The organism is Adhaeribacter soli, assembly GCF_008727925.1.
Taxonomy (GTDB): domain Bacteria; phylum Bacteroidota; class Bacteroidia; order Cytophagales; family Hymenobacteraceae; genus Adhaeribacter_A; species Adhaeribacter_A soli.
In genome coordinates, this window is record NZ_VTWT01000001.1 from 807008 (window position 1) to 864678 (window position 57671).

The 57671-nt window shown below is 48.7% G+C and carries 40 protein-coding genes (2 of these 40 running past the window's edge); 15 read left to right on the plus strand and 25 right to left on the minus strand.

The features are described 5' to 3' along the window. Window positions 1-667 carry the 5' portion of an asparagine synthetase B gene (locus F0P94_RS03305; protein WP_150902266.1) on the minus strand. It extends 599 nt beyond the left edge of the window, so the window shows 667 of its 1266 coding nt (coding positions 1-667); its start codon is at window positions 665-667; the stop codon falls past the left edge of the window. A gap of 144 nt (window positions 668-811) precedes the next feature. Between F0P94_RS03305 and F0P94_RS03310 the strand changes: the two genes are divergently transcribed. Continuing rightward, the gene (locus F0P94_RS03310; protein ID WP_150902267.1) at window positions 812-2050 is read left to right on the plus strand and encodes an ABC transporter permease; all 1239 of its coding nucleotides are present in this window, start codon (window positions 812-814) and stop codon (window positions 2048-2050) included. Window positions 2051-2143: 93 nt separating this feature from the next. After that, on the plus strand, window positions 2144-2455 hold the full coding sequence (locus tag F0P94_RS03315) for a hypothetical protein (RefSeq protein ID WP_150902268.1): 312 nt from the start codon (window positions 2144-2146) through the stop codon (window positions 2453-2455). A gap of 251 nt (window positions 2456-2706) precedes the next feature. Here the strand turns inward: F0P94_RS03315 and F0P94_RS03320 are convergent, their stop codons facing one another. The 4 genes from F0P94_RS03320 to F0P94_RS03335 all read right to left on the minus strand — a co-directional run bounded on the left by F0P94_RS03320 (window position 2707) and on the right by F0P94_RS03335 (window position 7715). After that, the gene (locus F0P94_RS03320) at window positions 2707-5037 is read right to left on the minus strand and encodes a response regulator (RefSeq protein ID WP_150902269.1); all 2331 of its coding nucleotides are present in this window, start codon (window positions 5035-5037) and stop codon (window positions 2707-2709) included. A 69-nt stretch (window positions 5038-5106) separates the two neighbouring features. Beyond that, window positions 5107-5520: a response regulator gene (locus tag F0P94_RS03325; protein WP_150902270.1), complete on the minus strand. Its 414-nt coding sequence runs from the start codon at window positions 5518-5520 to the stop codon at window positions 5107-5109. A 23-nt stretch (window positions 5521-5543) separates the two neighbouring features. Continuing rightward, window positions 5544-6269 (minus strand): sensor histidine kinase, encoded by a 726-nt coding sequence (locus F0P94_RS03330; protein ID WP_150902271.1) that lies wholly within the window; start codon window positions 6267-6269, stop codon window positions 5544-5546. A 66-nt stretch (window positions 6270-6335) separates the two neighbouring features. After that, the gene (locus tag F0P94_RS03335) at window positions 6336-7715 is read right to left on the minus strand and encodes an ATP-binding protein (RefSeq protein WP_191906897.1); all 1380 of its coding nucleotides are present in this window, start codon (window positions 7713-7715) and stop codon (window positions 6336-6338) included. A gap of 226 nt (window positions 7716-7941) precedes the next feature. Between F0P94_RS03335 and F0P94_RS03340 the strand changes: the two genes are divergently transcribed. Next, window positions 7942-8937 carry a hypothetical protein gene (locus F0P94_RS03340; RefSeq protein WP_150902273.1) on the plus strand — a complete coding sequence of 332 codons (996 nt, stop codon included), beginning with the start codon at window positions 7942-7944 and terminating at the stop codon, window positions 8935-8937. A gap of 242 nt (window positions 8938-9179) precedes the next feature. On the opposite strand, the gene F0P94_RS03345 is transcribed toward F0P94_RS03340, so the two are convergent. From F0P94_RS03345 to F0P94_RS03385, 9 genes are all read right to left on the minus strand, one after another. After that, a complete protein-coding gene (locus F0P94_RS03345; RefSeq protein ID WP_150902274.1) occupies window positions 9180-9929 on the minus strand; it encodes an SIMPL domain-containing protein in 750 nt (249 codons plus the stop codon). A gap of 428 nt (window positions 9930-10357) precedes the next feature. Continuing rightward, window positions 10358-11482: an efflux RND transporter periplasmic adaptor subunit gene (locus F0P94_RS03350; RefSeq protein WP_150902275.1), complete on the minus strand. Its 1125-nt coding sequence runs from the start codon at window positions 11480-11482 to the stop codon at window positions 10358-10360. A gap of 10 nt (window positions 11483-11492) precedes the next feature. Then, window positions 11493-15839: a CusA/CzcA family heavy metal efflux RND transporter gene (locus F0P94_RS03355; protein ID WP_150902276.1), complete on the minus strand. Its 4347-nt coding sequence runs from the start codon at window positions 15837-15839 to the stop codon at window positions 11493-11495. Window positions 15840-15944: 105 nt separating this feature from the next. Further along, window positions 15945-16322 (minus strand): hypothetical protein, encoded by a 378-nt coding sequence (locus tag F0P94_RS03360; RefSeq protein WP_150902277.1) that lies wholly within the window; start codon window positions 16320-16322, stop codon window positions 15945-15947. A 346-nt stretch (window positions 16323-16668) separates the two neighbouring features. Then, window positions 16669-16911 (minus strand): hypothetical protein, encoded by a 243-nt coding sequence (locus F0P94_RS03365; protein ID WP_150902278.1) that lies wholly within the window; start codon window positions 16909-16911, stop codon window positions 16669-16671. Window positions 16912-17020: 109 nt separating this feature from the next. After that, the gene (locus tag F0P94_RS03370; protein WP_150902279.1) at window positions 17021-17293 is read right to left on the minus strand and encodes a hypothetical protein; all 273 of its coding nucleotides are present in this window, start codon (window positions 17291-17293) and stop codon (window positions 17021-17023) included. Window positions 17294-17372: 79 nt separating this feature from the next. After that, window positions 17373-18224: a formimidoylglutamase gene (locus tag F0P94_RS03375; protein WP_150902280.1), complete on the minus strand. Its 852-nt coding sequence runs from the start codon at window positions 18222-18224 to the stop codon at window positions 17373-17375. A gap of 243 nt (window positions 18225-18467) precedes the next feature. Continuing rightward, window positions 18468-19796 carry a tRNA (N(6)-L-threonylcarbamoyladenosine(37)-C(2))-methylthiotransferase MtaB gene (mtaB, locus tag F0P94_RS03380; RefSeq protein WP_150902281.1) on the minus strand — a complete coding sequence of 443 codons (1329 nt, stop codon included), beginning with the start codon at window positions 19794-19796 and terminating at the stop codon, window positions 18468-18470. Window positions 19797-20512: 716 nt separating this feature from the next. After that, window positions 20513-22342, minus strand: a complete 1830-nt coding sequence (locus F0P94_RS03385) for an LTA synthase family protein (RefSeq protein ID WP_150902282.1) — start codon at window positions 22340-22342, stop codon at window positions 20513-20515. A 241-nt stretch (window positions 22343-22583) separates the two neighbouring features. Between F0P94_RS03385 and F0P94_RS03390 the strand changes: the two genes are divergently transcribed. Further along, the gene (locus F0P94_RS03390; RefSeq protein ID WP_150902283.1) at window positions 22584-24773 is read left to right on the plus strand and encodes a glutamine synthetase III family protein; all 2190 of its coding nucleotides are present in this window, start codon (window positions 22584-22586) and stop codon (window positions 24771-24773) included. Between the two features lie 139 nt (window positions 24774-24912). Here F0P94_RS03390 and F0P94_RS03395 read toward each other — a convergent pair whose 3' ends face one another. Beyond that, window positions 24913-25395, minus strand: coding sequence for a hypothetical protein (locus tag F0P94_RS03395; RefSeq protein ID WP_191906898.1), 483 nt, complete (start codon window positions 25393-25395; stop codon window positions 24913-24915). Window positions 25396-25594: 199 nt separating this feature from the next. Between F0P94_RS03395 and ispG the strand changes: the two genes are divergently transcribed. Beyond that, window positions 25595-27574 carry a (E)-4-hydroxy-3-methylbut-2-enyl-diphosphate synthase gene (ispG, locus tag F0P94_RS03400; RefSeq protein ID WP_150902285.1) on the plus strand — a complete coding sequence of 660 codons (1980 nt, stop codon included), beginning with the start codon at window positions 25595-25597 and terminating at the stop codon, window positions 27572-27574. Window positions 27575-27827: 253 nt separating this feature from the next. Here ispG and malQ read toward each other — a convergent pair whose 3' ends face one another. From malQ to treZ, 4 genes are all read right to left on the minus strand, one after another. Next, on the minus strand, window positions 27828-29342 hold the full coding sequence (gene malQ / locus F0P94_RS03405) for a 4-alpha-glucanotransferase (RefSeq protein ID WP_150902286.1): 1515 nt from the start codon (window positions 29340-29342) through the stop codon (window positions 27828-27830). After that, window positions 29339-32107, minus strand: a complete 2769-nt coding sequence (treY, locus tag F0P94_RS03410) for a malto-oligosyltrehalose synthase (RefSeq protein ID WP_150902287.1) — start codon at window positions 32105-32107, stop codon at window positions 29339-29341. The genes malQ and treY overlap by 4 nt, the downstream gene beginning before the upstream one ends. Further along, on the minus strand, window positions 32104-34524 hold the full coding sequence (locus F0P94_RS03415) for a DUF3536 domain-containing protein (RefSeq protein WP_150902288.1): 2421 nt from the start codon (window positions 34522-34524) through the stop codon (window positions 32104-32106). Before F0P94_RS03415 ends, treY begins: the two co-directional genes overlap by 4 nt. A 73-nt stretch (window positions 34525-34597) precedes the next feature. Further along, on the minus strand, window positions 34598-36409 hold the full coding sequence (gene treZ, locus F0P94_RS03420) for a malto-oligosyltrehalose trehalohydrolase (RefSeq protein ID WP_150902289.1): 1812 nt from the start codon (window positions 36407-36409) through the stop codon (window positions 34598-34600). Between the two features lie 333 nt (window positions 36410-36742). Between treZ and F0P94_RS03425 the strand changes: the two genes are divergently transcribed. The 6 genes from F0P94_RS03425 (at window position 36743) to F0P94_RS03445 (ending at window position 47720) form a co-directional block, all read left to right on the plus strand. Next, complete coding sequence (locus F0P94_RS03425) at window positions 36743-38746, plus strand: alpha-1,4-glucan--maltose-1-phosphate maltosyltransferase (RefSeq protein WP_150902290.1); 2004 nt, start codon at window positions 36743-36745, stop codon at window positions 38744-38746. A gap of 133 nt (window positions 38747-38879) precedes the next feature. Continuing rightward, the gene (treS, locus tag F0P94_RS03430; RefSeq protein ID WP_150902291.1) at window positions 38880-42266 is read left to right on the plus strand and encodes a maltose alpha-D-glucosyltransferase; all 3387 of its coding nucleotides are present in this window, start codon (window positions 38880-38882) and stop codon (window positions 42264-42266) included. Beyond that, entirely contained in the window at window positions 42259-44301 is a 2043-nt protein-coding gene (gene glgB / locus F0P94_RS03435) for a 1,4-alpha-glucan branching protein GlgB (RefSeq protein WP_150902292.1), read from the plus strand. The genes treS and glgB overlap by 8 nt, the downstream gene beginning before the upstream one ends. A gap of 327 nt (window positions 44302-44628) precedes the next feature. Beyond that, window positions 44629-46839: a bifunctional alpha,alpha-trehalose-phosphate synthase (UDP-forming)/trehalose-phosphatase gene (locus F0P94_RS03440; protein ID WP_150902293.1), complete on the plus strand. Its 2211-nt coding sequence runs from the start codon at window positions 44629-44631 to the stop codon at window positions 46837-46839. A 327-nt stretch (window positions 46840-47166) separates the two neighbouring features. Further along, window positions 47167-47337 carry a DUF6728 family protein gene (locus tag F0P94_RS19560; protein WP_191906899.1) on the plus strand — a complete coding sequence of 57 codons (171 nt, stop codon included), beginning with the start codon at window positions 47167-47169 and terminating at the stop codon, window positions 47335-47337. Then, window positions 47334-47720 carry an MmcQ/YjbR family DNA-binding protein gene (locus F0P94_RS03445; protein WP_150902295.1) on the plus strand — a complete coding sequence of 129 codons (387 nt, stop codon included), beginning with the start codon at window positions 47334-47336 and terminating at the stop codon, window positions 47718-47720. Before F0P94_RS19560 ends, F0P94_RS03445 begins: the two co-directional genes overlap by 4 nt. 304 nt (window positions 47721-48024) lie before the next feature. On the opposite strand, the gene F0P94_RS03450 is transcribed toward F0P94_RS03445, so the two are convergent. From F0P94_RS03450 to F0P94_RS19820, 3 genes are all read right to left on the minus strand, one after another. Next, window positions 48025-49329, minus strand: a complete 1305-nt coding sequence (locus tag F0P94_RS03450; RefSeq protein WP_150902297.1) for a serine hydrolase domain-containing protein — start codon at window positions 49327-49329, stop codon at window positions 48025-48027. A 438-nt stretch (window positions 49330-49767) separates the two neighbouring features. Then, entirely contained in the window at window positions 49768-49944 is a 177-nt protein-coding gene (locus F0P94_RS19815; protein ID WP_262714322.1) for a dihydrofolate reductase family protein, read from the minus strand. Continuing rightward, entirely contained in the window at window positions 49941-50201 is a 261-nt protein-coding gene (locus F0P94_RS19820) for a dihydrofolate reductase family protein (protein ID WP_225307102.1), read from the minus strand. The genes F0P94_RS19815 and F0P94_RS19820 overlap by 4 nt, the downstream gene beginning before the upstream one ends. Window positions 50202-50393: 192 nt before the next feature. Here F0P94_RS19820 and F0P94_RS03460 point away from each other — a divergent pair, with 192 nt between their 5' ends. After that, window positions 50394-50633: a hypothetical protein gene (locus F0P94_RS03460; RefSeq protein WP_150902299.1), complete on the plus strand. Its 240-nt coding sequence runs from the start codon at window positions 50394-50396 to the stop codon at window positions 50631-50633. Between the two features lie 122 nt (window positions 50634-50755). Here the strand turns inward: F0P94_RS03460 and leuS are convergent, their stop codons facing one another. Continuing rightward, window positions 50756-53524 (minus strand): leucine--tRNA ligase, encoded by a 2769-nt coding sequence (gene leuS / locus F0P94_RS03465; RefSeq protein ID WP_150902301.1) that lies wholly within the window; start codon window positions 53522-53524, stop codon window positions 50756-50758. A gap of 429 nt (window positions 53525-53953) precedes the next feature. Here leuS and F0P94_RS03470 point away from each other — a divergent pair, with 429 nt between their 5' ends. After that, window positions 53954-54607 carry a DsbA family protein gene (locus F0P94_RS03470; RefSeq protein ID WP_150902303.1) on the plus strand — a complete coding sequence of 218 codons (654 nt, stop codon included), beginning with the start codon at window positions 53954-53956 and terminating at the stop codon, window positions 54605-54607. A gap of 387 nt (window positions 54608-54994) precedes the next feature. On the opposite strand, the gene F0P94_RS03475 is transcribed toward F0P94_RS03470, so the two are convergent. Together F0P94_RS03475 and F0P94_RS03480 are read right to left on the minus strand one after the other, a co-directional pair. Next, complete coding sequence (locus F0P94_RS03475) at window positions 54995-55711, minus strand: DUF3291 domain-containing protein (protein ID WP_225307103.1); 717 nt, start codon at window positions 55709-55711, stop codon at window positions 54995-54997. A 91-nt stretch (window positions 55712-55802) separates the two neighbouring features. Continuing rightward, on the minus strand, window positions 55803-56309 hold the full coding sequence (locus F0P94_RS03480; protein ID WP_150902305.1) for a pyridoxamine 5'-phosphate oxidase family protein: 507 nt from the start codon (window positions 56307-56309) through the stop codon (window positions 55803-55805). A gap of 335 nt (window positions 56310-56644) precedes the next feature. Here F0P94_RS03480 and F0P94_RS19825 point away from each other — a divergent pair, with 335 nt between their 5' ends. Beyond that, window positions 56645-57226 carry a YqaE/Pmp3 family membrane protein gene (locus tag F0P94_RS19825; protein ID WP_225307104.1) on the plus strand — a complete coding sequence of 194 codons (582 nt, stop codon included), beginning with the start codon at window positions 56645-56647 and terminating at the stop codon, window positions 57224-57226. Window positions 57227-57333: 107 nt separating this feature from the next. Beyond that, a protein-coding gene (locus F0P94_RS03490) for an acyl carrier protein phosphodiesterase (RefSeq protein WP_150902307.1) crosses the window boundary here: on the plus strand, window positions 57334-57671 show its 5' portion. Its footprint extends 247 nt past the window's final position; the window shows 338 of its 585 coding nt (coding positions 1-338); it begins with the start codon at window positions 57334-57336; its stop codon lies off the right edge, out of view.

Sequence of the window (57671 nt, forward strand, 5' to 3'; positions counted from 1 at the left end):
AACCGCCGCCGGCCGTAAATTCTTTCATCTTTTTCACCACCGCCAGTTTCAGTTGCGATACCTTGCTGAAACCAAATCGTTTAGCGGCCGCTTCGGCTTCCTGTACCTGGGCAATATACCAGGGCTGGTAGCGGTAATTGATGTAGAATTTGCCGTACTGACCGGTAAAATCTTCGTGGTGGAGGTGGAGCCAGTCATATTTCGGTAATTCGCCTTTCATCACTTCATCGTCGAAAACCACATCGTAAGGAATTTCGGCGTAGGTAAGCACCAGCGTTACGGCATCGTCCCAGGGCAGTTTGCTTTTAGGGGAATACACCGCAATTTTCGGCACTTTTTCCAGTTTCATCACGTCCATGTTGGCATCTGGATCGTTGATCTGGCCCAGAATGGTGCTGTAATTGGCGTCGGAAATTACCTGGTAGGAAATACCGCGAACTACCATTTCGTTCTCTATTTTCGGATCGTGGCGGAAAGCGAAACTGCCGCCGCGGTAATTCAGCAGCCAGTCTACTTCTACCTGGTGCTGCAAAACCCAGTAAGCAATCCCGTACGATTTCAGGTGGTCTTTCTGACTTTCGTCCATGGGCACCAGTACATAGGTGGCAAAACTCCGGAAACTGCAACAAAGCAGCAGGAACAGAAGGGCAAAAAATTTATTTCTCATGCAGAATGTTCTAAAGCAGGGTGTAAACAAATTTACGAATTTTGACCGGTTTTGTCGGAAAATGCTTTTACATTTATACAGGCAAAACAGTACCGTTTAAACGATAAAAACCGGGTTTGGCGTATATAAGCTTCCGGTCAACTCATGGATTTAACAGAAAATATAAAAGAAAGCCTCCGCGCCATTCAGGGAAACCTGCTCCGCACGGTGCTTACCGCGCTTATCGTGGCAACCGGTATTATGTCGCTGGTTGGAATTCTTACGGCGGTAGACAGTATTAAATATTCGGTGGGGGAAACCTTTTCTTCGCTCGGCGCCAATTCCTTCGATATCCGGGCCAAAGGTTACCAGAACCGGAGGCACCGGGGCGGAAAATCCGAAAAAGTTTATCCGCCTATCTCTTTCTTCCAGGCAACCCAATACCAGCGGTACTACGGCGATAAAGCCCGCATCAGCCTGGCCACATCCATAACCGGGGCGGCTACCGTAAAATACAACCAGGTTAAAACCAACCCGAACACGGTAGTGGTTGGCGGCGACGAAAATTACCTGGCTAACGAAAACTACAACCTGCAGGAAGGCCGGCCTTTTTCCAGTTTTGAGCTCGAAAACGGTACCGATGTAGCTATAATTGGAAGTGAGATCAAAAGTAAGCTTTTCCGGAACCTGAACCCGATCTCCAAAACCGTTACCTTTCTGGGCCGGCATTTTAAAGTGGTGGGCGTACTTGAACCCAGCGGTTCATCCATGGGCGGCCGGGGCAGCGACCGCATGGTGCTGATTCCGCTGGAAACCGCCAACCGGATTCCAACCAACCAGGAATTGACCTATTCCATAAAAACCGCCGTACCCAACGCCGAACAACTGGAATATCTGATGGGGGAGGCCACCGGCATTATGCGCAACGTGCGGCAGGACAAACCGGGGCAGGAAGATTCTTTTGAAATTACGCGCTCGGATTCCATGCTAAAAACGCTCGACGATATTTCAGGCTTTATGAAGGTAGGCGGTTTTCTGATCGGTTTTATTACCCTTTTAGGTGCAGCCATTGGCTTAATGAATATCCTGATGGTATCGGTTACGGAACGTACCCGCGAAATTGGCATCCGGAAAGCTCTGGGTGCTACGGCTCAGAAGATCCGGCAGCAGTTCCTTATCGAAGCTATTGTAATTTGCTTGCTGGGTGGCATTGCCGGCATTATTATGGGCGTTGGGATCGGGAACCTGATTGCCAGCGCCATTAGCGAAGGTGCTTTTATGGTGCCCTGGCTTTGGGTTTTTGTTGGGTTAATAGTATGCATTACCGTAGGCGTTATTTCTGGCTGGTATCCGGCATTCAAAGCTTCCAAACTCGACCCGATTGAAGCGCTCCGCTACGAATAAACGCTACCTTTGGAAACTGGAAACTAATATAACCTTTAAGCAATATTATTAGTAACCAAGTAATTAACTTTTAAATACCCGCATTCCGTCCTCATGAAGCTCTGCATCCTGCAATTTTTACAAAAGCTCTCCAGCGAAGGGAAAATCCTGCCCCGGCTCCGGGAAATGGTGCGGGACGAAAAAGATAAATACGAAGGCATGCGGCAGGTTCTTTCCGGAGCCGAAAAAAACAAGGAAATGGTTCAGGGCTTGCTTGCAGAAATCGATGCTTACCTGCTGGACCTGATTATTCTGGAAAAGAAATTTAATTTCCCGTATCTGGCGCTTTTAAAAACTTCTCCGGCGGAAAAGCCTGAATTAAACCAGCAGGTGCTGGAAATCTTACGGAAGGTTAATGCAAAATGATAAATGATAAAACCAGCCGCTAAGCTGGTTTTTAGTTTTATAGTAGTTTTTCTGGCGCATGTGTTCAGCGAAAGCGTCACTTGGGCTTAAAGAAGAGGAGGAAGTCTCCAGACTTCCGTGTTTAACCCACCTGAATGGCTAAAAGCAGGGGAGGACTTTTTAGGAAAGATTTTGAAACGCCAGTCCGGTGACTGGCTTATGTCTTTCAGGCGCAAGTGACGCTTTCGCTTAACACTTGCGCCAGGAAAAGGTTAAGCTTCGATCTTCGCCTTTAACCTTGGAATGGCAAATTCACAGATCCGGCGGGTGCGATCCAGAAGCCGTTGTACCAGGTGCTGCTCAGCCGGATTGCCGGCATTTTGTTCGATGGCTACCATGTTCATTTCAAGTTCTTTAATGCCCACCAGGAACATGCTTGATTTAAGCTTGTGTGCAATGGCCTTTACGTTTATCCAGTCGTTTTCAGCAATGGCTTCCTGCATTTTTGCCAGGCTTTCGGGCGTAGAACTGATGAACATATCCACGATCTCGTTCATGAAAACCTGGTTGCCGCCGGCCATTTCTTTCAGAAAGGTCAGATCGATCTTAATGTCGCTTAATTGTTCCGGCTTTTCTTCGGCTTCCGGTTCCAGGCTTGGTTTAAAAACTACGCCTGGTTCCTTGCTTACCTGATCATAAATTTCGTTAAGCAGTTCGGCAGGTTTTAGTGGTTTCGAAACGTAGGCGTTGGCCCCTGCCAGCATACATTTCCCGATTTCCATTTTAGTAGCGTGCGCGGTAAAAGCAATTATCGGAATATTACTTTTCGGGCCCATTTCATTGCGGATGTACACGGTAGCTTCGTAGCCGTCCATTTCCGGCATTTGCATGTCCATCAAAACTACATCGTAATCTTTTTCCTTCAGCATTTCTACCGCAATGCGGCCGTTGCTGGCTACGTCTAATTCAAAACCCCAGTCGGTAATTACTTTGCGGGCCAGCATCTGGTTTATTTCATTGTCTTCAGCTAAAAGCACGCGCACTTTTCCAAGCTCCGCCGGATCGATCTCCTGCATAATTTCCCTGGTTCCGGAAGCTTTCTCCGAAGCAGTTTTAAATTTCAGGGCAAAGCGGAACGTGCTGCCTTCGCCCACCCGGCTACGAACAGTTAGCTTGCCGCCCTGCATTTCTACCAGCTGGCGCGTAATGGTCAGGCCCAGGCCGGTACCGCCGTATTTGCGCGTGGTTTCGTTGCTGGCCTGGGTAAAACTTTCGAAAATGGAAGCCAGTTTATCTTCAGGAATGCCGATGCCGGTATCCTGCACTTCAAACTCCACCAATACATCTTCTTCCGTTGTGTTCACCAGGTCGGCAAGTATCCGGATCTGGCCGTTTTCGGTAAATTTAATGGCGTTCCCGATCAGGTTGGTCAGAATCTGGCTCAGCCGTACCTGATCGCCGACTACCTCCTCCGGAATTTCAGAATCAATAATTACTTTCAGGCGGTTGTTTCTATCCTTCGCCTGGGAACTGAGTAATTCAACTGTATCGGCAATAAGCTGGCGCAAGTTGAAACCGGTTTCATGGAGGGTAAGCTTGCCGGCTTCCATTTTAGAGAAATCTAGCAGATCGTTAATGATTACCAGCAGGCGTTCGGAGGACGTGCGGATGGCATCTAAATAAGTGCGTTGTTCATCCGTCATTTCCATTTTCAGCAGCACCTCGGTAAGGCCCATAATCCCGTTCATGGGTGTCCGGATCTCATGGCTCATGTTGGCAAAGAACTGTTCCTTTATCTTTACCGAATCTTCGGCCAGGTCTTTTGCTTTTTGCAGCGTCCGTTCCGATTTAACCCGGTCAGTAATTTCGAAAGATATGCCGCTTAAACCGGTAACTTTTCCCTGGTCATCGGTAATAACCTGGTAAAGTGTCTGGTAACAGTAGCCCTGAGTTTCTACCGTGGCGCTATTTACTTCATTGTTTAAGGCTTTCCGGATATTATCCGTTACCGAAGGGCTGTCAGGAAAAACTTCATACATATTCTTTCCTATGGCATCTTCCGGTTTAATACCAAGCTGTTCCAGCCCTTTGCCCTCCATAATAACGAAACAATCGTTCTCGTCGATCTCCCAGACTACGATAGGGGTATTGTTTACAACCGTATGCAGCCTTTCCTGGGTAGCCTGGAATTGCTCTTCAACGCTTTTTTTCAGGCGCTCGGCCTGGCTCAGGCGGATGGTGCTTCTGAGGCTATGCGATACACCTTCGGGCGTTAAGAGTGCTTTCGAAATATAATCGGAAGCGCCGAGTTTAATGGCTTCAGCGGCTACGCGCTCGTCGCCATATGAGGTTATAAGCACCACCGGAACCAGCGCATCTTCTTCCCGGATCTGTTGCAATAGCTCCAGGCCATCGAGGTCGGGCAATTTGAAATCGATGAAAATGCAGTCGAATTTTTCCTGCCGGAATTTTTCCAGTCCTGCCGCTGCCGTATCGGCAACTGCCGTCCGGACATTGAGGCCCGCATTTTTAAGCGACCGTTTCAGCGTCAAACGGTCTACATCATCGTCATCGATTATCAGGATATGAAGCGGTTCAGCCATAGCAAATGGAAATTAACCCTTGCAGGTTTAAAGGAAGGAATTACCGAAGGATACTGGGTTTTAAAACAATTAAAGCCTTTCGCAAAGCTTCCAGTACTTATCTAAGGTGGCTACCGAAGCAATGAATTTTTCGAAAGAAAGCGGTTTCAGGATATAACCGGCAACGTTCAGGTTATAGGCATTCAGTTTGTCGCTGTCTTCGTTGGAAGTAGTCATTACGAAAACGCTGATGTGTTTCAGACTCGGATCCTGGCGGAGTTCCTGGAGGAATTCGATGCCGTTCATTTTAGGCATGTTCAGATCCAGGATCACGATCTGGGGCATGGGCACGATCTTGTCGCGGAGCATTTCCAGGGCTTCAAGGCCGTTGCGGGCAATGTAAAGCGGGTTGGTGATGTTGTTTTTTTTGAAGGCGCGCTGCACATTCATAATATCTACTTCATCGTCTTCTACAAGCAGGATGTTTACCAGTTTTTCGCTCATGCTTAGGTTTATTTATTTAATTTTTAATTAGCAGATGGCATTTTTTTTGGCCAGGTCAGGGTAAATACCGCACCGCCTTCCGGATGGTTGCCGGCCGTAATTTTGCCACCTACAAAGTTTACGATTTTATTAACAATTGCAAGCCCTGCGCCGGTGGTTTCCAGCTGGTCTTTGGGAAGTACGGTATAAAACATGGTGAAGAGTTTCGGCAGGCTTGTTTCCGGAAATCCCGGCCCGTTATCGGCTATCGTTATCTGCAGGGCTTCGGCATTCTCCTGCAGCTCCACCTTAATTTCAGGCTGGGTTTTACTGTTGAAAAAGATAGCGTTCCTTAGCAGCTCTCCAAGCACAAAAGTTAACTTTTCGGCATAAGTTTCTAATGGAGCGATTTTACCGGAAATTGTAAGTTTCAGTTCCCGGTTTTCAGCAACCTCATGGGCCAATTTTTCTATTTTACTTTTAACATCTACGGCGCCGGTTTCCAGCTGCAGGCGGGCTACGCGGGAGAATTCGAGCAAAGCCTGGATCATTTTTTCGAGCCTGCCTACGCGGTTTTTCAATAAGCGGAAATTTTCCTGGCTGTCCTCGGGTAACGTGCCTTCCAGGTCTTCCTCGATCCAGGAAGCCAGGTTCGTAATAGCCCGGACCGGCGCTTTCAGATCGTGCGAAACGATGTAAGAGAACTCTTCGAACTCGGCATTGATTTTTTGCAAGCGTTCCTGGCAATCTTCCGCGTGTGGCTGCATCATGTTTGTATGTTAATTTGAATTGAAAAACAGGAATATTGAATAAATAATCCTGATACTTATGTCTGATTAATGTTTAACCGCGTTATTTTTCGGCCAGGTGAAAATGAAAGAGGTAAATTCCTGTTCCTTCGATTCGATCCAGATGCGGCCGCCCTTTTCATCGATTATTTTCTTTACAATGGCAAGTCCCACACCTGTACTTTCCCGGGTATCGCGGGCTTCCATGGTCTGAAATACCCCGAAGATCCGGTCCTGGAACTGCAGCGGAATTCCCGGCCCGTTATCGGTAACCGAAAACCGGTAAAACTCATTTTCTTCGCCGGTAAGGATTTCGATGCGGCCTTCCGGTTTATCGTTGTATTTAATACCGTTGCTGATGAGGTTGGTAAAAACCTGTTCCATAAAGATCTTTTCAGTAGTAAGAACAGGCGCATTATCGGGTAACACAATGGTAAAGTTTTTAGGCGGCGCCAGGGAATCGACAATATCGGTGAGCAGTTTTGTAACCGGAAACGTTTCGGTAGGCACATCCTTGCGGCCGACTTTTGAATAAGCGAGAATACCGTTTATCAGGTTTTCCATCCGGTGCACGCGGCCGCGCATGAGCTGCAGGTTTTTATGGATTTCCGGGTCCTGGTCTTTAATATCTTCCGAGATCCACTCGGCCAGGTTGTTAATGGCCCGGAGCGGCGCTTTCAGGTCGTGCGAAACCACATAGGCAAACTGGTCCAGCTCCTTATTCATTTTGGTAAGGTTGGTAAAATAGGCATTGAGTTTGGCGCCCATTACGTTCAATGATCGGGAAAGCCTGCTCATTTCATCGTTTTCATGGTCGGCTATTCTCGCTTCGAAGTCGCCCTGGGCAATATGATCGGCCAGGTTTATCATCGCGGTAATTCGCCTCCGCACGGTTTGGCCCAGCAAAAAGGCTATCAGAATCCCCAATAAAATAGCCATTGCCGTTAGAATGATGGAAACTAACCGGGTATAATCCAGGGACTGGTTAAAGGCAGCAATCTGGGCGTTTTTATTTTCGATCTGATGCCGGTCGAATTCTTCGAACTTCTGCCGCACCAGAAGCATTTTCTGATTACCAAGGCCGGTTTTTACCTGGGCATTGAAAATGGAATCGAAGGCCGGCTTTTTGGAGGGATCCTGAATGGATTTTCGTTTGGCTTCGATAACCGGTTGCGCAAAATTGTTGATCCAGTCTCGGCCGATGCGTCTGATTCCCCGAAGCATCTGCGCCTCGGCGCTGTCTTTTACCAGGGGAGTAAGTACAGGAAAAATTTTCAAACCTGTTTCATGCCCTTTTTTATAGGGGATCAGAAAAGATTCATTTTCCACGATCATATACCCCCGGAAACCGGTTTCCATATCGATCAGGGTTTTTTGCAAGGCTTCCGAGTGGCTCAGGATCTCGGTGGAAAGTAATACTTTTTCCATCTCTGCCTTCACCTTTGATGACTGGTAAAGATAGGTGACAGTAACAACGGAAAATATAAATAAAATAAGCCCGATGCCCAGGTAAAGCTTGGTTATTAATTTCATAAGAAGAGTCGAACGGTATCAAAAATAGCCAGAAAACAACGCAAATCAAAAAAACGGAACCGGTAGTTTTGGGTTCCGCTATTTGGGCCTAACTTTGCACTTCAACTTGAATTACCCTGCTATGGATTTCCGGCTTTACGACCCCTTTGTAAATATGACCTTCAGCAGCCACGCCTGTTTTTTGTGTGGCACCATTGTTTCGGACGATGAACGGATTCCTGTATTCTCCGGTTGGCTGCAAAAACGGTACGATTTAGGTCAAAAAAAGCTGCAGTTGCTCGACCAGAGTACGCTTACGTTTACCGAAATGCAAATTCCCTGCTGCCCGGTTTGTGCGGAAAAGGTAGCGGAACTGGACCAGAAAGTGGAAGCAGCCAGTAAGACCGGATTACCAGGTTTGCAGGCGCTGGAAGAAAAAACCTTGTTCCTCTGGCTTGCCCGAATGTTCTACGGCATTCTGGTTACCGAATTAAAAACCGAACAGAACCCGCTCATAAAACCGGAATACAGCGTAGGCGAAAACCCGAAGATGCTGCACAAATTCCAGTCGTTTTTCCAGTTAATGCAGGCCATCCGGGTACCAATCGAATTCGATGATTTCACGCCCTGCTCTATTTTTATGGTGGAATTACAGCAGGGAGAACAAAAAACCGAATTCAATTACCGCGACGACCTGACCACCATGATGTTCAGTTTGCAGCTTGATAACGTTTTAATAATTGCCAACCTGCTCGACAACGGTTTCCTGAAAAAAGCCATGACGCCGGTTTGGCGGGAAGTGGAAGGCAAAGTCCTGCATCCGATCCAGGCGGCCGAGTTTTCGGCCCGGGTTTACTATGCCGCGTATATTTTCAACCTGACCCCGGATTACTTTGTACGCCGCCAGAAACCCGAAGACACGCACCTGATCTACGATACGCTGGTAGATGATATTACGGCTACCATTTTTAATCCCTGGGAGCATAGCGTTTACGCCACGGCTTTGGAAAAATTCTGGCTACCCTGGCAGATTTCCCGTAACCAGATCCTGCAAAATCCAGAAAGCCCTTTAAGTTTCCTGCTCGATGCCGAAGGCCGTTTCCGGGAACTGCAGGAGTGGGAAGTGCCGGTGATTTAAGCCGAAATTTTGAACATAAAAAAATCCGCTGCTTTTCGGGGATGTCCTCGAAAGGCAGCGGATTTTTAATTTAGGTGTTTTCTCTAATAAATTCTGTCATCCTGAGCGTGAGCGAAGGACCTCGTCGGCTCGCAGCAGAAAAGTCAGAATTAACAGTATTGCAAACCGCCGACGAGTTGTTTCGCTGGCGCTCAACATGACATTTTTGGTAATTTGATAGTAGCTGGCAAAGGCAGGTCTTACTATTGCTCTATTACAAAGCTTGCTTCTACAGTTGAAGAAATAATGATCTGGCCGCCGGCAATAGTTGGTCCGCTCTGGTCGGACATGCTTGCTTCAGCCATTTTATTGTACATGCCGCCGGCCATACCCCGGTACGGCATCGGGTAACCCACGCCGGAATTTTCGTTTATAGCATACACCCGGCCGATTTTGGTACCCAGTTCGCCGGTAAGGGAAATTGCTTTTTCTTTGGCGGCCTGAACGGCTAATTTACGGGCCTGTTCGCGGTGTTTCTTTAATTCGGAAGTCCGGAACTCGATGCCGTCTACCCGGTTGGCTCCGGCTTTATAGATCCCGGTCAGCAGGTCATCGAACTTATCGATCTTGCGGATGAGCACATTAACCGATTTCTGGGTGCTGTAAAAATCCGGGTTCGTTTGGCCGTATTCCCCGGAATGATAAATGGGTTGCACGGACATGTAAGTAGTTTGCACATCCTTCGATTCTACGCCGTACTTTTTCAGATAAGCCAGCACCGAAGCTACTTTCTCGTCGTTCTGTTTGCGGGCTTCGTCAAGCGTTTTGCCGCGTACGTCTACAGCCAGACTCAGCATAATTTCGTTGGGTTGCACCTTCACTTCCCCGGTTCCGGAAACGGTAACCAACGGCGGGTAAGGCGTGGTTTGCGGCTGGGGTTTAGGCAGCTGGGCAAAAGAAGTTAAAGCGATAAACGATAGCAAAAGGGCGCTCAGTAATTTCCGGGTTTTCATAGTTTCATTGAAAGTATAAATTTGAATTTGTCAGGTGAGTTACAAACATAATGCCTGAAATTGAATTGATTCCAAAGCGCGGAATTTTGTTGCAAAAAAAACGGCCTGAAAAAGGAATTATCCTTTTTTAGGCCGTTTTTGAAAAAAACATCGCGCAAGTTTAGCAAAGCGTAACTTGTGTGTAACCATTTGGTCAGTTTGTAAAGACCTTGCCTGCAAGGCAACCAAAGCGGCTGCTATTGGATGCTGAAATATTTGATCAGTTATTTCCGCCAGTTACAAACTGGCTATATAAAGACCCCACAAGTTACGCTTCGCTAAACTTGCGGGATGAACCTCAGCTACTTCCGCTTTACAAACTGGCTAATAGAAAAAAGCCACAAATTACAGCTCCGCCTAAATCTGCAACATAGCCTTTCTATTACTCCTTACTCTTCCCCGGTATTCTTCATTCCCATTAAAAGGTTGTAAGCGCCTTTGGTAACAATATTCCTGCCTTCAAAAGCGGCGGCATTCTTAATTTCGATCCAGTTTTCATGACTTGCACCGGTTTGAACGGGAACAAGCTCGAATGTGTTTTTACCGGCGGCCACGAACAGGAAATCTTTGCCTTCAAAACTCACCACGGCTTCTTCCGGAACCGCCCAGCTTTCGTTGCTGGTTTGCTGCACTTCCGCGTTCAGGTAAGTACCCGGGATCAGGTTTTCGGCATTTTCCAGTTTGGCGTGTACTTCGATGGAACGGTCTTCGGCAAAGGTTTTTCCGGTATAAATAATTTCAGCGGCATGTTTTTTATCCGGGGCGCTGTTGGTGAAGGCAACCACCGGTTGGCCGGGCTGCAATCCGGCGATGTCCTTTTCAAAGGCTTTCAGGTTCAGCAGCAACTCTTGCGGGTTTACCAGTTCAAAAAGCACATCGGAAGGGGAGGCGTATTTCCCAACGTTCACGTTTACTTTGGCCACGTAGCCGTTAAAAGGTGCGTACAGTTTAATGGTCCGGGTTATGGAATTGGGCGTGAGGGTTTGCGGATTAATAGCGATGAGCTTCAGCTTTTCTTCCAGGGCCTGCAGGGCAATACGGGTGGCTTGGTTTTCGGCGGCGGCCTGCTGAAACTCTTTATCGGAGGTGGCTTTGCTTTGGTTAAGGTCTTTTTGCCGCGCGTATTCCGCTTCAGTTTGCCGTAGCTTTGCTTTAGTGGTGAGGTAATCCTGTTGCAGTTCTATGTACTGGTTGTCTTCCATAGTGGCCAGCACTTCGCCTTTGCGGAAAGGCTTGCCGGGAATCAGGTTCGTGGATTTTACGTAACCGCCCAATGCATTGCTCATCGAAACCAGGTTTTGCGGGGGCAGGTCCACGGTACCGTTCAGCCGGATAGTCTGGGGAATTATTTTTTTCTGCAGCGGCTGGGTAGCGAGTTCAAACGTACTTAATTGTTTTTCGGAAAGCGTTACCTGGTTTGGTTGCGCTTTTTCAGCAGGTTGTTCGGTTTGGGTTTCTTTGGAATTGCAGCTTAGCAGCAGCCCGAAACCAATTATTAAAAATATATTTTTCATGAGGGATTTCTTATTTTGAAAGGAGGAAGTTGAGCGTGATGATGCTTTGGTTCAGGTCGTTCAGGTAATTGAAATAATTGGCCTGAATCTGCAGTGCCTGGTTGCTGAGCATGGCCCATTCCAGATAATTTATTTCGCCGGCGGTGAATTGCTGCCGCGCCGTTTTCAGCATCTGGGTTGCGTCCGGAAGCTGTTTTTGCTCGTAGCTGCTTACCAGTTCCTGAAGCTGCCGGTATTGCGCCAGCGTGGCGTCGAAGGTGGTTTGTAACTGGGCTTGCTGTTGTTGCAGTTCGTTTTTCGCCAACCCCAGTTGTTTTTCCGAAGCTTTGATCTGGGCCCGTTGCGCCCCTGAAAATAGCGGGATACCCACACCAACTTCTACGGAACTGAACCGGTCGCGCGCATCCAGTATTTGATCGTTCGCCACTGTATTTACAAAGCTCTGATTGAAGTACCCAACGCTCAGCGAAGGCAGCAGTTTCGACCGTTCCAGCTTCAGGGCGGCATCGGCAGTTTTAAGTTGCTGTTGCGTTATTTGCAGCGCCGGATGTTCCTTCAGTAAAAGGCTATCGGTTTGAACCGGGAAACTCATTTTAGGCGAAGTGGCAACCGGCTCTACGGACTCCGGCGCCTGCAGCAATAATTGCAACTGCAGTCTGGCTAACTGTAATTCAGCCTGCAACAGCCGGAGCTGGTTACTGCTGTTTTCCCGCTGCAGCCGTGCCGATGTTATTTCCAGTTGGTTTGTAGCGCCCTTGTCGAACCGTAATTGCGCGCGCTGCAAAAATGCCTGGTACAGGCTGTCTGTCTGCTGCAGAATTTTCTCCTGTTCCCGAAGCACCAGAATATGGTAGAACAAGCCGGTTACATTTTTCCGGATCTCAGCTTCGGCCAGGGTCACGCCCATTACGGCTGTATGCCATTCTTCCTGCAGCACTTTTTTCTGCCGGGCGTATACCGTTGGGAAATTCAGGGTTTGGGAAACGCCCAGGCGCGTATCGAAATAATTGCTTTGAAACTGCCCCAGCTCCGCCGAAACGGCGGTTTGCGGCAGGTCGTAAGCGGTTCCTATCCGGAGTTTCTGGTATTCGGCCAGAAGCTTTTTATTTTTCAGGGCAAAATTTTGTTCGGTGGCCTGGTTCAGGGCTTCGGGCAAGGTTAGTTTCTGAGCCCAAACATCCGTACCACTTAAACTTACTATTCCCGCAATAATCAATCCTTTGGCCAAGCCGCGCTTCGGCAGGTTTACTTTTTCGAACAGAATATAAAGCACCGGCAGCACGAATAAGGTAAGGAAGGTTGCCAGTAGCAAGCCGCCGATCACTACGGTGGCCAGCGGACGCTGCACTTCCGCACCCGCGCCCTTGCTCAGGGCCATCGGTAAAAAGCCCAGCGAAGCCACAAAGGCGGTCATGAGTACCGGGCGCAAACGCATTTTGGTTCCGGCTAAAACCACCCGGGAAAGGTCGCGCATGCCGCCCTTCTTCAATCGGTTAAATTCAGCCACCAGTACAATGCCATTCAGCACCGCTACGCCAAACAGGGCTATAAAACCCACTCCGGCGCTGATGCTGAAGGGCATGCCACGCAAGGCCAGCAAAAAGATCCCGCCAATGGCCGAAAGCGGAATAGCGGTATAAATAAGAAGGCTGTTCTTTACGGAGTGGAAAGCGAAATAAAGTAAAATGAAGATCAAGAGCAGCGATACCGGAACCGCGATCATCAGGCGTTCTTTGGCCTTGTTCAGGTTCTCGAAAGTACCGCCGTAGGTAATGGTATAACCGGGCGGCAGTTTCAGCTGGGAAAACTGTTTTTGCTGCAGTTCATTCACCAGGCTTTGCACATCACGGCCCTGAGCATTAAACCCGACAATAATTCTCCGTTTGGCATCCTCGCGCTGGATCTGGAACGGACCATCTTTAATTTCAACGGAAGCCAATTGGTGCAGCGGAATTTGCAAACCTTGAGGCGTAGGAATAAGCAGGTTCCGGATATCATCCATGCTCTGGCGCTGCTCGTTTGCCGACCGCACCACCAGATCGAAGCGCTTTTCGCCTTCAAAAACCATCCCGGCCGTCTGTCCGGCAAAAGCTGTGTTCACGATGTTGTTCACGGCCGCAATTGATAAATTATATTGCGCCATGGCCGGCCGGTTATAGTCGATCACTACCTGGGGCATACCCACTACCGGTTCCACATACAGGTCCCGGGCGCCTTCTACGGTATTGATGATGTGTCCGAAACGTTGCGCGTAAAAGGCCAGCGTATCCAGGTCCTCGCCGAAGATCTTCACCACAATGTCCTGGCGCGCGCCGGAGATCAGTTCGTTGAAACGCATTTGCACCGGGAACTGGAAACTGGTATTCATGCCCGGAATGGCTTCCAGGGATTTACTCATTTTCTGGGCCAGTTCGTCGAAACTTGCCGCCGAGGTCCATTCCTTTTTGGGTTTCAGGGTAATGATCATGTCGCCGGCATCCATGGGCATGGGCTCGGTGGGCACTTCGGCGCTGCCGATCTTGGTTACCACGGTTTCCACTTCCGGATATTCGGTCTTCAGGATATGAGCGGCTTTCTGGGTGGCTTCGAGGGTGGTTCCGAGGGTGCTGCCGGTCAGGATGCGGGTTTCCACGGCAAAATCGCCTTCCTCCAGGGCCGGAATAAATTCCCCGCCCAGGGTTGAAAACACCAGGAGCGCTGCCACAAATAAACCCACCATGGATGCGACAATGGCTTTCGGGAAACGCAGGGCTTTCACCAGGGTAACCTGATGCAATTTTTCTAAACGGTACATCATTTTATCCGAAAAGTTAGGTTTGTGAAAGCGTTTTTTGCTTAATACCAGGGAACTCATCATCGGAATATAGGTCAGGGAAAGAATAAAGGCGCCAATCAGGGCAAAAGCTACCGTCTGGGCCATCGGCTTAAACATTTTCCCTTCAATGCCCTGCAAGGCGAAGATCGGGAGGTACACGATCAGGATAATGATCTGCCCGAAAACGGCGCTGTTCACCATTTTTCCAGCCGAAGATTTTACCTGGTTGTCCATTTCTTTCTGGGAGATCAGATGCTGGCCTGGGAGTTTTTTACTGTGGTAAAGCTGATGCATGACGGCTTCCACAATAATTACGGCGCCATCCACGATCAACCCAAAATCCAGCGCGCCCAGGCTCATCAGGTTTCCGCTCACGCCAAAGGCATTCATCATAATAATGGCAAACAGCATGGATAAGGGTATCACGGAAGCCACTAAAAGTCCGGCCCGGAAATTCCCCAGGAAAAGCACCAGAATGAAAACCACGATCAAAGCGCCTTCCGCCAGGTTTACCAGTACCGTATCGATCGCGTTGTTCACCATTTTGGTGCGGTCCAGGAACGGCTCGATCACGACGCCTTCGGGCAGGGTTTTCTGGATAATGGCAATGCGGTCTTTAACATTCTTGATTACCTCGTTGCTGTTGGCGCCTTTCAGCATCATCACAATGGCGCCCGAAACTTCGCCCTGGTCGTTGTAACCCAGCGCGCCGTAGCGAAGCGCATGACTGGTATTGATCTGGGCAATGTCTTTTAAGAGAATGGGAATACCGTTTCCGGTTCCTTTAACCGCAATATTTCCAATATCGGCCGGCGAGTTGATGAGGCCTTCGCTCCGGATGTATAGAACCGTAGGGCCTTTTTTTATGTAAGCGCCGCCAGTGTTCTGGTTGTTGTTTTCCAGGGCCTGAAAAACATCGTTTATGGTAAGGTTGAAAGCCTGCAGTTTATTCGGATTTACGGCTACTTCGTACTGTTTCAACTTGCCCCCGAAACTGCTTACTTCCGCTACGCCTTTCACGCCCAGCAACTGCCGCCGCACGATCCAGTCCTGAATGGTGCGCAAGTCAGTTTCGTTGTAGCGGCTTTCGTAGCCTTTTTCCGGCCTCACCACGTACTGGTAAATTTCCCCCAATCCGGTAGAAATTGGCCCCAGTTCGGGCGTACCGATGCTTTCAGGGATTTGGCCCTGTACCTTCTGCAGCCTTTCGGCCACCTGCTGCCGCGCCCAGTAAATATCCGTTTCATCGGTAAAAACAATGGTAACCAAAGAGAGGCCAAAACGGGAAAAGCTACGGATCTCTTCCAAGCCGGCAATGTTGCTGGTGGCCTGTTCTATGGGGAAAGTAACCAGCCGTTCGATGTCGGTGGCGCCATAAGAAGGGGCCACTGTAATTACCTGAACTTGGTTGTTGGTGATGTCGGGCTGGGCATCGATGGGCAGGCGGGTGGTTTCATAAATTCCCAGCCCGATGAGCGCCAGCGTAAATAGCCCGATAAGGAGTTTATTCCTTACGGAAAACGCAATAATATTATTTAACATGAAATAAATCTGTTAATACAGCTGAAGCAGCTTTAGAAAAAAAATACATACCAGCCAGGCAAACACGCAACGTGTATGCAAACAGCAGGAAAGATTAAAGGGGTATTAACAGGATTTTGGCGGCTGCCAGATAGAGGAAAGGTAAGTAGCTTTCAATTGCAGATTGTAACAGGAATTAGCCTGGGAGGCTTCCTGAAAAGTAATTTTCTGAATAGAGAAAACAGGAGGAGTGGGAGCAAAAAAAGCAAGGGTGAGCGTTTCAATTTCCGTCATGAAAGGCAGCATCATGTCGGTTTCGTAATCGGCATCTTTTTCATGGCCACCATAATGATGCACCATAAAATCCACAAAAGACATGTTACGGTCTTCTTCCTTATGTTCGAAAAAGTGCCCAACCAGTACCGGTAGCTTCAGCAACTGGCAAAATTGCGTTGTTGAGAGCAGGTACACGGAAAGAAAAATAATTCCAAGCACTTTTTTCATGCCGGCAAAGGTATAAAATAATTTTTAGTCTTTGGCGGGGACCCTTTGGTTTTAAACCTGAAGGCTGAGCACATGCATGAGATCCGCAAAGGGATTAATCAGGGTATAAAGAACAATTAACCCGTCATCCCGACGGCAGGAGAGATCTCATCCGGTTGGTAGTAGCTTCATTCTGGCTTTACTACTTTATTCCGGAGATCTCTCCCTTCGGTCGAGATGACCGTTTAAAACCGCTTAATTTACAGGATGAGTTAGTAAAAATTTATATTTTCGGAATATCAGCCTTAAAAAAGAAAACCCGGATTGCGGCAGCAGATCCGGGTCTCTGAAAAAGCTTATCTGGAGCTTAGTCCATTTCTTCTTCCACTTTCTTCGCTACAAAGATACTGGCAATAGCTACGCCGGCTACAATCAGGATCAGCTGGGTAGTGGATAATTTCTTGCTGGCTTTCATCAGCAGGTTGCCCGTATCGGTGAGCAGGTCCGGAAGTACGTCGTGGTGGCCCTGCACTACGTGCAGGCTGTTCTGAAATACTCTGGAGATATCTTCCGGCTCTATTTTTGAAGAGTTTTGCATTCCTTTTTCCATAGTTTTAAGCGTGAATTTTTTAGTATTTGGTTTGGGGCGCTGGTTTGCAGCAGTTTTTATACGCAACTTATTCGCCGGTGTTGTACTTAATTTCCGGCTTGAAAGCTTATCACACCTGCTTGCCGCCGGCCTTGGTAACTGCTTCCGAGATCATGCCCAGTACTTTATCGGAGCTGAACATCATACTGGCAGGGAAACTGACATTTACATTCTGGATGCTTAAGGTCTGGTTTGCTTCGTCGAAAGCGTAATCTGCCGAAACGCCTTTTTCGGAAACTTTACCGGAAGTGCCCTGTAGGTTAATGCCGAAACCGGAAAGCTTGCTTTTTAAAGAGTTGTAAACTTCAGGCGAAACCCCTGAATACTGTGCGCTGTTAGCCATAAGGATATGTTTGTTATAAATTATTCATGTTAACGAAAGGTTGCTGCTGAGGTTATATGGCAGCCTTGAAAAAAAACCGTTAGAGCGGGATATGGTTGGCAAGTTTTACGGAAGCAAACTGATACGCAATTACTGCCGCCAGCCGGGCTGTCCGGTCGTCGATGTCGAATTCCGGGTTCAGTTCATAAATTCCCAGGGAAACCACTTTCGGATTTTCGGCTGCCAGGCGTACCATTTCCACTACTTCCGAAGGCATAAATCCTTCCGGGGCGGGCGCTGAAACCCCAGGCGCAAAAGCAGCCTGCAGCGAATCCAGATCCAGGCTGATCACGATCCGGTCGGTACGTTCGCTCAGAAACTCCAGGGATTTCTTGAAACCGCTCACCACGTTGCCACGCAAGTCGTCGAACTTCACCAGCGAAACCTTATTTTCTTCCGCAAAAATGAACAACTCTTCGGCATTGGCATATTCCTGTATCCCGAATTCCACCAGATTTTCGCCTTCCAGTAAACCGGCATTCAGCGCCATATAAAAAGGCGAACCGCTGGTAATTACCGGGTTATCGGGCCGAAGATCGAGATGCACATCGATGTTGATGCAGCCGAGTTTTCCGCCTGAATCGGTAGCGTTCTGGTAAGCTTGCAGGTGCGGAAATACCAGATCATGGCCGCCGCCCACCACAATGGTAAAAAAGCTGCTTTCACGGGCATCGGTTATAAAAGCGGCTATTTCGCGATGGGTTTCTTCTATGCTTTGCTGAATGGCCACATCCCCCAGATCATGCAACTTTCCCTTCACAAGCGGATTGCCTTTCAGTTTCTCAAAAAACGTGCGAAAAGCAGCCGGTCCACCAGCCGCGCCGGTTCGGCCGTTCACATTCTTCACGCCGGTATCGTCGGGCAACCCGATCAGGCTCCAGTGTTTTTCCATAGTTTTCGTTGTTCGTTGTTCGTTGTTCGTTGTTCGTTGTTCGTTGTTCGTTGTTCGTTGTTCGTACAGATATTAACCGGTAAAGTTAAAGCAGTTTTTTAATTTTTGGGAAAGAAAAAAGCCGGCCCCGGAATTTCCGGGGTCGGCTTTTTATCGTTGATAGTTAATTCAAGTTCGTTATTTGATAACCATTATCCATTACCTGAAATTCGAACAACGAAAAACGAACAACGAATAACGATATTAGTGCTTCAGAACTTCCAGCTCGGCTTCTTCCACTTCCATTAAGCCTTGGGCATTCAGGCCGGTGAGTTTTACCCGTTTAGTTTCGTTTACCAGAATAGGATCGTATTTAACCGCTACCCTGATATAGTTTTCAGTAAAGCCCTCCATCAGGCCGTTGGTAATATCCGCTTCGAAAAGCACGTTGGTTTCCATTCCGATGTGTTGCTCGTAGAAAAAGCGTTTTTTCTTTTCCGATAATATGCGAAGCATGTCAGCGCGACGGTTGCGTTCCTTTTGCGGCACCACGCCCGGCATGTTTTCGGCCAGGGTATTGTCGCGCTCCGAGTAGGGGAACACATGCAGGTAGCTGATGTCGAGTTCGTTCAGGAAATTATAGGTTTCTAAAAAGTCTGCTTCTGTTTCGCAGGGGAAACCTACGATCACATCCACACCAATGCAGCAGTGCGGCATCTGTGCTTTGATGCTGGCTACCCGGTCGGTATATACCTGCCGTAAATACCGGCGGCGCATAAGTTTCAGAATTTTATCGGACCCTGATTGCAATGGAATATGGAAGTGCGGCATGAACTTCTTTGAATTCGCTACCAATGAAATGATCTCATCCGTCAGCAAGTTTGGTTCAATGGAAGAGATGCGGAAACGCTCGATACCTTCCACTTTTTCGTCCAGCGCTTTGGCTAGCTGGTAGAACGTTTCTACCCGGCCTTTGTCTTCCTGAATGCCAAAATCGCCCAGGTTTACGCCCGTAAGCACAATTTCTTTCACGCCCGATTCGGCAATTTCGTTGGCCGAACGCAAAATATTCTCCACGGTATCGGAGCGGCTTTTGCCGCGCGCTTGCGGAATGGTGCAGAAGGTGCAGGAATAATCACAGCCGTCCTGGACTTTTAAAAAGGTACGGGTCCGGTCGCCAAAAGAGTAAGAATTATGGAAGGTATTGGCAGTAGATACCGGACTGTGGAAGATCGCTGATTTATCTTTTTTCTCGAATGTTCCCAGCAAATCTACCAACTGGAATTTTTCGGCAGCGCCTAAAACTGCATCCACCCCCGGAATTTCAGAAATTTCCTGAGGTTTCAGCTGGGCATAGCAACCCACAATGGCCACGAAGGCATCCGGCGAATGTTTCAGGGCTTCCTTTACCACTTTCCGACACTTCTTATCGGCATTGTCGGTAACCGAGCAGGTATTAATTATATAAATGTCGGCCGCTTCCTGAAAATCTACCTTCTGAAATCCGCGTTCGGTAAAAAGGCGGGAAATGGTAGACGTTTCAGAAAAATTCAGCTTGCAGCCGAGGGTATAAAAAGCAACTTTTTTACTCATAAGGCCGCAAAGTTACGGAATTTATGGTTTAATTGCTTTATTGTTAACGGGTTGGTTTAGGGGAGTTTATGTTTTTAGGGGATGAATCTGCTCCTGAACACGATTAAAGGATTTTATAGATGGACAAGCTTTCTTTTGAATTCAATGCCATCGGTTTTAGCGGACGTTTTCTGGATAAGCAAACAGTCTGCTATCCGTCAGCTAAAGCAGACGGCAATGAAGTTTAATCTTTGAAAAAGTTGGTCTTTTGAATATGAATTTCCTTCGCTGTACTTTAAATTTTATTGCAACGTAAAACCAGGCTGAAGGATAGTTTTATAGTGAAATACCATAGCCGTCAGGCTAAGATGATTTATTGTGATTTTTGGCTGTAGAGACGTAATGCATTAAGTCTCCTTCGGGGTACAAACCATAGCGATTGATGCTAGAGCCAGCTACAGGGCGGGTTCCAGACCTTGCATATTTGCCACAATGCTGTGAAAGACGTAATGTATTACGTCTCTACAGTGGGCAATTAACCTAACGGCTTTGGTGAAAATATGCAACAACGGCGAACGGAATAACCCGACAATTTAATCTATAGTAGTATTAGGGGAATTTCCGTTTAGAATTTACCCCTTAAACTAAAAGCATACCTTTATCAAATTCAAAAGAATTCCATCCAGAGAAATCCTGTCCATCCTCATAATCCGTAAAATCGTGTTCAGAAATCCTGATCACTTCTGCAAAAAATCCTCAAACGAAACCTGCATGTATGCTTTTCCTGTTTGCAGGTCCTTTTCCGAAACTTCGCCGCTTCGCATGATCTCTTTTTGGGATACGTTGTCAAAGCTGAAATTCCCTTTATCGGTCAGGTAGCCAAATCCGTCGTTGAACACATAAAAAGCGAAAGGCTTGGCCTGATCGTTAAAAAGGTCTTTTCCCCATTTAAAATCCTGGTTGGGCAGGTTCAGTTGTTTCAGAAGGGAATAGGCCAGGTCGGTTTGAGAAGCTACGGTAGAAATGGTTTTGCCGGTTTGGGCTAAGGCGCCGCCGGTTAAAATCAACGGTATCCGGAATTTACCTGGAGTATCCAGGCCTTCGTAATCCGGAAAGGTGTGACCGTGGTCTGCCACCAAAACCACCAGCGTATTCTGCCACCAGGGCTCTTTTTTGGCTGAACGGATAAAGTTGCCAATTGCCTGGTCGGTATAATAAAAGGAGTTCCGGAATTTGTTTACTTCATCCTCGCCCGGGAACTTCGTTTCCATAGGGACGTCGTAGGGCTCGTGGCTGCTTAAAGTGAAAACAGTGGAAAAGAAAGGCTGTTTTTCGGTTTTCAGGTCGGAAAACACCCGTTCGAGCAGCACGTGGTCGTGTACGCCCCATTTCGAATTATAGTCTTTGGCTGGGAAATCGGGTTTACTTACCAGGCGGTTATAGCCGGCCGTAAGCAGGTAGGATTTTATGTTGGCAAAAGCCAGTTCCCCGCCATAATAATAAGAAGTGGCATAGCCGGCCTTTTTCAGGGTCTTGCTTAAGTGCGGCAGCCTTTCGGCTTTACGGGGGATCTTTACAATAGAAGTGGTGGTCTGCACCGGGTAACCGCTTAGCAATGCTACCAAGCCTTTTTCGCTCCGGTCGCCGCTGGCGTAGAACTTATCGAACAAAATACCTTCCGAGACAAGCTTATCCAGCTCCGGCGTAATGCCTTTTTCCCCGCCTAAAGAGCCTACCAATTTTGCCGTATAGCTTTCCAGAATAATAAAGAGTACGTTCGGCTTTTGCGTTTTTAAGATATTTCCTGAAACGGGTGGATACGTGTATAGCTCCTGTACCAGGTCCTGGGCTTCGTTTTCGGGTAAATATTGGTACGGATTGGTTTCTTTATCCTGGCGGTACAAAGAATATCCAACATTCCACGGAACGTTTACGGCAGCATGGTTGGCATAGATTTTATCGGAAAAATAAACGTCGCTTTGGTTGATCGGGATCTGCTGCCAGCCGCCCCGGATCGGCAGAACCAGGATGATCAGCAAACAAAAACTCAACAGGTAATAGCCCGCTCGCGGATGATGGTTGCTTAGATCTGGTTTAAAAAACCGGAAATAAAGAAATAAAGCCAAGCTTATCTGAGCCAGAAACAAAATGAAAAGCAAAAGCAGCGGCGCCGAAGCCGTGGAAGCCAACATTTCGGAAGGCGTGCTCAGGTACTGCAGCGGCGTGGCATCGAGGCGGAAACCCCAGATCGAATACAGTTGAAGATCGGCCGAAACCAGCAGCGTTACCAAAGAAGTAATAATGATCGCGTAGTAATTTACCAGTTTCCGGGTAATACGGGCCGGTATAGGTGGCGTGAATAACAGGTGCAGAAAGGGGATAACCGAAAAATAGGCTGCTGCCGAAAAATCTAAGCGTAACCCGTAGCCAAAAATTTTCAGGATATCGGATGCCTCTAGCTGGGAAGTTTTGGAATAATGAAAGCTTAAAAAAAAGGCCTTGCCAATAAATAAAAGGAGCAGCCAATATATAAACAGGAAAACCTGGTTAGGAACGTATTTTTTCACGCCCTAAAGATACGGTTTTGCTGCCAAATTCTGGAACTGTTCTAAATTTATCCTGAAAACCTTAAAAGAGGTGACTAAAGCTTAAAACCAACAGTTTTACAAAATACCCCTTAAAATTTAAGGGGTATTTCTGAGATTCTGAGTTTCTTTTCTGAAAGTGCCTTAATTTTTAAGGGGTCTTGCTGGATTTCTGTATTTTATCTTTACTTTTGACGCATCAAAATTCATCTCTCCTAAAAACATGGCAATCCTCAGATTTAAAGCATTAGAAGTAGTTGGCCAGCGCCAGCGGAACGACCTAATTTTACCGACCCAGAAAGCGTCGGAATATTTTGGCATAAACGTATTCGGTACCGAAGCGATGCGTGCCACTTTATCGTCGGAGTATTTCAAGAAATTGCAGAACGCTATTAAAAACGGTACAAAAGTAGAACGCAACGTAGCCGACGCGGTGGCTTCGGCCATGCGTACCTGGGCCATGAGCAAAGGCGCCACGCACTATACGCACTGGTTTCAGCCCTTAACCGGACAAACTGCCGAGAAACACGATTCCTTTTTTGACCTTACCCTCGACGGCAAAGCCATTGAACATTTAAAAGGCAGCGCCCTCGTGCAGCAGGAACCCGATGCGTCTTCTTTCCCGAGCGGCGGTATCCGGAATACGTTCGAAGCGCGGGGCTATACCGCCTGGGACCCAACCTCACCGGCTTTTTTAATTGAGAACGGAGGTTCTAAAACGCTGTGTGTACCTACCATTTTTGTGGCTTACACCGGCGAAGCGCTCGATTATAAAGCACCCTTATTAAAATCGCTTGATCTGGTAGAAAATGCCGCGCTGGAAGTTTGCCAGTTCTTCGATAAGAATGTAACCAAGGTGCAAACCACGCTCGGTATCGAACAGGAGTATTTTCTGGTAGACCGCGCCCTTTTCGATGCCCGTCCCGATCTTTTAATGACCGGAAGAACCCTATTCGGCCACACTTCAGCCAAAGGCCAGCAGCTGGAAGATCATTATTTTGGTTCTATCCCGCGCCGCGTGCATGCGTTTATGGTAGAATTCGAAATTGAGGCGCTGAAACTGGGTATTCCGTTAAGAACCCGTCACAACGAAGTTGCTCCGAATCAGTTTGAATGTGCGCCAACTTTTGAAGAAGCCAATTTAGCGGTAGATCACAACCAGCTGTTAATGGACCTGATGGACAAAGTTGCGCAACGGCATAATTTTAAAGTGTTGCTTCACGAAAAACCTTTTAAAGGCGTGAACGGAAGCGGTAAGCATAACAACTGGGCGCTTTCAACCAATACCGGCGTGAATTTATTTGCCCCGGGCCGCCGTCCAAAAGAAAACCTTCAGTTCCTGACGTTCTTTATTACCACTGTAAAAGCCGTCCACCGCTACGCCGACCTGCTGCGCGCCAGCATCGCATCGGCCAGCAACGACCACCGCTTGGGCGCCAACGAAGCGCCGCCGGCCATCATGTCGGTTTTCGTAGGTTCCCAGCTTTCGGAAGTACTAGATGAACTGGAACAGAATTCCACCGTTTCCCTCGACAAAGGCGACAACATGTACATGAAACTGGGCATCGATAAGATCCCGGAAATTTTACTGGACAACACCGACCGGAACCGGACCTCTCCGTTTGCTTTTACGGGCAATAAATTCGAATTCCGGGCTGTAGGCTCTTCTGCCAATTCCTCTTCCGCCATGACGGTGCTGAATACCATTGTAGCCGACCAACTCATCGAATTCAAAAATGAAGTGAACGCGCTTATCGAGAACGGCAAGAAAAAAGAAGTTGCCATTATTGAAGTGTTGCGTAAGTACATTATCGAGTCGAAGGCGATCCGTTTCGAAGGCAACGGTTACTCCAAAGAGTGGGAAGAAGAAGCCTTGCGCCGCGGCTTATCGAACTTACGGACCACCCCGCAAGCCCTCGATGCTTTCATAACCTCTCATACCGAAGACCTTTTCCTCCGCAACGGCATATTTTCGAGCGTAGAATTGCATGCCCGCCACGAGATCTTACTGGAAGACTACGTGAAAAAAATCCAGATCGAAAGCCGCGTTATGGGCGACCTGGCCATGAATCACGTAATTCCAACGGCCCTGAAGTATCAGAATAAGCTAATCCAGAACGTGAAAGGCCTGAAAGAAATAGGCTTAGGCGAAGATTATTCCGGCACCACCATCGACATGATCAAGAAAATTTCAAACCACGTAACTACCATTAAAACCTCCGTGGACGAAATGATCGAACGCCGCAAGAAAGCCAATAAAATAGAAGACATGCGCGAGCGCGCCCTGATGTATTGCAACGAAATCTCTACCTTATTCCAGACCATCCGCTACAGCGTAGACAAGCTGGAACTGATGGTGGACGACGAAGACTGGCCGCTGGTAAAATACCGCGAAATGCTATTCAGCCGGTAGTTCGATTGTTCGATCTTAAGATATTCGATTATTCGATATATCTTTTGTCTAATAATCGAACGATCGAATATCGAACAATCTAAAAGGCAAAAAAAAAGCCGCTCCTAAATATTTAGGAGCGGCTTTTTTTTTGCCTTTTTTATGCTGCATGGCTGGTCGGCGGGCCGGCTTCCGGCTTTTTAAAGGTGAACTTTTCCCGGAGGGTTTCACCTAATTTAGTCAGGTCGTTCATGCGGTCGGTTATGCCGAATGTGTCCATCAGGTCAGTAACGGAATCGGATTGTAATACGCGGTGGGCCATTTTCGACAGGATGAGTGGTACCAGAATGCCGGCTAAGCCGGTAGCAATGGCGCCGCGGAGCCCCATGCGCAAACCGATCTTGGTAGCAATGCTTTTAATAATTTTATCGATAAGGAGTTTGCGGCCGGCGGCCAGCGGCTTGCCTTTCAGGGTTGCAATAACTTCATCCACGTTGCCTTTTTTGAGTTCGTTGCGGAGGATCTCCATAATGGATTCTTTGGCAATAAAGATGGCTTCGCCTACCTGTTGCATCTTTAATCCACTTTTTTCTATAAAAGGCTGAAATTGTTGGGCCGGAGTTTTTCGTAGTAAATGTATCATAGCAGTCAGTAAATTAATCTTCTACACATGTTCAGATACAATTATACGTGGAAATACTACGTGAAGGTTTCTAAATTATGTACAAAAACATTCTTTCCTTGAGGCAAGATTTTATTCAAGCGTAAATAACCGTATTTTTGCCCCGTTTAAACGAACATTCCTGCTTCGCAAAAGGTTATGGAATGCAGAACCTGTGCTTATGAATAAACAATATTGCTCCAGCCTGACCGAATACCGTCGCCGCAAAACCATAGAAGTTACAATTGGCGATCTGCCCATGGGCGGCGATAATCCAATCCGGGTGCAGTCCATGACCACCGTAGACACCATGGACACGCTTGGTTCGGTGGAACAGGTGATCCGGATGGTGGATGCCGGCTGCGAATACGTGCGCATTACCGCGCCGAGCGTAAGCGAAGCCGAAAACCTCCGGAATATTAAAGCCGAGCTCCGCAAACGCGGCTACAACGTTCCTTTAATTGCCGACATCCACTTTACCCCGAACGCTGCCGAACTGGCCGCCAAAATCGTTGAGAAGGTTCGGATTAACCCGGGCAATTACGCCGATAAAAAGAAATTTCAGGTTATTGAATATACTGACGAAACCTACCAGGCCGAACTGGACCGCATCCGCGAACGCTTCGAACCGCTGGTAAAGATCTGCAAGGAACACGGCACAGCCATGCGCATCGGAACGAACCACGGTTCTTTATCGGACCGGATCCTAAGCCGCTACGGCGATACGCCACTGGGCATGGTGGAAAGTGCGCTGGAGTTTTTACGGATCTGTGAAGACCTTAATTACTATAATATTGTGCTTTCAATGAAGGCCAGCAATACCCAGGTAATGGTACAGGCTTACCGCTTGCTGGCTCAGAAACTGGAAGAAGAAGGCCTGGAACCATACCCGTTCCACCTGGGCGTAACCGAAGCCGGCGAAGGCGAAGACGGCCGGATTAAATCTGCTGTGGGTATTGGTACCTTGCTGGAAGATGGCCTTGGGGATACGGTTCGGGTTTCCTTAACCGAAGCGCCGGAACTGGAAGCTCCCGTGGCGCGAACGTTAATAAAACGCTACACCAACCGCGCCGGCCACGCGCCAATTAAGCCGGTTTGCAACGTTCCGATTAATCCCTTCCAGTACGAACGCCGCCACACGCGGGAAGTGGAGAATGTAGGCGGAACCAACGTGCCGCGCATCGTAGCCGACCTGAGCCGGATCGAAAACATTCAGTACGCCGATCTGAAAGGAGTAGGGCACCTGTATTCCATGCTGCTCGATAAATTCAACATGAACGACTTGGGCGCGGACTTTATTTATACCGGTGCCACGCCCATCAACTTCATGCTGCCGAACGGCCTGAAAGAAATTGTAGACTATGAAGCCTGGCTTTCAGCAGAAAACCGGGATGAACGCTATCCGCAACTTTCGGCCAAACAATACCTTTCCGGGGCAGAAAAGTCGGGACAGGTTAATTTTATTTTGGCAACTCTAGCCGATCTGGAACCGGAATTACTAGAAAAGCTGAAAACTGATAAAACGGCCGTGCTGGTACTGCAAACCGAAAACACCCATGCCATGGCCGAACTCCGCAAAGCCTTTTTCCGCCTTATGAACCAAGCGTGCGAAGTGCCGGTAATTGTGCGCCGCGACTTTACCGAAATGCCGGACGAAGACCTGCAGCTTTATGCCGCCACCGACCTCGGCGGTTTGCTAATCGACGGTTTAGGCGACGGCATTATGCTGGGAACAAGTTTAATGGCCCCGAAAACCAAAGCCGAATGGCTCCAAAAATCGGAAACGCTGAACAACCTCGGCTTCGGTATTCTACAGGCTGCCCGCACACGTATGAGCAAGACCGAATACATTTCCTGCCCAAGCTGCGGCCGCACCTTATTCGACCTCCAGGAAACCACCGCCATGATCCGCAAACGCACCGACCACCTGAAAGGCGTGAAGATAGGCATTATGGGGTGTATTGTGAACGGTCCCGGCGAAATGGCCGATGCGGATTACGGGTACGTTGGCGTTGGCAAAGGAAAAATAGCCCTGTACCGCGGACAGACCGTTATCAAGAAATCCGTTCCGGAAGAAAAAGCGGTAGACGAACTGATCAACCTGATCCGGGAAGATGGGAACTGGATCGAGCCGGTGAAGCTGGAAGAACAGGTACACTAAAAGGGTAAGAAGTTTATCTTGAAAAGTGCAAACCTCACAGGTCTTGGAGACCTGTGAGGTTTTTTAATTTGTCTGAACTAAGATTTTTGTGATTTCTATGATTTTTTCATGTGTACGGGCCAGGCTTGTCCCTGCCCCCACGCATTACTGATCAAAATCCCTATCAAAAATCCTGGCCATCCTGAAATCCCTTAAAACGTGTTCGGATAAATTGTCGCAATATCGTGGGGACAGGTCAAGCCCTGTCCGTACATTAATAGGCCACCCGGTTATACATAGCCAGCAACTCCCGCCATTCCCGGGTATTTATTGATTTCAATTGTTCTTCGGTAACCCGCCAGGTCCAGTTGCCTTCGCCTACGGAGGGCTTGTTCATGATAAACCGTTCGTCTAAATTTAGAAGATCCTGCAGCGGGAAAATGGCCAGTTCTGCTACCGACATAAGGCAGGTTTTAATCAGGGCCTGGCTTACATTATTGGCCGTAATTTTCTGGTTCAGGTAGGCTTCCATGCGGGCGCGGTCTATGGGTTTCATTTCCTGTTTGAACCAGCCTTTGGTGGTATTATTGTCGTGGGTGCCGGTGTAGGCGATCATGTTGGGTTTGTGGTTGTGCAGGGCAAAAACGCTGGTGGCAATGTCTTCGCTGAAGCCGTATTGCAGCACTACCATGCCGGGTAAATTAAACCGGTCGCGGAGGTCGTACACGCCCGGGCTTACGTAGCCCAGGTCTTCGGCAATAAAGGGCATGTCCGGGAATTTCTTTTGCAGGGTTTTAAAGAAGTCATCGGCCGGACCGTCCTGCCAAGCGCCGTTTATAGCGGTTTTCTCGCCGGCCGGTACTTCCCAGTAATCAAAAAAGGCGCGGAAGTGGTCCAACCGGGCTACATCGAATAACTTCAGGTTGTGCGCCAGCCGTTTGATCCACCAGTCGTATTTAACTTTTTTGAGCTTTTCCCAGTTGTAGATCGGCGTACCCCAAAGCTGACCGGTTTCGCTGAAATAATCCGGCGGTACGCCTGAAACGGATACCGGTCTTTTTTCTTTATCCAGCTTAAAATATTCCGGATTGGCCCAAACTTCGGCGCTGTCGAAACTTACATAAAAAGGCAGATCACCAAAGAAGTAAATACCTTTTTCGTGGCAGTAATTCTTCAGCATAGCCAATTGCCGGTAAAAAAGGAACTGGCAGAATTTAACGTATTCCAGCTCATCGCGATGCTCCTGAATTGCGGCGGTTAGAGCTTTGGCATTCCGGTCGCGGAGTTTCGGGTCCCATTCCAGCCAGGTAACGTTGTTGTTCAGATCATCTAAAACTGTAAACAGCGCATAATCATCCAGCCAGTCGGCATTCTCCCGCACAAACTGGGTAAACTCTTTCAGGTTCAGCGCTTCCGATTCTGCTTTGAAATGCTGGTACGCTTTGCGAAGTAAGCCTTTTTTGTAAACAAAACCCTTGTCGAAATCGGCCTTGCTTTTTTTGAAGCCGTTCTTTGCTTTTACATCGTTGCGCGTCAGGTAGCCGTCTTTCACGAGCAGGTCCGGACTGATCAGCATGGTATTACCGGCAAAGGCGGATGTGCTGCTGTAAGGCGAGTAGCCGGTGCGTTTCTCGGCCGGATTCAAGGGTAAAAGCTGCCAGTATTTAAAACCGGCCTCGGCCAGAAAATCGGCAAAGTTATACGCTTCCGGTCCCAAATCGCCCAAGCCGTAAGGCCCTGGCAAAGAGGTGATGTGCAAGATTATTCCGCTGCTTCGGGCTGTTTTCATACGTTTTCAGAAATTAATAAGGCTACTGGTAAGGAAGCAAAAACCTCGGATAATTTCAGACTTGAATTTCCGGTAATCGTTTCATCAGTAAAATAATTGTGCCAGGTGGCAGGAGCGCCTGCTGGCAACTGAACCGCGCTGCTGCTCCAGGCTTGTTCGCCCAGCGGGAAAACACTAGGTTTGGAGATCTGACTTACATGAAGCGGCACCAGAACGAGGCACCATCCGGAGGCATGTTTCCGGGCATACCCAAGCACTTTGCCGGCACTTTCAGCATTCAGATTTAAAGGAATATATTCGCCTTCGGTGAAAAGCTCCGGGTTTGCTTTGCGGCACTGCAAAGCCTGCCAAACCGTAAACTGTTTTACGCTGGCGTCGGTCCAGTTTTCGAGCAGACTTTTCAGCAGGTTTTTCCTATCGTTTCCGGCTTGTTTCTGCATCCGGGTTAACTGTCGCTTGCGAAGGTCAAAATTTACCGGGCGACGGTTATCCGGGTCTACCATGCTCAGGTCCCAGAGTTCGCAACCCTGGTAAATATCCGGAATGCCAGGTGCGGTGATCTTCACTAAGGTTTGCCCCAGGCTGTAAAGCATGCCGTAGAAATTGAGTTGCTGCACAAAGGGTATAAAAGTTTTCCGGAATTCGGAATTTTCGGCAAAGAGCTGCTGGGTGAATTCGTGTACGCCTTCTTCATACGCCTCGTTCGGTTCCGACCAGTTGGAGTACATTTTAGCTTCGCGCACGGCTTTGGTCATTGCTTCTTTTACCCGGTCCAGGAAATCGGCTTCTGGTTCGCCGGCCATCGGATACGCGCCGATCAAAGCTTGGTAAAGAAAGAACAAACGGTTTTTGGAAGGCGACTGCACATTGTCTTTCAGGATCAGGAAATCTTTATTCTGGTTCTGCCACAAGTCCAGTAAGCGGCTCCATTCTTCCGGCATTTCCGAAAGGACATTCAGGCGCACGCGGGCATCTTCGCCGCGCTTGGTGTCATGCGTGGCGGTAGCATTTTGGGCGTAGGGCCACAGCTGTTGCCGCTTAACCATTTCCTGGTGAAACCGCTCGATACTGATGCCAAACACTTCTGGATTGTCGCCCACTTCGTTATGCGAAATGAGGCGGTTGTAGTTGTAGAAGGTCGTATCTTCCACGCCTTTGGCAGCGAGCGGTCCGGTAAACTGCTGACACCGCATCAGGAAGCGCAAGCGGTTTTCGGGCGTGCCCGGCAAGGTGCTTTTTTCGCCCTGAAACAATTGGTGAAAGTAGTTCAGTTCTTTCTTTAAAAGCAGCGCAAATTTCTCGGCCCGGGCAAAAGCTTTTTCCAGTACTTCGGCATCCTGACCAACTACCGGAAGTTCGTTCGTGTAGAGCCGGTAAACGGGGAAAGCGGCCAGTAGGATCTTGAGCGCATCTTTTAAATGCTGCTCCGAAAAGCCTACCGTTCCCGGCACCAATTCCAGTTCCTGCATGAGGCTGAAAAGGTTGTCGAGTTCGCCCTGCATGTGGTTTTCCAGCATATAGATTTTTTTTTCGAAAACCATTTCTTCGTATTTGAAATCCTGCACGTCGGGTACCTGGCGGGCGTAAATTTCATCGAACTTTCCTTTGGCAGCCGTGTTCGTGAAAAGCTGGTTTACAATGGCCAGAAAGAAATAACCCGTGGTGCCTTGAACCGGCCAGTCCGTTGGCAGTTCTTCCACCAATTCCAGTATTTTCTCAACCGTCAGGTACGTATTTTCGCCGGCGGCTTCGCGCAAGCCTTGCAGGTAGGTGGCCGGATCTAATAGCCCGTCTACATGGTCTACGCGCAAACCCTGGAAGTAGTCTTTTTTTACCTGTTGCAAAATGAATTTATGGTACTCGGCAAATACTTCCGGCGCTTCCATGCGCAAACAAATAAGTTCGTTGATGGTAAAAAAGCGGCGGTAATTTATTTGCTGATCAGTTACTTTCCAGAGTTCCAGTTTAAAGTATTGCCGGTTCAGAATTTGGAGTAATTGTTCCTGGTTTTTATTCAGCTTTTCAATACCGTTTAGCAGCAGTTTCTCCAGTTCCGGATCTGCTTTAATTGCCGCTAAGGTTTCCGATTTCAGCTTATCCCAACCACCTAAATCTTTTTCAGAAATTTCTTCGGAATTAAAAGTTTGAAAACTTTCGGATAACCTTTTCAACTCCTGACTTTTTAAGCCCTTTTCGGCACCATTTTCCTGGAACAAACTGAGCAGTTCCGGCCAAGTTTGCAGGCTTACCGGGTAGTGGTTTTCGTAGAACTGTACCTGAAATCCGGCTTCGGAAAAAGTTAGTTTTACCTCGCCGTTGGCAACCGCTTCTTCGAGGGTTGAACCCAGAAATGGTGCCATTAATTTGCCTTTGTAAACCGGGTCTTCGTACTGCCAGTTCACGTCGAAAAAGTTGTAGAAATTAGAAGCCGGTCCTTTTTCGAAAACGTCCATAAGCCAGGCATTGCTTTCATGAAAAGCCATGTGGTTAGGCACGATGTCCTGCAGCCATTTTAACCCGTGTTTTTTTACGACACCCATCAGGCTTTCAAACTCTTCCGGCGTACCGATTTCCGGGTTCAGGACGTTGGCGTTCGTTACGTCGTAGCCGTGCGTGCTGCCGGGCCGTGCCTGAAAGATCGGGGAAGCGTAAATGGTATCGATTCCTAATTGCGCCAGGTAGGGCAGGTGCTGCTCCAGGTCCCGGAATTTAAAATCTTTGTGAAACTGAATGCGGTAAGTGGCAAGGGGTAAAAAAGGCTTCATGCTTTCATGTTTAAACTTTCGTACAGCGCATTGAAACGGTTGCACCAATTCCGGCTGTGCGGGTCATTCTGGCTACTAAGCTCGTGGTGGTGGCTGAACAATTTCCGTCTTAAGGCGAAGGCAATATTACGGGCCTCCCAAAGCTCGGGTTCAAGCTTCAGTTCTTTTATTTTTTCCAGAGCCGTAATTATCACGTTCATCAGCTCGGTATCTTCCGGAGTTTTCTGCAGCTGGTACATCAGGCCGGCAATGCTTTTGGCTATACTGAAATCGAGGGTAACGGTATCGAGTTCGGCCTGAAAACGCTTGCTGCTTTCGATGGTGCGGTGCAGCATTTCCACGTCCGGAACCGGACTGGAAAAGATGGCTTTCAGGTCGGTGTTTATCACGTAATTATCGATGTTTTTCAGCTCGCTGGGCAGGCTCATGTGCAGTTGCTTCAACGCCTGCATGAGCGGGTAATTGCTTTCGTAAAGCCGGCGGAAAAGCGCATCTACACTCGATAAGGTCTTCTGCAAAACCGAAGTCAGGATCTTGCGCTGGTCGTCGCGGAAAAGGTGCCAGAAAGAGTAATTATGCGCCCCGAAGTATTTGTCCTGCAGGTAGATGATTTCGTGAATGTTGCTCCGCTCAAAACTCTCCACGATCTCTTCCCGCATCGACTGGTAGGCCGCTTCGTTCTGCAACCTTCTTACGCCGCCAAACATTTGCTGGTCGCCTAAGTGCAGCACCGCGTAAGTAAATTCCGCGGTTTCCCAGGTCAGTTCCGATTTCAGGGCCGCCTGCCCGATGGCCAAACGATGGCGGCCGGCTTCGAACTCTTCGTGGTGCAGCGAAGTGGCTTGGTAGCAATAAATGTGGCTTTTGCGGGGGTAGCGCGTAAACAGGGAAGACACAGCGTAATGCACGCCCACGCGAAGCAGGTCCAGCATGGCCGGTTTTACCAGTTTGTCGTAAATGTCGCCGGCGCTTTCGTACTCGTCCTCGTTGCTTTTGGCCTGCGAGAGTTTTTCTTTGAAAGGCGTTTTGTAATCGTCTCCGGTTATGGAGGAGGCCAGTTGCAAGGCACGGGTAGCGTACGAAATATCCTGAATGGTGCCCAGATCCGTCACTTCATCGAAGAACCAGCCGCAACTCGTGTACATCAGCATGGCGTGGTACTGCATTTCGAGCAGCTTCAGGATCTTTATTTTATCGAGTTCCCCTAAGTTCTGTTTAAAGTTTACTTTCAGAAAGGCCGCCACATTTTCTTCCGACCGGTTCCCAATGACCTCAATGTATTTGTTGCGGAGCTCCCACGGATCGTCGGAATAATTCCCCATTTCCGCTTCATACACCGGCACCAGCGTATCGCGCACCCAATCGAAGGTCTCCCTTAAGGGGCCGCGCCATTTCTGGTTCCAGCCGGGCCGGCCGCCGGTATTGCAGCCGCAATTGCTCCGCCAGCGTTCCACTCCGTGCGAGCAGCTCCAGGAAGTGTTTTCAATAATTTCGGCTTCGTATTCCGGCGGAAATAATTCAAGGTATTGTCCATACACCGTAAGCTGGGCCAGTTTAGCGGTTTCTACGTGGTGCAGGGCATAGGTAAGCGCCATTTCTCCGAAGTGGTGGTGGTGCCCATAGGTTTCGCCGTCGGTGGCAATGTGCATGAGTTCAGGCTTGTCCTGTTCGGAAAAAGACCCCGTAAGCCGGTTGGCAAATACGATCCCGTTATTAAGCAGTTTCTCAAAAGCTACCGCCTGGGAAATACCGGCATGGTAAAAGAAAAGCGTTATCTCCTTGCCCGATGGAAGTTTGCACAGGTACGGCCTACGCGGGTCAACTTTGGCATCGGTAGCATCTTTCCAGTCCCGCGAGCCAATTTTCCGGATATGCAAGGCCTGGTAAGGGGAAAGAATGGTGAACTTGATACCTTGCTCCGCCATTACTTCGAGCACTTCGGTGTTTACGGCCGTTTCCCCACACCACATGCCTTCCGGTTCACGGCCGAAGCGTTTTTCAAAGTCCCGGATTCCCCAGATCACCTGGGTTTCCATGTCGCGGCGGGTGGAAAGCGGCAGAATGGTATGGTTATAGGCCTGAGCCAAGGCAGAACCGTGGCCGCCGTAGCGTTCCTGACTTTCCTTATCGGCCTGCAAAATGGCCTCGTACACCTGGGGCGCTTTTTTCTCCATCCACTCCAGCAAGGTAGGCCCGAAATTGAAGCTGATGCGCGCGTAATTGTTCACGATATCCACGATCCGGCCTTCTTCATCCAGTATGCGGGAAGCGGCATTCCGGCCGTAGCATTCAGCCGTGATGCGCTCGTTCCAGTCGTGGTACGGATAAGCGCCGTCCTGCAATTCAACTTCGTTCAGCCAAGGGTTTTCGCGCGGCGGCTGGTAAAAATGACCGTGAATGCAGAGGTATTTATTCATACGTTTACAGGCTCTAAAGGAAAAAAAACAGTACGGTTTCAGGCAAAAAAATGGCAGCCCCGGTTTCCGGAAATTACCGCTCCAGGATCAGGATGCTTTCGGGCGGTACCGTTACCTTTCCGGAAACTGCTGTTGCCTTACTTTCGGAAGAGGACGGACTGCCGCTATTCAGCAACAACTGCCACGTGGTATTGTTTTCCAGGGATATTTCCTGAGCTTCCTTGCCGAAATTATAGCGGCATAAAACCTCTTTATTGGCGGTCCACCTTTTAACAGTCAGCAGTTTTTTGGCCGGATCGGCTATCGTTTTCAGATTGTCTTTATCCAGATTGCTGAAAACTTCGTGGCTTTTGCGAAGCTGAATTATTTGGCGATAAAAATCCCAGAGCGCATAATGTTCACCTTCCTGGTAATTCCAGCTTAAAATTGAATTCTGAAAAGTTTCTTCGGCTTGCGGGTCCGGCACTTCTCCGGCCCATTTAAAGGCTTTGAATTCTTCTTTCCGGCCTTTCTGTACCGCTTCCACCAAATCCTTATCAGTGTGGCTTATGAAATACTGGAAAGGGTTTTTCTCGCCATATTCTTCCCCCATAAACAGCATCGGAACGTACGGCGAAAGAATATAGGTGGCCGCAATGAGTTTCAGCATTGGAAAAGATACGGTTTCCGAGATCCGGTCGCCCAGCATGCGGTTGCCTACCTGGTCGTGGTTCTGGGCAAACACCACAAACTGCCGGGCCGGGTTTTCTGCCGCGCTGTTGCCGTAAGTTTTGTGCCTGTGCGGCGAGTAATTCCCGTTATAAACAAAGGTGTCGCGGAAGGCTTTTTCCAGGTCCTCCAGTTTGCCGAAATCGGCATAATAGCCGTCCGTTTCGCCGGTTACCAGGGCGTACAGGGCGTGGTGAAATTCGTCGCACCATTGCCCGTCCATGCCGTTCCCGCCTTTGGCCAACGGGTTCACCATGCGCACATCGTTCAGGTCGCTTTCCGCGATCAGGAAATGTTTCTTACCCAGTTCCAGATTCAGTTTGTTTACTTCGGTGGCCAGTTCTTTCAGGAAATGGTTGGCGCTCATATCCATAATGGCATGCACGGCATCCAGACGAAGGGCATCGATGTGATATTCCCGGAACCACATTAAAGCATTCTGAAGAAAGAAATTCCGCACGCCATCGCAATACGCATCGTCAAAATTCAGGGCGCTGCCCCAAGGGGTTTTGTACTTGTCGGTAAAATAAGGGCCGAAATCGTTCAGGTAATTTCCTTCCGGGCCCAAGTGGTTGTACACCACGTCTAATATTACCGCAATTCCTTTCGCGTGGCAGGCATTTACCAGTTTCTTCAGCCCGTTCGGTCCGCCGTAAGATTCCTGCACCGCCGAAGGATAAACCCCGTCGTAGCCCCAGTTGCGACTACCCGGAAACTGGGAAACCGGCATAATTTCTATGGCCGTAATTCCAAGTTCCACCACGTAATCGAGCTTCGAAATAATGCCTTCAAAAGTATGCTGATCAGTAAAGGTTCCGGTGTGCAGTTCGTAAATGATCATCTTTTCCAGCGGCACGCCGGTCCAGGTTTTATCTTCCCAGGCAAAATCGTGGTGGTTTACGACCGCCGAAGCTTCGTGCACGCCGTCGGGCTGGTGCATGGAAGCCGGGTCCGGCCGCTCCAGATCGCCGTTCAGTTGAAATTTATATCGGGTGCCAGCCGCCACCGCTTTTACATCCACGGACCAGTAGCCAAATTCCATGGGCTCCATCCGGATGCTTTTTTCTTCCGGGGAAGTAATTTTTAAGGTTACGGTTTCGGCTTCCGGCGCCCACACGGTAAACCGGCAGGTTCCGTCCGGTTGTAGCCAGGCGCCGGTTTTCTGATATAAACTCATACTGTTTTTAATTCTTTTCAGGGTTTCGGAACAGAGCAGATCCGGTGCATTTTCCCGCGCAGTTTTTCAGCTTACTAAAAAGTTAATCATTTCAGCTAATAAAGTAATACTGCCGGCTGCTATTTTCCGCAAGATGCTTACCGGGTTTTTAAAGAAAGGTTATACTCCGCAAAGCAGAATTTATACGGAAATGCCCGGGACAAATTCTGAAAATCTTAAAAATTCTATATTCCGGGCGTAATAAAAGGCAACCGTATTCAAAAAAAATGGTAAAAACCTTATTTCATTGTATCAAGTATGAAACCTTGCTAATCGGAACAACTATTACACCTGATGAAACACCTCGAAGGAACCAAACGCGTAATCATAGATCATGTTAAGCCGGAAATAAACTCTGGCCAGTTTCCCATAAAAAGAGTGGTGGGAGAGAAGGTAGTGGTGCAGGCCGACGTTTTTACCGATGGTCATGACACCGTAAGGGCGCTGCTGCTTTACCGGCAGGCCGGCAAAAAGAACTGGCAGGAAAAACCCATGGAATTTCTGGGCAACGACCGTTGGGAAAGCGAGTTCGTTCCGACTGCTATGGGCATGTACGAATATACCGTGGCCGGTTGGGTAGATCATTTCCTGTTCTGGCAAACCGGTTTAAATAAGAAATACGAAGCCCACCAGGATATTGCGGTAGAACTGCTCATCGGGGCCGAAATGCTGGAACAAACGGCTGCCCATACCAAAGGCGGGGTAAACAAAAAACTGCTGAAATGGGCCTCCGCGCTCCGCCAGCCTAAAAACATGGCGGAGGCAGTAGCCCTGGCAACCGGTCCGGAAGTTTCCGAGCTCATGTACGAGTACGCCGACCGTAGTTTTGCCCGCCAGTATCCAAAGATCCTACAGGTATCGGTAGAGCGGCAAAAGGCGCTGTTCAGTTCCTGGTACGAATTTTTCCCGCGCTCCACTTCTCAGGAATACGGCCAGCACGGCACCTTCCGCGATTGCGAACGCATTTTGCCGCGCATTGCCGAAATGGGCTTCGATGTGGTTTATTTGCCGCCGATCCACCCGATCGGGATGGCTTTCCGGAAAGGCTACAACAACGCCGTAACGGCAGAGCCCGGCAACCCCGGTTCGCCCTGGGCAATCGGTGGCGAGGCCGGCGGCCACAAAGACATTCACCCGGAATTGGGCACGTTAGAGGATTTTCATTCCCTGGTCAGAAGAGCAAACGAACTCGGAATTGAGCTTGCCCTGGATTTTGCCATTCAGTGCTCCCCGGACCACCCCTACGTGAAATCGCATCCGCAATGGTTTAAGTGGCGGCCCGACGGCACGGTGCAATACGCCGAAAACCCGCCGAAAAAATACCAGGATGTGCTGCCCGTAAATTTCGAAACCGAAGACTGGGTAAACCTCTGGCAGGAACTCAAAAGCATCGTGGTTTACTGGATCAAACAAGGTGTCAATATTTTCCGGGTCGATAATCCGCATACCAAACCGTTCCCTTTCTGGGAGTGGCTTATTAAAGAAGTACGCGCCGTGTACCCGAACACCATTTTTCTGGCCGAAGCATTTACCCGGCCGCGCATTATGGAACGCCTGGGCAAATTAGGCTACACGCAATCCTATACTTATTTCACCTGGCGCGAAACGGCCGAAGAATTGCAGCAGTACATGGAGGAGCTTACCAAAACCGACATGCGCGAATATTACCGTCCGAATTTCTGGCCGAACACGCCCGACATTTTGCCGATCCATCTTCAAACGGGTGGCGAACCCATGTTCCTCAGCCGCGTGATCATGGCGGCTACCATGTCTTCGAATTACGGCCTCTACGGACCGGTTTACGAATTCGGCCTCAATACCCCGATGGCTCCCGGCAAAGAAGAATACCTCGATTCGGAAAAATACGAGATCAAGCGCTGGGACTGGGACCAGCATACCCGCATCCGGGACGTCATTACCAAGCTGAACCATATCCGGAAAGAAAACCCGGCCCTGCAAACTACCTGGCACATCGAATTTGCAAAAACCGATAACCCGAACATTATCTGCTACGCCAAAACCGACCAGGACATGACCAACCGGATGATCATTGCCGTGAACCTCGACCCGCATAACCGGCAGGCCGGCTGGATACAGGTTCCGGAAAAAGAACTCTGGCTCGACCCGGAAGAACCGTACCTGGTTTACGACCTGCTTTCCGGCCACACGTATACCTGGCGGCACGAATGGAACTACGTAGAATTGCACCCGGACCAGGTGCCGGCGCACGTGTTCCGCATCGAAGGGCCTTTGCTCCGGCCCGAAAAAGCAGCCGGCGAAAACAAGCCTGTTCACTGAATACAACCGCTTGCCTCCTGAAAACATCTAAAAAAAATAGGGTTCGGGAGAAAAAAAGTAAAAACAAAAACCCCGGAATTTCCTTTTAATGAGCGGCGGCTGCAACCGCATGTTCAGATAACTGCAACACACAATGGAAAAAACGCTGAAAGCACCAAAAACCCAAAAGGAACCGCAAACTACCAGTTCCGGCACGGCTCAGGAAAATGCGCTCCCTGACGAAAACCTTCGCTGGTACAAGGACGCCATTATTTACGAGCTCCACATCAAAGCCTTTAACGATAGCAACAAAGACGGTATCGGCGATTTTGAAGGCCTGCTCAGCAAGCTCGATTACCTCGAAGACCTGGGCGTCACGGCCATCTGGTTGCTGCCTTTTTACCCCTCGCCCTTAAAAGACGATGGCTACGACATTGCCGATTATTATACCATTAACCCATCGTACGGCAACATCAACCATTTCAAGAGATTCCTGAAAGAAGCGCATGCCCGCGGTCTGAAAGTGATTACCGAACTGGTGATCAACCACACCTCCGATCAGCATCCCTGGTTTCAGCGGGCGCGCCATGCGGCGCCGGGTTCGGTAGAGCGCGATTATTACGTGTGGTCCGACGATCCGAATAAGTACAAAGACGTCCGGATTATTTTCCTCGATACCGAATCTTCGAACTGGACCTGGGATCCGGTGGCCAAACAATATTACTGGCACCGCTTTTTCTCGCACCAGCCCGACTTGAACTACGATAACCCCAAGGTGCAGGAAGAAGTATTTAAAATGCTGGATTACTGGCTCGATATGGGCGTGGATGGCTTCCGGCTGGATGCTGTACCGTACCTGTTTGAGCGCGAAGGTACCAACGGCGAAAACCTGCCCGAAACCCACGCCTTCCTTAAAAAACTCCGCGCGCATTTAGATGTAAAATACCCGGGCCGTTTATTCCTTGCCGAAGCCAATATGTGGCCCGAAGAATCGGCTTCCTATTTTGGCAACGGCGACGAATGCCACATGAACTACCATTTCCCGATCATGCCGCGCATGTTCATGTCGGTGAAAATGGAAGACCGCTACCCGCTTATCGATATACTGGACCAGACCCCGGAAATTCCCGAAAGCTGCCAGTGGGCCATGTTCCTCCGCAATCACGACGAGCTTACCCTTGAAATGGTAACCGACGAAGAGCGCGACTACATGTATAAAGTATATACCAAAGATCCGCTTGCCCGCATCAACTTGGGTATCCGTCACCGCTTGGCGCCGCTGCTGGACAACAACCGGAGCAAGATCGAGCTCATGAACATTTTGCTGTTTTCCATGCCGGGCACCCCGGTAATTTATTACGGCGACGAAATTGGCATGGGCGACAACTTCTACCTCGGCGACCGCGACGGCGTGCGTACCCCGATGCAATGGAGCCCGGACCGCAACGCCGGTTTCTCGCAGGCCAATCCGCAACAACTTTACCTGCCGGTAATCATCGATCCGGAATATAAGTACGAAGCCGTAAACGTAGAAACCCAGGAAAAGAACCCGAACTCGCTGCTCTGGTGGATGAAACGGGTTATTGCCATGCGCAAACGCTTCAAAGCTTTCGGCCGCGGCAGCATCAAATTCCTTTCTCCGGAAAACACCAAAGTGCTGGCCTTTATCCGGGCCTACGAAGACGAAACCATTCTGGTAATATGTAACCTGTCGCGCTTCCCGCAAGCCGTGGAATTGCCGCTGGAAGATTACGAGAATTATACCCCGGTGGAAGTATTCGGCCAGAACAAATTCCCGAAGGTGGGTAAAGATCCGTACCTGATCACGCTGGCGCCTTATGGCTTTTTCTGGTTCGCGCTCCGCCAGGAAGAAACCACCGGAACCCTTACCGAATTGCCATCCATAAAACTGAACAACCTGACCGAGATCGGCCACAAATCGGTGCAGGAACTGGAAAATAAAATATTGCCGCAATACCTGATGAAATGTCGCTGGTTTGGTGGCAAAGCCCGTATCATTCAGCGGGTGGAAGTTACCGAGTACATCCCGTTCCCGGTAGACGGCGATGAAGCAGCCATGCTGGTAATGGAAGTTACTTACAACGAAGGCTTACCGGAACTCTACCAGTTAACATTAGCTTTTGCCGGCGACGAAGAAGCCGAATCCTTACGCAACCAGTCGGCCCAGAGCATTATAGCCAAGGCCTCGATCAATGGCCAGCCCGGCGTGTTGTACGATGCCGTGTTCAGCGAAGCTTTCCGCCATACCATTTTCCAGTATATGGCTAAACGGAAACGGATGACGTTGGGCAGAAATGCCGAACTGGTTTTCCAGTCGGTTAGCGGTACCAAACTGGAGCTGAAAGAAGAACAGAATTTCGTACCGTCGCGGATTCTGGGGGCAGAGCAAAGCAATACCTCCATTATATACGGCGACCAGTACTACTTTAAATTCTACCGCAAGCTCGACCGCGCCGTTAACCCAGACCTGGAAATTACCCGCTTCCTTACCGAACAGGCCAACTTCGCGAACGTGCCGGCCTACAAAGGCGACATTGAATTGCAAAGCCAGGGCAAGACCGGCATCATTCTGGGCATGATGCAGGAAATGATACCGAACCAGGGCGATGCCTGGGAGTACATCGGCGAATCCGTGAAACGGTATTTCGAAAGGGTATCTTCCATGGGCAAAAAAGTGACCCGTACCGTGCCTCGCGGCACGCTGGTAAATCCGGCCCCGTTCGAAAGCATTCCGGAAGAATTGCAGAACCTGCTGGGCGGCGCCTACGTGGAAAGGATCCATTTGCTGGGTACCCGCACGGGCGAAATGCACCTGGCCCTGGCTTCGAACAAGACGAATAAAGATTTTACCCCGGAAGATTATTCCCTGCATTACCAGCGTTCCCTTTTCTCTTCCCTGAAATCCTTGGTGCGGAGCAATTTCGACCTGCTGAAAAAACGCCTGAACGAGATACCGGAAAGCGCTCGTCAGGATGCCGAAGAAGTACTGGCCATGCGCGAAGAGATTCTGGAAAGATTCAAGCTCATTTTCGACCATAAAATAGATACCCTCAAGATCCGGACCCACGGCGATTTCCATTTAGGCCAGGTGCTGTTTACCGGCAAAGATTTCGTGATCCTGGATTTTGAAGGCGAACCGGCCCGCGCTTACAGCGAAAGAAGACTAAAACGCTCGCCGCTCCGCGATGTAGCCGGCATGATCCGGTCGTTCCATTATGCGGCTTACAATGCCCTTTTAAAAGATGCCTATCTGGCCGAAGAAGAAGGACCGGTAATGGATTACTGGGCCGAGCAATGGTACCACTACGTAAGCGGGTTCTACATGGAATCGTACCTGGAAGTAATGAATGGCAAAGATGTTCTGCCGGATAACCCGGAAGACTCCGAAGTCCTGATCCAGACCTTCCTGCTGGAGAAAGCTATTTACGAACTTGGCTATGAACTGAACAATCGTCCGGATTGGGTAATGATTCCGCTTAGAGGTATAAAATCAATTATGAACGCAGAGAAGAATGGCTAAAAGAACCAAAAAAACGACCGAACCCGAATTGAGCGGCGCTGCCTCCGATGTAGCCGAAATGCTGATGCCTGCAATAATTAACGATGCTTCCTTGCCGGCCGATCCGGCCCTGTCCGAAACGGAAATGCCGCCGCATTGCACCCGCTTTACCGAATTCGATATTTACCTGTTCCGCGAAGGCCGGCATTACAAACTTTACGAGAAATTCGGCGCCCACCTCATGACCTACAACGGCGTGCAGGGCACATACTTTGCCCTCTGGGCGCCAAACGCTGCCGCCGTTTCCGTAATCGGGGATTTCAATCACTGGCAGCCGGATGAACTTCCGCTAATGCCAAGATTCGATCATTCGGGTATCTGGGAAGGCTTTTTCCCGCAGATCGGCCACGGCGACCTTTATAAGTACCACATCCGCTCGCACCACAACGGATTTGAAGTAGCCAAAGCGGATCCCTTCGGCTTCTTTGCCGAAACCCCGCCGCATACGGCCTCCGTGGTCTGGGACATCCACAACTTTAAGTGGAACGATAAGAAATGGCTGCAGACCCGGAGTAAATGCGTGGGTAAACCCCAGCCGTATTCCGTTTACGAAATGCACCTGGGTTCCTGGCGCCGCAACCACGAAGAAGAGAACCGCCACCTGACCTATCTGGAACTGGCGCAGGAATTACCGGCTTATATAAAAGAATTGGGCTTTACCCACGTAGAATTTATGCCCATAATGGAGCATCCTTTCTATGGTTCCTGGGGGTATCAGGTTACCGGGTATTTTGCCCCGACCAGCCGCTTTGGTACGCCGCAGGATTTTATGGTACTGGTAAACGCTTTGCACGAAGCCGGCATCGGCGTAATTCTGGACTGGGTGCCTTCGCATTTCCCTTCCGATCAGCACGGCTTGGTTTATTTCGACGGAACTCACCTGTACGAGCACGCCGACCCGCGCAAAGGGTTCCACCCCGATTGGAAGAGCTACATCTTTAATTACGGCCGCAACGAAGTAAAGTCTTTCCTGATCAGCAACGCGCTTTTCTGGCTTGATATGTACCATGCCGACGGCCTTCGGGTTGATGCGGTAGCCTCCATGCTTTACCTCGATTATTCCCGCAAAGAAGGGGAGTGGATCCCGAACGAATACGGCGGGCGCGAAAACCTGGACGCCATTAACTTTATCCGGGAATTCAACAATGCCATTCACCAGGCGCACCCCGATACCTTAACCATAGCCGAAGAATCTACGGCCTGGCCGGGTGTTTCGAGGCCTGCTGCCGAAGGCGGTCTGGGCTTTAATATGAAATGGATGATGGGCTGGATGCACGACACGCTCAGTTACATGGAAAAAGAGCCGATCTACCGCCAGCACCACCAGGGCCAGATCACCTTCAGCATTATTTATGCCTTTGCCGAGAACTTCATGCTGCCGCTTTCCCACGATGAAGTCGTGTACGGCAAACGCGCCCTGGTCCGGAAAATGCCGGGCGACGACTGGCAGCAGTTCGCCAACTTACGGTTACTCTACGGTTATATGTACGGGCACCCCGGCGCAAAGCTTATTTTTATGGGCGGCGAATTCGGGCAAACCAGCGAGTGGGCGCACGAAAGCAGCCTGGAATGGCACCTGACCCAGTACCCACTTCATGCCGGCATGCAGGCTTTACTGCAGCGGCTGAACCATATCTACAAAACCGAAAAAGCCTTGTATGAATACGAGTTCGATTCGGAAGGCTTTGAGTGGGTAGACTTCCACGATTCGGCCAACAGCGTGATCAGCTTCCTGAGAAAAGGGAAAGCCTCGAAAGACCAGATCATGGTGGTGTGTAACTTCACGCCGGTACCAAGGGAGAATTACCGCATTGGGGTACCGAAAAAAGGAACCTGGGCCGAGCTCCTGAATACCGATGATGCGGCCTTTGGCGGCAGCGGTACAGGCAACCCGGAAGAAGTGAAATCGGAAGCGATTGCGGCGCACGGCCGCGAAAATTCCATAGCGCTGAACCTGCCGCCTTTGGGTACAATTTACCTTAAAATGAGTAAATAAGGGCCTGGTTTTTAGCCGGAAAATAGTACTGTTTTCCGGCTAAAAACCTATATTTACCTCAGAAAGGGGGGTTGTTGCGTACTTTATTTGAATTGTTTAAAGAATTATAACGTACGATACATCTTTTCTCCGCATACGGAAATTGTACCGATTTATACTTAATTTTTAATGCAATTCACCAACCGGAATTTTGTAAGTTATTCATTATTAGTGTAGTTAAAAAATATGCAATTTGTAATATATAGAACTTGTATAAACCTAAAGTCATAATATAAAGTAATACCTTTAAAGAAAGAAATCAGGCCCTAAACTCTAAGCTCTTACATCATGTCGAGGACCATTATTGTATCTAACAGACTTCCGGTTACTGTCCTTAAAAAAAACCAGCAAATTGAATACAAAACCAGCGAAGGCGGTTTAGCCACCGGCCTTGGCAGCGTTTACAAGGAAGGAGCGAATAGATGGATCGGCTGGCCGGGCATTTTCCTGGAGGAAGAAAGTGACCAGCTTCAGGTTGCCGCCGACCTGCAGGCAGACCACATGCACCCGGTTTTCTTAACGAAAAATGAGATCAAGGAATTTTACGAAGGCTTCAGCAACGAAACCCTCTGGCCTACTTTTCACTACTTTTTACAGTATGCCGTTTACGACCAGAAGCTTTGGGAAACGTACCGCCGGGTAAACCAGAAATTCTGCAACGAGGTAATGAAAATTGCCAAACCCGGCGACACGATCTGGATCCACGATTACCAGTTATTGCTGTTGCCCCAGATGCTCCGGGAAAATTTACCCGACAGCAGCATTGGCTTCTTCCAGCATATTCCATTCCCCTCGTACGAAGTTTTCCGTCTGCTTCCCTGGCGCGAAGAGCTGCTTAACGGCATGCTGGGGTCCGACCTGCTTGGCTTCCATACCTACGACGATACCCGTCACTTTTTAAGCTCCGTAAGCCGGATCCTGGGGTACAATAACCAGCAGGGCCTGATCGACACCGGTAAACGGACCGTAATGGTAGATGCTTTCCCGATGGGAATCGATTACGACCGCTACGAAGAAGTGGCCCTATCGGAGGAAGCCCATCGGCGCGAAGCTTCCTTCCGGAAATCTTTTGACGGGCAGCGGATCGTTCTTTCTATTGACCGCTTGGATTACTCCAAAGGAATTCCCCAGCGGTTGGAAGCCTTCGAAGGTTTTCTGAAACGGTATCCGGAATTCCATGAAAAAGTAACGCTGCTCATGATCGTGGTTCCATCCCGCGACCAGGTTGGCAAGTATAAAGAACTGAAAGAAGGCGTAGATGAAATGGTGGGCAGGATAAACAGCACCTACGGCACGCTGCACTGGCGCCCGATCAATTACTTCTACCGTTCCTTCCCGCTGGAATCGCTTTCGGCGTTTTACCGCATGGCCGATGTGGCCCTGGTTACCCCGATGCGCGACGGCATGAACCTGGTTTGTAAAGAATACATAGCCAGTAAAACCGACCAGAAAGGCGTACTGATCTTAAGTGAAATGGCCGGGGCTTCCAAAGAGCTTTCCGATGCCATTCTCATTAACCCGAACGACCAGAACCAACTGATCCAGGCTTTATATAAGGCCCTTACCATGCCGGAAGAGGAACAGCACATGCACATGGTGCAAATGCAGGAATCGCTCCGCCGCTATAATATTCACCACTGGGTTAACCTGTTTATGGACCGGCTCAGCTACATTAAAATTAAACAATTATCTATGGCAACCACGCTGCTCGACCAGCACGAAGTTCAGGTGCTCAATTCGGAATACGTTAACGCCCAGAACCGCTTAATTTTTTTAGACTACGACGGTACCCTGGTGGGCTTCCAGGACGCGCCGCAAAAAGCCCGGCCCGATCAGGAGCTGGTTACGCTGCTCGAAAACCTGACCGCCGACCATAAAAACCGGGTGGTAATTATCAGCGGTCGCGACCGCGTTACCTTAGATGATTGGCTAGGCAAACTGGATGTGGATATTATTGCCGAACACGGTGTCTGGCTGAAAGAAGGCGGCGAAGACTGGCACATGATCCGCAACCTGAGCAGCGACTGGAAACGCGATATCCGTCCGATCATGGAACTGCAGGTAAGCCGCACGCCCGGTTCTTTTATCGAAGAAAAAGATTATTCCTTGGTTTGGCATTACCGGAAAGTGGAGAAAGGCTTGGGCGAACTCCGGGCCCGGGAACTGCACACGCATTTATCGTACCTGGCCTCCAACATAAACCTGCAGGTAATGGAAGGAAATATGGTGCTGGAAATTAAAAATACCGAAGTAAACAAAGGCGCGGCCGCTACCCGCTGGCTCGAGAAATTTCCGGCCGAGTTTATCATGGCGCTGGGCGACGACCGTACCGACGAAGATACTTTCCGGGCCATGCCGCCGAGCGCTTTCACCATAAAAGTAGGGAACACCCGCTCATCCGCCCGCTATTACGTAGATGCCGTACGCGACGTGCGGCGGATCATAAGAGATTTGCTCACCCAGAATAAAGCTAATTCAAAGCTTCGGATCAGCGCTTAATTTACCTTAAACAATTTGTTTCAGCACCCGGAATTAACGCATTTGCATTAAAGCCGGGTGCTGAATCTTTTTAGAAAGGGTAGGGGTTTCGGTTAAAAGAATACGTATAATTTCACAACACACTTTTGTAAAATGTAATTCAAGGATTTCACGAAGGCTGAATGGGGCCCATTATTTTTAGTCTCTTCAGGAAGATAAAATTGAAAGCCCGATAAAATGAAATAAAGGTCAGAAATTTTATGCCCCTTTAATATTACCTATAATTGCAGAATTTTAAATTTTTCTCTACCTTGACTTGTTCTCTTAAGAGAAGTAAAAATGAATAGTATGAAAGGCTTATTTAATTTTACGGAAGTGCTTACGTATTTTTTCCGGAAGCCCGATCCGAACCGGAAACCGACGTTCAACCTCCGTGTAATGCACGGAATTAATAAAATTTCGATCCTTATTTTCCTGGTTTGTTTAATTGTAATGGCCATAAGGTTATTTACCCGATGAACATAGAGGATTACCGCGAATATTGTCTGGCTAAGAAAGGGGTAACCGAAAGTTTCCCTTTCGATGCCGATACGCTGGTTTTTAAAGTCGGCGGCAAAATGTTCGCGCTTACTAACCTTTCCGATTTTAACGGCGGTATTGCCCTGAAATGTGAGCCGGACAAAGCTATTCAGCTCCGCGAGGAGTTTCCGGACGAAGTGGAAGGCGCTTATCACATGAATAAAAAGCACTGGAACAACGTAAAACCAAACGGCTCTATTCCGGACCTGGTAATTAAAGAATGGATCGATCAGTCTTACCTGCTGGTTTTTAATTCCCTTACCCGCTCCCAAAGGCTGGCCGTAGAAACCGAAAACGAAAGACCACCAGGCCTGATTTATTAACGGCGCACTTTTCTATCCCGCATGTTTAGGCGAAGCCGTAACTTGTGGGTTAATTCTTTGGTCAGTTTGTAACTGACCTTGCCTGCAAGGCAAAGATCCTGCCTGCTATGGAAAACTGAAATAGTTGAACAGCAACTTCCGCCAGTTACAAACTGGCTATTTGAAGAAAGTCACAAGTTACGCTCCGCTAAACTTGTGGCATGCTTTAACCTTTTAGCCTGCTTAAAAGAAAAAGGCGAAACCTCCCTTCAAATCGGTAGCAAAAACAAACAAAAAACCCGGCCTTAAATACCGGGTTTTGCTATTAATGAGGAAGTTGCGTTTGCATAGGCTGAGTTAGGTTTTCTGCCGGAGTACTTACTTCTTCCGAAGAAACCACCAACGGAGCAGTTTCTTTCAGGTGTTTGTCAGGCCAGGTATGTACTTTGCTTAAAGAATCCCACATCAGGCGGTCGAGTTCCGGGTAGAAATTATCATCTTCCGGACGGGCATTTAAAAGCAGTACCCATTTCTTGCCGTCTTTAATATGCGCCATTAAGGTTGCGCTGCCGGTTAAGGCTCCCGTGTGCCACCAGTTGCCATTCGGGTTCACAAACCAGCCCATGGCATAGCCGCGACGGTCGCTGGTTGGAGTGGTCATCAGGGCAACCGTTTCGGGTTTAAGGGGCGCGGCTTCATCTTTGCGGTCGAGGCTGGCCATTAGCTTTATCAGATCGGGTGCCGAAGCGATCCAGCCTCCGTGTGCATCCATGGCTTCCAGGTTAAAGCCGCCGTATTGCAAAGGCACTTTTTTGGCTTCGCCGGTTACCGGTTTTACTTTCCGGTCCTTCGGATCGAAATAACGCACTTCCAGCGGATTTTTATCTTCGTAATTGTTTTTACCCAAGGCCATGCTTGTAATTCCCAACGGCTGGAGAATGGCGTTCTGCACGTAAACCTCGTACGTATCCTGGGTTACCTCTTCAATAATGCGACCCAGGATATTAAAGCCCAGGTTAGAATACGCAAACTGGGTTCCCGGGGTAAAATCGAGCGGCTTTTGCAGCATGTACCGGATAATGGAAAGGGCATCGGCCGGAGCCGGTACGTTCATGGCATCCGCAATTTTTACGGCATTGAACATTGGATCGCCCTCGGGGCTGGTATCGCGGTCCCAGCCGGCGGTATGCTCCAGTAAATGCTGTATGGTGATTTGTTCTACCCGGTTATCCGCATAATTCAGGAAAGGGGCGGAACTTAGCACCCCGCCGGCACCAAAAACATGGTCGTCGATGCACAGAATATCATCCTGGATCAGCTTCATGATGGCCATGGCCGTTATAGGTTTGGATAGGCTGGCGATCCGGAAAAGATGGTCGGGCCGCATGGCCTGATTTTCGTCGGCCTGACCAAAGCCCCGCGCATAAAGTAACTGATCATCCTGGGCTACCGCTACGGCCGCTCCGGGAATCTGCCATTTCTTCAGGAAAATGGTGACATCATCGTCTACCACGGTAAGTTCGGGAACAGGTGTACCGGTTTGCGAATAGGCAGGAGGGATGATGAAAAAAGTCATAACCTGAATAAGGAAAAACGCCAGGTTAAAGTTCTGGTAAAAAATTAATGCCAAGGTAAAAAAGAAAATTGCGTTGCAAACGCTGCCAACAGAAATAAAAAAGCCAACGAACACAGCCCGAAGCTGCTAAGGAATTTTAGGCCATAGCTTTCCCTTGTAGCCGGAAATTCGGTAACGAAAGGGCAACCAGGCTGAAAACCTTCAGAGGAAGTATTGGTAATTCGCCAAAGTCACAGAAGGCCGGCGAAGAGTGGGTAAAAATTAATTCAAATTCCGGTGTTATAAAATTGTACTCAAATCCGGAAGCTTAAATCAATATTTTGTCTAAAAGACTGAATTACAGGCTCCGAATCGATTAAATAACGGCAACACCAGAGAAAAAATTGTACAGTTTGTCAGGAAAAAATATCCAATGTTTAGCAAAAGTGCAAAAACGGATATTAATCCCGGAAATTACTGTTACAAAAGTTAGCGCTGAAAGAAAAGAAGGTTTTATGCTTTGGAGAAGTAAAATAAGGCAACCCCGTTTTCATATACCTGGTGACGGGTTAATTTCAGGTTTTCCTGCTTTTTTATCGATGGAAAGAGTTCAATGCCTTCGCCCAGAATTACCGGAATATAAGCCAGAATAAACTCATCGATCAAACCGGCATTGTGCAGCAAACTCATGATCTCGCCCCCGCCCAGAAGCCAGATATCCTTGCCCCGGTTTGCTTCAAATTCTGTACAAACTTCACCGGGTCTTCGTTAATCAATTGCGCTTCCGGTATTAAGGTGCGCTCTTGATTGTGCGAGAAAACATAGCTGGTTTTATCTTTATAAGCCCACTCGCCGAAGTCGGCACACACCTCGTAGGTTTTGTAGCCCATCACAATGGCATCGATTCCGGCCATGAATTCGGCATAGCCGTAATCGTATTCTTCCAAAGGCGGCAACCAATCGATTTCGTCGTTAGGGCGGGCAATTTTACCGTCTAAACTGGTAGCGGTGTAAAGCTTGAGTTAGCGCATGAGGTTATGGAATGGTAGCCAAAACTAACCAAGATTTTCCTTCCCGGCAACAGGTGTTTTTCATTTTCATGGGAATAGCCGTAGCTTTGCAGAAAATTTAAATCTCCGATGCGCCGTTCTATCCTCATCAAATATCTGCAAGTGCTGTTTTTTATCGTTGTTGGCTCCGTTAACTTTCTGAATGCTCTTAAAACCGGCAGCATTATAGACTGGATCGTTTATGCTTTTTGTATGATCGGGGTAATGGTTGTGGCTTTCTCCATTAAAAGCCAACGGGATAGAGAACGGGGAATTGTTGACGAAAAACCTGCTGCTAAAATTAAGCTGAAAAAGAAAGTGAAGAAGTAATAAAAAAAAACCTCACAGGTCTCCGAGACCTGTGAGGTTTGGATATCAGATAACTTAAGATTTAAACTCTAGGCTACTTTTTTTGAAAAAATTCATTGCCGTCTGCTTCAGCTGACGGAAAACTACACAACAACGTTCACGATCTTATTCGGCACCACGATTATTTTCTTTGGCGTTTTGCCTTCCAGGTATTTCTGGATTATTTCCGATTCCAGCACTTCTTTTTCGATCTCTTCTTTCGGTTTGTTTACCGGGAAGGTGATCTTACCGCGCATTTTACCATTTACCGAAACCGGGTATTCGAACTCATTTTCCGTCAGGAATTTTTCTTCCCAAACCGGAAACGGTGCATAGGCTACGCTTTCGTTGTGGCCCAGGAGCTTCCAGAGTTCTTCCGAAATATGCGGCGCATAAGGTGAAAGCGTAATTACCAACGGTTCCAGAATGGCGCGCTTGTTCGTTTTAAAAGCCATTAGTTCGTTAACGCAGATCATGAACGTACTTACCGAAGTGTTGAACGAGAAACGCTCGATGTCTTCCTCTACTTTTTTGATGGTTTTGTGCAGCGTTTTCAGTTCGCCGGAAGTTGGTTCGGCATCGCTTACGCTGAAGTTGCCTTGTTCGTCGTGGAATAAGCGCCAAAAACGCTTCAGGAATTTATGAACGCCGTCCATGCCGGCCGTATTCCAAGGCTTGAACTGCTCCAAAGGTCCCAGGAACATTTCGTACATCCGCAACGTGTCCGCCCCGAATTTCTCTACCAGATCATCCGGGTTCACCACGTTGTACTTCGACTTCGACATTTTTTCTACTTCCCAGCCTACCAGGTATTTGCCGTCTTCCAGGATAAACTCGGCATTGGCAAAATCTTCCCGCCAAGACTTGAAAGCATTAATGTCTAAAATATCGTTTTCAACCAGGTTTACATCTACGTGCAGCGGGGTAGTGTCGTACTGATCTTTCAAGCCAAATGAAACGTATTTTCCGCTTTCCTTATCCCGGTAAACAAAATTCGACCGGCCTTGAATCATACCCTGATTGATCAGCTTTTTGAACGGTTCTTTCTCCGGTACCAGACCTAGATCATACAGGAACTGATTCCAGAAGCGGGAGTAAAGCAGGTGGCCGGTTGCGTGCTCCGAACCGCCAATGTACAGGTCCACATTCTGCCAGTAATCGATGGCACTTTTGGAGGCAAATTCAGTATCGTTTTTCGGGTCCATGTAGCGGTACCAGTACCAGCTTGAACCGGCCCAGCCCGGCATCGTGCTCAACTCATATTCATAGTGATTTTCATACTTCCAGTCTTTGGCACGGCCCAGCGGCGGTTCACCGGTTTCAGTTGGTTTGTATTCGTCGATTTCCGGTAGCACCAGCGGCAGTTCTTCTTCTTTGAGCAAATGCGGAATACCGTCTTTAAAGTACACCGGTACGGGTTCGCCCCAGTAACGCTGACGGCTGAACACCGCGTCGCGCATCCGGTAATTTACTTTGCCTTTGCCCACGCCTAGTTCTTCCGCTTTTTTAATGCCGGCTTCAATGGCTTCTTTCACGCTCAAGCCATTCAGGAAACCGGAATTAATTATCTTACCATCTTTGGCAGCATAGGCTTCTTTAGAAATATCGCCGCCGGAAACTACTTCCAGAATAGGTAAACCAAAATGCTTGGCAAAGGCATAATCGCGGGTATCGTGCGCCGGAACGGCCATTACCGCGCCGGTTCCATAACCGGCCAACACGTAGTCGGCTACCCAGATCGGCACGCGTTCGCCGGAGATCGGATTGATGGCGTAGCTGCCCGTAAATGCACCGGAAATGGTTTTCACGTCGGTCATGCGGTCGCGCTCAGAACGGTTTTTGGCCATTTCCACGTAGGCTTCCACTTCGGCTTTGCGATCTTCGGTAAACAAGGCAGCAACATGGTCATGTTCCGGTGCCAGTACCACAAACGTAGCGCCAAAAACCGTATCGATACGGGTGGTAAAAACGGTAATGTGGTGCAGGGAATTTTCGATGGCAAAATGCAGTTCCGCGCCGGTCGATTTTCCGATCCAGTTGCGCTGCATTTCCTTCACCGGCTCCGGCCAATCGATGGTTTCTAAACCTTGCAGCAAGCGTTCGGCATAGGCCGTGATCCGCATGCTCCACTGGCGCATCCGTTTGCGTTCTACCGGGAACCCGCCACGCTCCGACAAACCATCTTTCACTTCATCGTTCGCCAGTACGGTACCCAAAGCCGGGCACCAGTTCACCATTGCTTCGGAAAGAAAAGTCAGGCGGTATTTCAGCAATAATTCCTGTTTCTGCTTTTCGTCGATCCGGGCCCAGGCGTCGGCAGTTACGTGCGGGGTGTCTTCGTCGCAGGCTGCTTTTACGAAACTGTTGCCTTCCTTTTCAAAGATCGCGATCAGCTTTTCAATGGGTTCGGCTTTGTCGGTTTCGTAGTTGTACCACGAGTTGAAAAGCTGCATGAAGATCCATTGGGTCCATTTGTAGTAATTCGGGTCAGAGGTGCGCACTTCGCGGTCCCAGTCGAAAGAAAAACCGATCTGCTGCAACTGCTCAATGTAGCGGGCAATATTCTGCTCCGTAGTAATGGCCGGGTGCTGACCGGTTTGAATGGCGTATTGTTCGGCCGGTAAACCAAAAGAGTCGAAGCCCATCGGGTGCAGCACATTAAAACCTTTATGGCGTTTGTAGCGGCTCACAATATCGGAAGCAATGTAACCCAGCGGGTGCCCCACGTGCAGACCAGCCCCGGAAGGATACGGGAACATATCCAGGGAGTAGTATTTCGGTTTGCTGCTTTGATTTTCGGCGCGGAAGGTTTTATTTTCTTTCCAATACTGTTGCCAGTTCTGCTCTATTGCTTTAAAGTTATATTCGGCCATCGGTGTAATTTTCCTGTAAAAGGGTAGGGGTTTGCGGTTAAAAAGTGGTTTGGAAACCAACGTGCAAATTAAGGGATTTTTACGGAATTGGCGTTACCCGTAGGGACAGGTCGCGACCTGTCCGCACAATTATTGCGACAAATTATCTGAATCCGATTACAAGTATTTTGGTAATGAACAGGATTTGGAACCGGAATGCGGAGAAGTAGTTTTTTCCGGCAATGCATTAATCTATAATACTTGATCGGGAATGTTTGATCGGGAATGTGTGCGGACAGGTCGCGACCTGTCCCTACGGTGGTACCATATTTTTTCGTTTTCCGATGTTTTTTCGAAAACCTTACAGATTTCACCACAATTCTTTATCCGAAACTACCGGAATCCGTACTTAAACCGGAAACTTTTCTTTCACGCTTTATAAACTAAACTATGCAACAAGAAGAGAATAAGCCCCGGTTACTTTATTTCACCGACCCCATGTGCCCCTGGAGTTACGGTTTCGCGCCGGAGATCAGCAAACTTTACGGCGAGTATCAGGAATACGTAGACCTCCGGCTAGTGATGGGGGGCCTTGAAGTAGACAACAATCTGGTTTTAACTGAACCGGTGAAACATGAAATGGCTCGTCAATGGATTCGGGTGCAGGACATAACCGGCCGCCGCTTCAACTTCAACTTTTTCAACAACAAGGAAAACTACCTTTACAACACCGAACCAGCCTGCAGGGCCGCGGTTACCGTCCGCTATTTGCACAACGAAGTGGCATTCGATATTTTCAAAGCCATGCAGGAAAATTTCTTTGTGGAAGGCGAAGACCTTACGCAGGAAGATTCCCTGGTAGATGTTTTGCTGAAGTTCGACGTAGATGAAGAAGATTTCCTGAACATGTTCCACTCCGAGAACATGCACCTCGAAACCCAGGATGATTTTGACCTGACTTCCCGGATCGGAGTAAATGTTTTTCCGAGCGTGTACCTGCAGGCAGACAACAGCCTCACGCTTATTACCCGCGGCTACAAACCTTACATGGACATGATGCCAAGGCTGGAAGAAGCGTTGTACCGCGTAGGGGTACTTTCCTGAAAACCTGCTTATGAATTAAGGCAGCGATTAAGATCAGACGATTAATGGAAGGCGGCCGGTATGGTCGTCTTTTTTATTTAGTACAACGTTGGATTCAGGTTTAAACTGAGGTATTTATACCAGATCATATTTAGCAACTTCCAATATTTGAAATAGCGCAAGCGTCCGCTTGTGCTCTCTACCTGTGCTTTCTAATTATCGCAGAGCAGGAATTAAGCAAGCACAAGCGGACGCTTGCGCTATAATCTGCCAAAATTTTTGTCTAATGGAATCCGGTATTTACGAATTGGTATTATACTTTTGAAACCGGCGGTGTGAACAAATTATATACTAAAAACGCTATCATTTGGGCTAAAAAAGTAGCTTATCCCCTTTATCACCCACCTATTAAAGCACTACCGGATTGCAGCCATTCCACAGCCCTTCGGTTTTAACCGGAACAAACCGGGCAAACAGGTCCTCTTTAAACCAGTTTTGCTGGCGGGTGCGTTTTATGGCTTCCTGGTGATGTTTATTCTGGTAAGCGTATTTTTTCAGAGCTTCGGTATTTTCCCAGATACTGAAGGTAACCGGCCGCACAAAAGGAAGCTCGCCTAAGCCAATGGAACATAAGCGGCCGGAAGCATCGGCAAGCGCCCGGCTGGTATAAGGCACGTGGCGCCAGAAGGAGGGAAGCGCCTGCCACCGGATGGTAGCCCGGGTAAGCGCGGCTACAGGGCCGTCAGACTTAACGGGTTTATCGGCCGAAGGGAACGGATTTACCCCATCCCACAAACCATGCGCCTGGATTGGTTGCAACCAGGTAGTCCAAAGTTCCGACGTATGCGTGGTATATTCCAGAAACGGTAGGTTTTCGGCAAAGAAAGCCTGGGCGCTGGCTTCGTCGTGCCAGACGCAAAGCAGACCGTAACGGAAAAAGTCCGGTTTCAGGCTGAACCCCAGGCCTTGGCCGCTGCCCATCATTTTATGGAATTTCAGCCCTTGCACCTTCATGAGTTCTTTAGGCATTAGGCCCATTTGGGCAAGCCCCCAGCGCAGGTTGCCGGGTTTAAGACCGAAAATGGTAAGGGTAGTAATTCCTGCCGGTGATGAATTAAGGTTCAAGTGCAAAAGTGGTTTTTAGAAGCAAAAAGATAGCGTTTTAACGTAAAAAAAAGGGAGTTGACTGACTCCCTTTTTTGAATTTCCGGCAACTTTAAACCCGAATGTTGCCATGCTCGCCGGGACCGGGTTTATAAGGTTCGCCGGTAACCATAGCTTTGGCCATGCCAATAAGCTGCACTACTTTGCTCGAAGGGGAATCCCAGAACTCGGCGCTGTCGATGCTTACTTTCAGCAGCGAAATATTCGGGTCATTTTTCCCTTCCGGGAACCAGGCCTTCAGCATGTCGTGCCAGAGCTCGTCTATTTTGGCTTTGTCGGTTACCTGGCTTGCGCGGCCGCAAACGGCAATGTACGTGCTGCTGTCCGGGTCTGCATAGCCCAGACTCACGTGCGAATCGTTTCTGATCTCGGCAATTTTATGGGAATTTTTCCCCGTGAAGAACCACAGGTTCCCGTCATCTTTCATTTCCTGGGTTTGCATGGGCCGGGTATGCAAAGATCCATCGGGATTAACGGAAGTAAGCATGGCTACTTTAATATTCTTGATCTTGTCTTTGAGCATTTTAAGCCCTTGGGTTCTGTCCTGGGTATTTTCCATAGTTTTTCGACTTTGCGTGCGCCTTCAGGCGCGTTAAGTTTTACGATTTATTGGGTACGGCAGGCTTCCGTTTTAGGTTATTGCCCCGCATTATTCCGGCTTTATTTTATTCTGAAGCTTCTTAAAAGCGTTCCGCCAATTAAACAAACAAGCATCACAAAGGTTTTGCAACCCGCATCTGACCCGCATTTTCAGGCGTTTAAGCCCGTTTCACCGCTTCCAATTCAACCAATCCGGGCTCTTATCGTTCAGAGTAATTAGGCAGGTGGGAAAAGTAAAGCTATTTCCGCCTTCAAGCCTGTTCAATAAATTCTGTAAACCTAAAATGTAAGCGTATGAGAAACAAAAATCTACTTTACCTGCTTTTTTTCACCTTAACCGGCCAGCTGTTTTTTGCGTGTAATTCCGCCCAGCATTATCAGTTTGCCGGCAGCAGCCAGGCGTATCATTCCGAAAAAGTCAGGGCCATAGCCAACCCGGCAGAAATAAAAGAAATTTCAGCCGAAAACAAGCTGGCGGAAGCACAAGCCCAGCCGGAAAACCTGACGGCAGATGCCGGCTTAGCCGCGCCCATGGCGGCCAAACCAACGGTCGATCTGCAGGAACCTGTCGTAAAGAAAACCGCTAGCGCGGTTGCTGCAGAAACAAAAAACCTGACCATAACGAAAGCTCAGAAAAAAGAATTGAAATCGGCTTTGAAACAGCTCAAAAAGCAATCGGTTCAAAACCCGCAGGATGTAGCCAAACCGACCGTAAATATTGTAGAGCTTATTTTTGCCATTATCCTTCCGCCGGTGGGCGTTTTACTGCACGAAGACGGCCTTAACAGCCGGTTCTGGATCTCGTTGCTCCTTACCCTGTTGTTCTTCATTCCGGGAATGATCTATGCCATTCTGGTGGTAACCGATACTATTTAACCAGGGTAATAACTCAGATAAAAGCGCCGGCAAAACCGGCGCTTTTTTTTGTTCCTGCAATCAATTCTACAAATACAACGTTAAAGTCATGAAACCCAACAATTGCTTTGAATTACCTGGCCCACGTTTTTCTTTCCGGAACCGATACCGAATTAATGATCGGAAATTTTATTGCCGATGCCGTGCGGGGGAAACAGCTCCTGCAATTTCCGGAACGGGTGCAGGAAGGTATTTTGCTCCATCGCCAGATCGATGCCTATACCGACCGTCACGAAGTGGTTGCTCAAACCAAAAACCGGCTCCGGCCGGAATACGGCAAATACGCGCCCGTTATTGCCGATATGTTTTACGATCATTTTCTGGCGGCCAATTTTAAAACAATTTCCGGACAGGACCTGCAGACTTTTACCCAACAAACGTATACCGTTCTGCAGGCTAATTTTAA

What these genes read in the sequence shown, in the direction of transcription:
- F0P94_RS03310 (WP_150902267.1), top strand. Translation starts at nt 812, where the DNA reads ATGGATTTAACAGAAAATATAAAAGAAAGCCTCCGCGCCATTCAGGGA.
- F0P94_RS03315 (WP_150902268.1), top strand. Translation starts at nt 2,144, where the DNA reads ATGAAGCTCTGCATCCTGCAATTTTTACAAAAGCTCTCCAGCGAAGGG.
- F0P94_RS03320 (WP_150902269.1), bottom strand. Translation starts at nt 5,037, where the DNA reads ATGGCTGAACCGCTTCATATCCTGATAATCGATGACGATGATGTAGAC.
- F0P94_RS03325 (WP_150902270.1), bottom strand. Translation starts at nt 5,520, where the DNA reads ATGAGCGAAAAACTGGTAAACATCCTGCTTGTAGAAGACGATGAAGTA.
- F0P94_RS03330 (WP_150902271.1), bottom strand. Translation starts at nt 6,269, where the DNA reads ATGATGCAGCCACACGCGGAAGATTGCCAGGAACGCTTGCAAAAAATC.
- F0P94_RS03335 (WP_191906897.1), bottom strand. Translation starts at nt 7,715, where the DNA reads ATGGAAAAAGTATTACTTTCCACCGAGATCCTGAGCCACTCGGAAGCC.
- F0P94_RS03340 (WP_150902273.1), top strand. Translation starts at nt 7,942, where the DNA reads ATGGATTTCCGGCTTTACGACCCCTTTGTAAATATGACCTTCAGCAGC.
- F0P94_RS03345 (WP_150902274.1), bottom strand. Translation starts at nt 9,929, where the DNA reads ATGAAAACCCGGAAATTACTGAGCGCCCTTTTGCTATCGTTTATCGCT.
- F0P94_RS03350 (WP_150902275.1), bottom strand. Translation starts at nt 11,482, where the DNA reads ATGAAAAATATATTTTTAATAATTGGTTTCGGGCTGCTGCTAAGCTGC.
- F0P94_RS03355 (WP_150902276.1), bottom strand. Translation starts at nt 15,839, where the DNA reads ATGTTAAATAATATTATTGCGTTTTCCGTAAGGAATAAACTCCTTATC.
- F0P94_RS03360 (WP_150902277.1), bottom strand. Translation starts at nt 16,322, where the DNA reads ATGAAAAAAGTGCTTGGAATTATTTTTCTTTCCGTGTACCTGCTCTCA.
- F0P94_RS03365 (WP_150902278.1), bottom strand. Translation starts at nt 16,911, where the DNA reads ATGGAAAAAGGAATGCAAAACTCTTCAAAAATAGAGCCGGAAGATATC.
- F0P94_RS03370 (WP_150902279.1), bottom strand. Translation starts at nt 17,293, where the DNA reads ATGGCTAACAGCGCACAGTATTCAGGGGTTTCGCCTGAAGTTTACAAC.
- F0P94_RS03375 (WP_150902280.1), bottom strand. Translation starts at nt 18,224, where the DNA reads ATGGAAAAACACTGGAGCCTGATCGGGTTGCCCGACGATACCGGCGTG.
- mtaB (WP_150902281.1), bottom strand. Translation starts at nt 19,796, where the DNA reads ATGAGTAAAAAAGTTGCTTTTTATACCCTCGGCTGCAAGCTGAATTTT.
- F0P94_RS03390 (WP_150902283.1), top strand. Translation starts at nt 22,584, where the DNA reads ATGGCAATCCTCAGATTTAAAGCATTAGAAGTAGTTGGCCAGCGCCAG.
- F0P94_RS03395 (WP_191906898.1), bottom strand. Translation starts at nt 25,395, where the DNA reads ATGATACATTTACTACGAAAAACTCCGGCCCAACAATTTCAGCCTTTT.
- ispG (WP_150902285.1), top strand. Translation starts at nt 25,595, where the DNA reads ATGAATAAACAATATTGCTCCAGCCTGACCGAATACCGTCGCCGCAAA.
- malQ (WP_150902286.1), bottom strand. Translation starts at nt 29,342, where the DNA reads ATGAAAACAGCCCGAAGCAGCGGAATAATCTTGCACATCACCTCTTTG.
- treY (WP_150902287.1), bottom strand. Translation starts at nt 32,107, where the DNA reads ATGAAGCCTTTTTTACCCCTTGCCACTTACCGCATTCAGTTTCACAAA.
- F0P94_RS03415 (WP_150902288.1), bottom strand. Translation starts at nt 34,524, where the DNA reads ATGAATAAATACCTCTGCATTCACGGTCATTTTTACCAGCCGCCGCGC.
- treZ (WP_150902289.1), bottom strand. Translation starts at nt 36,409, where the DNA reads ATGAGTTTATATCAGAAAACCGGCGCCTGGCTACAACCGGACGGAACC.
- F0P94_RS03425 (WP_150902290.1), top strand. Translation starts at nt 36,743, where the DNA reads ATGAAACACCTCGAAGGAACCAAACGCGTAATCATAGATCATGTTAAG.
- treS (WP_150902291.1), top strand. Translation starts at nt 38,880, where the DNA reads ATGGAAAAAACGCTGAAAGCACCAAAAACCCAAAAGGAACCGCAAACT.
- glgB (WP_150902292.1), top strand. Translation starts at nt 42,259, where the DNA reads ATGGCTAAAAGAACCAAAAAAACGACCGAACCCGAATTGAGCGGCGCT.
- F0P94_RS03440 (WP_150902293.1), top strand. Translation starts at nt 44,629, where the DNA reads ATGTCGAGGACCATTATTGTATCTAACAGACTTCCGGTTACTGTCCTT.
- F0P94_RS19560 (WP_191906899.1), top strand. Translation starts at nt 47,167, where the DNA reads ATGAAAGGCTTATTTAATTTTACGGAAGTGCTTACGTATTTTTTCCGG.
- F0P94_RS03445 (WP_150902295.1), top strand. Translation starts at nt 47,334, where the DNA reads ATGAACATAGAGGATTACCGCGAATATTGTCTGGCTAAGAAAGGGGTA.
- F0P94_RS19815 (WP_262714322.1), bottom strand. Translation starts at nt 49,944, where the DNA reads ATGAGTTTGCTGCACAATGCCGGTTTGATCGATGAGTTTATTCTGGCT.
- F0P94_RS03460 (WP_150902299.1), top strand. Translation starts at nt 50,394, where the DNA reads ATGCGCCGTTCTATCCTCATCAAATATCTGCAAGTGCTGTTTTTTATC.
- leuS (WP_150902301.1), bottom strand. Translation starts at nt 53,524, where the DNA reads ATGGCCGAATATAACTTTAAAGCAATAGAGCAGAACTGGCAACAGTAT.
- F0P94_RS03470 (WP_150902303.1), top strand. Translation starts at nt 53,954, where the DNA reads ATGCAACAAGAAGAGAATAAGCCCCGGTTACTTTATTTCACCGACCCC.
- F0P94_RS03480 (WP_150902305.1), bottom strand. Translation starts at nt 56,309, where the DNA reads ATGGAAAATACCCAGGACAGAACCCAAGGGCTTAAAATGCTCAAAGAC.
- F0P94_RS19825 (WP_225307104.1), top strand. Translation starts at nt 56,645, where the DNA reads ATGAGAAACAAAAATCTACTTTACCTGCTTTTTTTCACCTTAACCGGC.